Origin of the sequence: Sideroxyarcus emersonii, from assembly GCF_021654335.1 — a bacterium.
Taxonomy (GTDB): Bacteria; Pseudomonadota; Gammaproteobacteria; order Burkholderiales; family Gallionellaceae; genus Sideroxyarcus; species Sideroxyarcus emersonii.
The window spans coordinates 680,544-735,205 of the sequence record NZ_AP023423.1 but is presented as its reverse complement, the minus strand read 5'-3'; the positions used below and the strand labels follow the sequence as shown (position 1 = coordinate 735,205).

General features: G+C 59.2%; 68 protein-coding genes and 4 tRNA genes (2 of these 72 cut by a window edge). 11 read left to right on the top strand and 61 right to left on the bottom strand.

The window, feature by feature from the left end; all coding sequences use genetic code 11:
• The 45 genes from rpsD to radC all read right to left on the bottom strand — a co-directional run.
• Positions 1–153, bottom strand: partial view of a 30S ribosomal protein S4 gene (gene rpsD, locus L6418_RS03595; protein WP_237248104.1) — the beginning only. 477 nt of this gene lie to the left of the window's left edge; 153 of the gene's 630 nt are visible here — the first part of the coding sequence; the start codon lies at positions 151–153; the stop codon falls past the left edge of the window.
• A gap of 12 nt (positions 154–165) precedes the next feature.
• Complete coding sequence (gene rpsK, locus L6418_RS03590) at positions 166–555, bottom strand: 30S ribosomal protein S11 (RefSeq protein WP_237248103.1); 390 nt, start codon at positions 553–555, stop codon at positions 166–168.
• A 20-nt stretch (positions 556–575) separates the two neighbouring features.
• The gene (rpsM, locus tag L6418_RS03585; protein WP_237248102.1) at positions 576–941 is read right to left on the bottom strand and encodes a 30S ribosomal protein S13; all 366 of its coding nucleotides are present in this window, start codon (positions 939–941) and stop codon (positions 576–578) included.
• A 60-nt stretch (positions 942–1,001) separates the two neighbouring features.
• Positions 1,002–1,118: a 50S ribosomal protein L36 gene (gene rpmJ, locus L6418_RS03580; RefSeq protein ID WP_013028926.1), complete on the bottom strand. Its 117-nt coding sequence runs from the start codon at positions 1,116–1,118 to the stop codon at positions 1,002–1,004.
• A 24-nt stretch (positions 1,119–1,142) separates the two neighbouring features.
• On the bottom strand, positions 1,143–1,361 hold the full coding sequence (infA, locus tag L6418_RS03575) for a translation initiation factor IF-1 (RefSeq protein WP_013028925.1): 219 nt from the start codon (positions 1,359–1,361) through the stop codon (positions 1,143–1,145).
• Positions 1,362–2,657: a preprotein translocase subunit SecY gene (secY, locus tag L6418_RS03570; RefSeq protein WP_237248101.1), complete on the bottom strand. Its 1,296-nt coding sequence runs from the start codon at positions 2,655–2,657 to the stop codon at positions 1,362–1,364.
• A 21-nt stretch (positions 2,658–2,678) separates the two neighbouring features.
• Positions 2,679–3,113, bottom strand: a complete 435-nt coding sequence (gene rplO / locus L6418_RS03565; RefSeq protein ID WP_237248100.1) for a 50S ribosomal protein L15 — start codon at positions 3,111–3,113, stop codon at positions 2,679–2,681.
• Positions 3,114–3,314: a 50S ribosomal protein L30 gene (gene rpmD / locus L6418_RS03560; protein ID WP_013028922.1), complete on the bottom strand. Its 201-nt coding sequence runs from the start codon at positions 3,312–3,314 to the stop codon at positions 3,114–3,116.
• 3 nt (positions 3,315–3,317) lie between these two features.
• Positions 3,318–3,842 (bottom strand): 30S ribosomal protein S5, encoded by a 525-nt coding sequence (rpsE, locus tag L6418_RS03555; RefSeq protein WP_013028921.1) that lies wholly within the window; start codon positions 3,840–3,842, stop codon positions 3,318–3,320.
• Positions 3,843–3,855: 13 nt separating this feature from the next.
• Positions 3,856–4,212 carry a 50S ribosomal protein L18 gene (gene rplR / locus L6418_RS03550; protein WP_408641568.1) on the bottom strand — a complete coding sequence of 119 codons (357 nt, stop codon included), beginning with the start codon at positions 4,210–4,212 and terminating at the stop codon, positions 3,856–3,858.
• A gap of 11 nt (positions 4,213–4,223) precedes the next feature.
• On the bottom strand, positions 4,224–4,757 hold the full coding sequence (rplF, locus tag L6418_RS03545) for a 50S ribosomal protein L6 (protein WP_237248099.1): 534 nt from the start codon (positions 4,755–4,757) through the stop codon (positions 4,224–4,226).
• A gap of 9 nt (positions 4,758–4,766) precedes the next feature.
• Positions 4,767–5,162, bottom strand: a complete 396-nt coding sequence (gene rpsH / locus L6418_RS03540) for a 30S ribosomal protein S8 (RefSeq protein ID WP_237248098.1) — start codon at positions 5,160–5,162, stop codon at positions 4,767–4,769.
• Between the two features lie 10 nt (positions 5,163–5,172).
• Entirely contained in the window at positions 5,173–5,478 is a 306-nt protein-coding gene (gene rpsN, locus L6418_RS03535) for a 30S ribosomal protein S14 (RefSeq protein ID WP_237248097.1), read from the bottom strand.
• A 7-nt stretch (positions 5,479–5,485) separates the two neighbouring features.
• Positions 5,486–6,025 (bottom strand): 50S ribosomal protein L5, encoded by a 540-nt coding sequence (rplE, locus tag L6418_RS03530; protein WP_237248096.1) that lies wholly within the window; start codon positions 6,023–6,025, stop codon positions 5,486–5,488.
• Positions 6,026–6,036: 11 nt separating this feature from the next.
• Complete coding sequence (gene rplX / locus L6418_RS03525; RefSeq protein WP_237248095.1) at positions 6,037–6,351, bottom strand: 50S ribosomal protein L24; 315 nt, start codon at positions 6,349–6,351, stop codon at positions 6,037–6,039.
• A 20-nt stretch (positions 6,352–6,371) separates the two neighbouring features.
• Complete coding sequence (gene rplN, locus L6418_RS03520; RefSeq protein WP_237248094.1) at positions 6,372–6,740, bottom strand: 50S ribosomal protein L14; 369 nt, start codon at positions 6,738–6,740, stop codon at positions 6,372–6,374.
• Between the two features lie 137 nt (positions 6,741–6,877).
• Entirely contained in the window at positions 6,878–7,141 is a 264-nt protein-coding gene (gene rpsQ / locus L6418_RS03515) for a 30S ribosomal protein S17 (RefSeq protein WP_237248093.1), read from the bottom strand.
• The gene (gene rpmC / locus L6418_RS03510) at positions 7,138–7,332 is read right to left on the bottom strand and encodes a 50S ribosomal protein L29 (RefSeq protein ID WP_237248092.1); all 195 of its coding nucleotides are present in this window, start codon (positions 7,330–7,332) and stop codon (positions 7,138–7,140) included. Before rpmC ends, rpsQ begins: the two co-directional genes overlap by 4 nt.
• 2 nt (positions 7,333–7,334) lie before the next feature.
• Entirely contained in the window at positions 7,335–7,751 is a 417-nt protein-coding gene (rplP, locus tag L6418_RS03505; protein WP_237248091.1) for a 50S ribosomal protein L16, read from the bottom strand.
• Positions 7,735–8,451, bottom strand: coding sequence for a 30S ribosomal protein S3 (gene rpsC / locus L6418_RS03500; protein ID WP_237248090.1), 717 nt, complete (start codon positions 8,449–8,451; stop codon positions 7,735–7,737). The genes rplP and rpsC overlap by 17 nt, the downstream gene beginning before the upstream one ends.
• Positions 8,452–8,454: 3 nt before the next feature.
• Positions 8,455–8,784, bottom strand: coding sequence for a 50S ribosomal protein L22 (gene rplV / locus L6418_RS03495; protein ID WP_237248089.1), 330 nt, complete (start codon positions 8,782–8,784; stop codon positions 8,455–8,457).
• 9 nt (positions 8,785–8,793) lie between these two features.
• Complete coding sequence (rpsS, locus tag L6418_RS03490; RefSeq protein ID WP_237248088.1) at positions 8,794–9,075, bottom strand: 30S ribosomal protein S19; 282 nt, start codon at positions 9,073–9,075, stop codon at positions 8,794–8,796.
• A gap of 12 nt (positions 9,076–9,087) precedes the next feature.
• The gene (gene rplB / locus L6418_RS03485; RefSeq protein WP_237248087.1) at positions 9,088–9,915 is read right to left on the bottom strand and encodes a 50S ribosomal protein L2; all 828 of its coding nucleotides are present in this window, start codon (positions 9,913–9,915) and stop codon (positions 9,088–9,090) included.
• A 3-nt stretch (positions 9,916–9,918) separates the two neighbouring features.
• Positions 9,919–10,236 (bottom strand): 50S ribosomal protein L23, encoded by a 318-nt coding sequence (rplW, locus tag L6418_RS03480; RefSeq protein ID WP_237248086.1) that lies wholly within the window; start codon positions 10,234–10,236, stop codon positions 9,919–9,921.
• The gene (gene rplD / locus L6418_RS03475) at positions 10,233–10,853 is read right to left on the bottom strand and encodes a 50S ribosomal protein L4 (RefSeq protein WP_237248085.1); all 621 of its coding nucleotides are present in this window, start codon (positions 10,851–10,853) and stop codon (positions 10,233–10,235) included. The genes rplW and rplD overlap by 4 nt, the downstream gene beginning before the upstream one ends.
• Entirely contained in the window at positions 10,853–11,497 is a 645-nt protein-coding gene (gene rplC, locus L6418_RS03470) for a 50S ribosomal protein L3 (protein WP_237248084.1), read from the bottom strand. The genes rplD and rplC overlap by 1 nt, the downstream gene beginning before the upstream one ends.
• Before the next feature lie 72 nt (positions 11,498–11,569).
• The gene (gene rpsJ / locus L6418_RS03465) at positions 11,570–11,881 is read right to left on the bottom strand and encodes a 30S ribosomal protein S10 (RefSeq protein WP_237248083.1); all 312 of its coding nucleotides are present in this window, start codon (positions 11,879–11,881) and stop codon (positions 11,570–11,572) included.
• Positions 11,882–11,969: 88 nt separating this feature from the next.
• Positions 11,970–13,160: an elongation factor Tu gene (gene tuf, locus L6418_RS03460; protein WP_237248073.1), complete on the bottom strand. Its 1,191-nt coding sequence runs from the start codon at positions 13,158–13,160 to the stop codon at positions 11,970–11,972.
• 26 nt (positions 13,161–13,186) lie between these two features.
• A complete protein-coding gene (gene fusA / locus L6418_RS03455) occupies positions 13,187–15,283 on the bottom strand; it encodes an elongation factor G (RefSeq protein ID WP_237248082.1) in 2,097 nt (698 codons plus the stop codon).
• A gap of 27 nt (positions 15,284–15,310) precedes the next feature.
• On the bottom strand, positions 15,311–15,781 hold the full coding sequence (gene rpsG / locus L6418_RS03450) for a 30S ribosomal protein S7 (protein WP_237248081.1): 471 nt from the start codon (positions 15,779–15,781) through the stop codon (positions 15,311–15,313).
• A 32-nt stretch (positions 15,782–15,813) separates the two neighbouring features.
• Positions 15,814–16,191, bottom strand: a complete 378-nt coding sequence (gene rpsL, locus L6418_RS03445; RefSeq protein WP_237248080.1) for a 30S ribosomal protein S12 — start codon at positions 16,189–16,191, stop codon at positions 15,814–15,816.
• Between the two features lie 147 nt (positions 16,192–16,338).
• On the bottom strand, positions 16,339–20,556 hold the full coding sequence (gene rpoC / locus L6418_RS03440; protein WP_237248079.1) for a DNA-directed RNA polymerase subunit beta': 4,218 nt from the start codon (positions 20,554–20,556) through the stop codon (positions 16,339–16,341).
• 29 nt (positions 20,557–20,585) lie between these two features.
• Positions 20,586–24,656 carry a DNA-directed RNA polymerase subunit beta gene (gene rpoB / locus L6418_RS03435; protein WP_237248078.1) on the bottom strand — a complete coding sequence of 1,357 codons (4,071 nt, stop codon included), beginning with the start codon at positions 24,654–24,656 and terminating at the stop codon, positions 20,586–20,588.
• A 158-nt stretch (positions 24,657–24,814) separates the two neighbouring features.
• Positions 24,815–25,195, bottom strand: a complete 381-nt coding sequence (gene rplL / locus L6418_RS03430) for a 50S ribosomal protein L7/L12 (RefSeq protein ID WP_237248077.1) — start codon at positions 25,193–25,195, stop codon at positions 24,815–24,817.
• Positions 25,196–25,226: 31 nt separating this feature from the next.
• Complete coding sequence (rplJ, locus tag L6418_RS03425) at positions 25,227–25,724, bottom strand: 50S ribosomal protein L10 (RefSeq protein ID WP_237248076.1); 498 nt, start codon at positions 25,722–25,724, stop codon at positions 25,227–25,229.
• Between the two features lie 249 nt (positions 25,725–25,973).
• The gene (gene rplA / locus L6418_RS03420) at positions 25,974–26,669 is read right to left on the bottom strand and encodes a 50S ribosomal protein L1 (RefSeq protein ID WP_237248075.1); all 696 of its coding nucleotides are present in this window, start codon (positions 26,667–26,669) and stop codon (positions 25,974–25,976) included.
• A 1-nt stretch (position 26,670) separates the two neighbouring features.
• Positions 26,671–27,105, bottom strand: a complete 435-nt coding sequence (gene rplK / locus L6418_RS03415) for a 50S ribosomal protein L11 (RefSeq protein WP_013028894.1) — start codon at positions 27,103–27,105, stop codon at positions 26,671–26,673.
• A gap of 91 nt (positions 27,106–27,196) precedes the next feature.
• Positions 27,197–27,730, bottom strand: coding sequence for a transcription termination/antitermination protein NusG (nusG, locus tag L6418_RS03410; protein WP_013028893.1), 534 nt, complete (start codon positions 27,728–27,730; stop codon positions 27,197–27,199).
• A complete protein-coding gene (gene secE, locus L6418_RS03405; protein WP_269807839.1) occupies positions 27,730–28,113 on the bottom strand; it encodes a preprotein translocase subunit SecE in 384 nt (127 codons plus the stop codon). Before secE ends, nusG begins: the two co-directional genes overlap by 1 nt.
• Positions 28,108–28,183, bottom strand: a tRNA-Trp gene (locus L6418_RS03400). The genes secE and L6418_RS03400 overlap by 6 nt, the downstream gene beginning before the upstream one ends.
• A gap of 61 nt (positions 28,184–28,244) precedes the next feature.
• Positions 28,245–29,435: an elongation factor Tu gene (gene tuf / locus L6418_RS03395; RefSeq protein WP_237248073.1), complete on the bottom strand. Its 1,191-nt coding sequence runs from the start codon at positions 29,433–29,435 to the stop codon at positions 28,245–28,247.
• Between the two features lie 40 nt (positions 29,436–29,475).
• Positions 29,476–29,550, bottom strand: a tRNA-Thr gene (locus L6418_RS03390).
• Positions 29,551–29,561: 11 nt separating this feature from the next.
• Positions 29,562–29,635: transfer RNA gene (locus L6418_RS03385), tRNA-Gly, on the bottom strand.
• A 53-nt stretch (positions 29,636–29,688) separates the two neighbouring features.
• Positions 29,689–29,773: transfer RNA gene (locus tag L6418_RS03380), tRNA-Tyr, on the bottom strand.
• Between the two features lie 205 nt (positions 29,774–29,978).
• The gene (radC, locus tag L6418_RS03375; protein WP_237248072.1) at positions 29,979–30,653 is read right to left on the bottom strand and encodes a DNA repair protein RadC; all 675 of its coding nucleotides are present in this window, start codon (positions 30,651–30,653) and stop codon (positions 29,979–29,981) included.
• Positions 30,654–30,686: 33 nt separating this feature from the next.
• On the opposite strand from radC, the gene coaBC reads away from it, so the two are divergent.
• A complete protein-coding gene (gene coaBC, locus L6418_RS03370) occupies positions 30,687–31,877 on the top strand; it encodes a bifunctional phosphopantothenoylcysteine decarboxylase/phosphopantothenate--cysteine ligase CoaBC (protein ID WP_237248071.1) in 1,191 nt (396 codons plus the stop codon).
• Positions 31,877–32,326, top strand: a complete 450-nt coding sequence (gene dut, locus L6418_RS03365; protein ID WP_237248070.1) for a dUTP diphosphatase — start codon at positions 31,877–31,879, stop codon at positions 32,324–32,326. Before coaBC ends, dut begins: the two co-directional genes overlap by 1 nt.
• A 60-nt stretch (positions 32,327–32,386) precedes the next feature.
• On the opposite strand, the gene L6418_RS03360 is transcribed toward dut, so the two are convergent.
• The 3 genes from L6418_RS03360 to L6418_RS03350 form a co-directional block, all read right to left on the bottom strand.
• Positions 32,387–33,283, bottom strand: coding sequence for a PEGA domain-containing protein (locus L6418_RS03360; RefSeq protein WP_237248069.1), 897 nt, complete (start codon positions 33,281–33,283; stop codon positions 32,387–32,389).
• Between the two features lie 133 nt (positions 33,284–33,416).
• Positions 33,417–34,013, bottom strand: coding sequence for a CBS domain-containing protein (locus L6418_RS03355; RefSeq protein ID WP_237248068.1), 597 nt, complete (start codon positions 34,011–34,013; stop codon positions 33,417–33,419).
• A gap of 2 nt (positions 34,014–34,015) precedes the next feature.
• On the bottom strand, positions 34,016–34,573 hold the full coding sequence (locus tag L6418_RS03350; RefSeq protein WP_237248067.1) for an RNA pyrophosphohydrolase: 558 nt from the start codon (positions 34,571–34,573) through the stop codon (positions 34,016–34,018).
• A 119-nt stretch (positions 34,574–34,692) separates the two neighbouring features.
• Between L6418_RS03350 and L6418_RS03345 the strand changes: the two genes are divergently transcribed.
• Together L6418_RS03345 and L6418_RS03340 are read left to right on the top strand one after the other, a co-directional pair.
• Positions 34,693–36,393: a proline--tRNA ligase gene (locus L6418_RS03345; protein ID WP_237248066.1), complete on the top strand. Its 1,701-nt coding sequence runs from the start codon at positions 34,693–34,695 to the stop codon at positions 36,391–36,393.
• Complete coding sequence (locus L6418_RS03340) at positions 36,390–37,031, top strand: lytic transglycosylase domain-containing protein (RefSeq protein WP_237248065.1); 642 nt, start codon at positions 36,390–36,392, stop codon at positions 37,029–37,031. The genes L6418_RS03345 and L6418_RS03340 overlap by 4 nt, the downstream gene beginning before the upstream one ends.
• Positions 37,032–37,039: 8 nt before the next feature.
• On the opposite strand, the gene L6418_RS03335 is transcribed toward L6418_RS03340, so the two are convergent.
• The 3 genes from L6418_RS03335 to L6418_RS03325 form a co-directional block, all read right to left on the bottom strand.
• Positions 37,040–37,507, bottom strand: a complete 468-nt coding sequence (locus tag L6418_RS03335) for a TlpA disulfide reductase family protein (protein ID WP_237248064.1) — start codon at positions 37,505–37,507, stop codon at positions 37,040–37,042.
• Positions 37,507–38,088 (bottom strand): YqhA family protein, encoded by a 582-nt coding sequence (locus L6418_RS03330; protein WP_237248063.1) that lies wholly within the window; start codon positions 38,086–38,088, stop codon positions 37,507–37,509. The genes L6418_RS03335 and L6418_RS03330 overlap by 1 nt, the downstream gene beginning before the upstream one ends.
• Before the next feature lie 79 nt (positions 38,089–38,167).
• On the bottom strand, positions 38,168–39,400 hold the full coding sequence (locus L6418_RS03325; RefSeq protein WP_237248062.1) for a YihY family inner membrane protein: 1,233 nt from the start codon (positions 39,398–39,400) through the stop codon (positions 38,168–38,170).
• Between the two features lie 29 nt (positions 39,401–39,429).
• On the opposite strand from L6418_RS03325, the gene L6418_RS03320 reads away from it, so the two are divergent.
• Positions 39,430–40,140, top strand: a complete 711-nt coding sequence (locus tag L6418_RS03320; RefSeq protein ID WP_237248061.1) for a HugZ family protein — start codon at positions 39,430–39,432, stop codon at positions 40,138–40,140.
• On the opposite strand, the gene L6418_RS03315 is transcribed toward L6418_RS03320, so the two are convergent.
• From L6418_RS03315 to L6418_RS03275, 9 genes are all read right to left on the bottom strand, one after another.
• Complete coding sequence (locus L6418_RS03315; protein ID WP_237248060.1) at positions 40,137–40,418, bottom strand: hypothetical protein; 282 nt, start codon at positions 40,416–40,418, stop codon at positions 40,137–40,139. The two genes, L6418_RS03320 and L6418_RS03315, sit on opposite strands and share 4 nt — an antisense overlap.
• Positions 40,419–40,444: 26 nt before the next feature.
• Positions 40,445–41,980, bottom strand: coding sequence for a 2-isopropylmalate synthase (locus L6418_RS03310; protein ID WP_237248059.1), 1,536 nt, complete (start codon positions 41,978–41,980; stop codon positions 40,445–40,447).
• 76 nt (positions 41,981–42,056) lie between these two features.
• Entirely contained in the window at positions 42,057–42,644 is a 588-nt protein-coding gene (gene slmA / locus L6418_RS03305) for a nucleoid occlusion factor SlmA (protein ID WP_237248058.1), read from the bottom strand.
• Between the two features lie 9 nt (positions 42,645–42,653).
• Positions 42,654–43,292: a pyrimidine 5'-nucleotidase gene (locus L6418_RS03300; RefSeq protein ID WP_237248696.1), complete on the bottom strand. Its 639-nt coding sequence runs from the start codon at positions 43,290–43,292 to the stop codon at positions 42,654–42,656.
• The gene (gene argB, locus L6418_RS03295) at positions 43,292–44,176 is read right to left on the bottom strand and encodes an acetylglutamate kinase (protein WP_237248057.1); all 885 of its coding nucleotides are present in this window, start codon (positions 44,174–44,176) and stop codon (positions 43,292–43,294) included. The genes L6418_RS03300 and argB overlap by 1 nt, the downstream gene beginning before the upstream one ends.
• Positions 44,177–44,266: 90 nt before the next feature.
• Positions 44,267–44,689 carry an Hsp20/alpha crystallin family protein gene (locus tag L6418_RS03290; RefSeq protein WP_237248056.1) on the bottom strand — a complete coding sequence of 141 codons (423 nt, stop codon included), beginning with the start codon at positions 44,687–44,689 and terminating at the stop codon, positions 44,267–44,269.
• Between the two features lie 131 nt (positions 44,690–44,820).
• Entirely contained in the window at positions 44,821–45,297 is a 477-nt protein-coding gene (locus L6418_RS03285) for a copper chaperone PCu(A)C (RefSeq protein WP_237248055.1), read from the bottom strand.
• 9 nt (positions 45,298–45,306) lie between these two features.
• Entirely contained in the window at positions 45,307–45,771 is a 465-nt protein-coding gene (locus L6418_RS03280) for a copper chaperone PCu(A)C (RefSeq protein WP_237248054.1), read from the bottom strand.
• 161 nt (positions 45,772–45,932) lie between these two features.
• Complete coding sequence (locus L6418_RS03275) at positions 45,933–48,122, bottom strand: TonB-dependent receptor (RefSeq protein ID WP_237248053.1); 2,190 nt, start codon at positions 48,120–48,122, stop codon at positions 45,933–45,935.
• Positions 48,123–48,246: 124 nt separating this feature from the next.
• Between L6418_RS03275 and L6418_RS03270 the strand changes: the two genes are divergently transcribed.
• The 4 genes from L6418_RS03270 (at position 48,247) to L6418_RS03255 (ending at position 51,958) form a co-directional block, all read left to right on the top strand.
• Positions 48,247–49,581, top strand: coding sequence for an ATP-binding protein (locus L6418_RS03270; RefSeq protein ID WP_237248052.1), 1,335 nt, complete (start codon positions 48,247–48,249; stop codon positions 49,579–49,581).
• Positions 49,578–50,117, top strand: a complete 540-nt coding sequence (locus tag L6418_RS03265) for a response regulator transcription factor (protein WP_237248051.1) — start codon at positions 49,578–49,580, stop codon at positions 50,115–50,117. Before L6418_RS03270 ends, L6418_RS03265 begins: the two co-directional genes overlap by 4 nt.
• Before the next feature lie 82 nt (positions 50,118–50,199).
• Positions 50,200–51,069, top strand: coding sequence for an HDOD domain-containing protein (locus tag L6418_RS03260; protein ID WP_237248050.1), 870 nt, complete (start codon positions 50,200–50,202; stop codon positions 51,067–51,069).
• A gap of 25 nt (positions 51,070–51,094) precedes the next feature.
• On the top strand, positions 51,095–51,958 hold the full coding sequence (locus tag L6418_RS03255) for an HDOD domain-containing protein (RefSeq protein ID WP_237248049.1): 864 nt from the start codon (positions 51,095–51,097) through the stop codon (positions 51,956–51,958).
• Here the strand turns inward: L6418_RS03255 and L6418_RS03250 are convergent.
• Positions 51,951–52,406, bottom strand: coding sequence for a CZB domain-containing protein (locus tag L6418_RS03250; protein WP_237248048.1), 456 nt, complete (start codon positions 52,404–52,406; stop codon positions 51,951–51,953). The two genes, L6418_RS03255 and L6418_RS03250, sit on opposite strands and share 8 nt — an antisense overlap.
• A gap of 198 nt (positions 52,407–52,604) precedes the next feature.
• Between L6418_RS03250 and L6418_RS03245 the strand changes: the two genes are divergently transcribed.
• The gene (locus L6418_RS03245; RefSeq protein ID WP_237248047.1) at positions 52,605–53,723 is read left to right on the top strand and encodes a D-alanyl-D-alanine carboxypeptidase family protein; all 1,119 of its coding nucleotides are present in this window, start codon (positions 52,605–52,607) and stop codon (positions 53,721–53,723) included.
• A gap of 102 nt (positions 53,724–53,825) precedes the next feature.
• Positions 53,826–54,662 carry the 5' portion of a D-amino acid aminotransferase gene (locus L6418_RS03240; RefSeq protein ID WP_237248046.1) on the top strand. It continues 30 nt past the right edge of the window, so 837 of the gene's 867 nt are visible here — the first part of the coding sequence; its start codon is at positions 53,826–53,828; its stop codon lies beyond the right edge, outside the window.

Sequence of the window (54,662 nt, the reverse complement as noted above, 5' to 3'; positions counted from 1 at the left end):
CAGACGGGTGTTCTTCTTCTGTCCATGCTGGCCCGGTGCATAGGCACGGCGCTCCACCGCACACTTGTCAGTGAAACATTTTTCAGCCTTCAAGAACAGCTTTTCGCCTTCGCGGCGGCATTTGCGGCACTTTGCATCAAGATTTCTAGCCAAGATCTATGCTCCTTAGATACGACGCTTTTTCGGAGGACGGCAACCGTTATGCGGTACCGGCGTAATGTCCGAAATGCTGGTGATTTTGAAACCTGCCGCGTTCAACGCGCGCACTGCGGATTCGCGACCAGGACCAGGGCCCTTGATGCGCACTTCCAGATTCTTGACCCCGCACTCCACCGCCGTCTTGCCAGCCTGCTCAGCCGCAATCTGCGCAGCGAAAGGAGTGCTCTTGCGGGAGCCCTTGAAGCCGTTACCGCCGCTGGTGGACCAAGCCAAGGCATTGCCCTGACGGTCGGTAATGGTCACGATGGTGTTGTTGAAGGATGCGTGAACGTGCGCGATACCTTCGGCAACGTTCTTTTTAACTTTTTTGCGCACTCTCGTGCTGGGCTTTGCCATGTCTTAGTTCCTCTACTAAATTACTTCTTCGCGCCGGCGATGGACTTGCGCGGTCCTTTGCGGGTACGTGCATTGGTACGTGTACGCTGACCACGGCACGGCAAACCACGACGATGGCGCAGGCCACGATAGCAACCCAGATCCATCAGACGCTTGATGTTCATGGAGATCTCACGGCGCAGGTCGCCTTCCACTGTGAACTTGGCGACTTCGTCACGCAGCTTTTCCATGTCGGAATCGCTGATATCCTTGATCTTGGTGGAAGTGACCACACCCGCTGCAGCACAGATCTGCTGCGCGCGAGTGCGCCCGATGCCATAGATCGCGGTCAGTGCGATCTCGGCGTGTTGATGGTTTGGAATGTTTACACCGGCAATACGAGCCATGCAGCTACCCTATTTATTCAAAAGTCGTAAATTGTACCATCCAGAGGCGATTTAACTCAATCAACCCTGGCGCTGTTTGTGACGCGGATCGCTGCTGCAGATCACACGAACCACGCGGTTGCGACGCACTATCTTGCAGTTGCGGCACACTTTTTTCACGGACGCTTGCACTTTCATTTGCTTCTCCTTGCTTCTCTCAACTTACTTGGCGCGGAAAACGATACGCGCCTTGCTCAAATCGTAGGGCGACACTTCAACCGTCACCTTGTCACCAGGAAGAATGCGTATGTAATGCATACGCATCTTGCCGGAAATATGGCCGAGCACAACAAAGCCATTTTCCAACTTCACCCGGAATGTCGCGTTGGGCAGGGACTCTTCAACTTCACCCTGCATCTGGATGACGTCTTCTTTCGCCATTTATCGCGTCAACCCAGCCTTAAAATTGGCCTTCTTCAACAGATTCTCGTACTGATGAGTCATCATATACGATTGCACTTGGGCCATGAAATCCATAGTCACCACCACCAAGATCAGCAGCGAGGTCCCCCCGAAATAGAATGGGACATTCCACTTCACCACCAAGAACTCCGGCAACAAACACACCAAGGTGATGTATACCGCACCCACCAGGGTCAAACGCAGCATGATCTTCTCGACGTAGCGCGCAGTCTGCTCGCCTGGACGGATACCTGGCAGGAATGCGCCGCTCTTCTTCAAGTTGTCAGCCGTTTCTTTCGGGCTGAACACCAGCGCCGTATAGAAGAAACAGAAGAATATGATGGCTGCTGCATAGAACAGCACATAAATCGGCTGCCCCGGCGACAGCTTTTCACTCACATCTTTCAGCCAAGTCATGTTCTGACCCGATCCGAACCAACCCGCCAGCGTCGCGGGAAACAGGATGATGCTGGAAGCGAAGATCGGCGGAATGACGCCAGCCATGTTCAGCTTCAACGGCAGATGAGAACTTTGCCCGCCATACACCTTGTTACCAACTTGGCGCTTGGCATAGTTCACCAGGATTTTACGCTGGCCGCGCTCAACGAAAACCACCAGCCCAGTGACCAAAATCGCGCCAATGAACAGTGTCAGCACCAGCGGAATCGAAAATGCTCCCGTGCGCGCCATTTCCAGTGTATTGCCCAGCGCATTCGGCAAGCCTGCAGCGATACCCGCGAAAATAATCAGCGAGATGCCGTTACCCAACCCCCGCTCGGTAATCTGCTCACCCAGCCACATCAGGAACATCGTTCCTGTAACCAGGGTCACCACCGTCGTCATCTGGAACATCGATCCAGGATGCAAGACCAAGCCAGCCTGAGACTGCAAAGCCACTGAAATGCCAAATGCCTGGAACAACGCGAGCAACAGGGTGCCATAGCGAGTGTACTGCGTAATCTTGCGGCGGCCGGCCTCGCCTTCCTTCTTCAACTGCTCAAGCTGGGGAACCGCAATCGCAGCCAGCTGCATGATGATGGAGGCAGAAATATAAGGCATGATGCCCAGCGCAAATATGGTAAAGCGCGACAGGGCACCACCCGAGAACATGTTGAACATGCCTAGAATTCCGCCCTTTTGCGACTTGAACAGATCCGCCAGCACATTCGGATCGATACCGGGAACCGGGATATGCGCACCGATCCGGTAGACGATCAATGCAAGCAGCAGGAACCAGAGACGTTGCCCCAGATCGCCGTACTTACTTTTGCTCACTGCCTTGTTCACAGATTACCCTTATTCCGCGATACTACCGCCAGCCGCTTCAACTGCAGCTCGCGCGCCTTTGGTCAACAGCAGGCCTTGCAACTTCACCGCACGCTTGATCTCGCCCGACAACACAACCTTGGCAGTCAGCGCAGTCGCTGGTACAACACCGGCTTGTTTCAATGCCAACAGATCGATGTTGTCAACCGGCAACTTTTGCAGATCGGACAAACGCACTTGCGCCGTGTCGTCGCGTGTCAAAGATACGAAACCGCGCTTGGGCAAACGGCGTTGCAGCGGCATCTGGCCACCCTCGAAACCGACCTTATGGAAACCGCCGGAACGAGATTTCTGTCCTTTATGGCCGCGACCAGCAGTCTTGCCAAGACCGGAACCAATTCCGCGACCAACGCGACGCTTGGCGTGCTTAGAACCCGCAGCAGGTTTAATTTGATTGAGTTGCATTTACGCCTCGCACTTGACCAAGTAGTACACTTTATTAATCATGCCACGAACTGCCGGAGTGTCTTCCACTTCGACCGTATGGTGCATACGACGCAGCCCCAAACCGCGCACCGTCGCGCGGTGAGACTCCTTGGTGCCGATAATGCTCTTCACCAGCGTCACCTTCAATTTTTTGGCTTGCGCCGTTTTAGCTTGTGCCATGGCTTACCCCGTAATCTCTTCTACGCTCTTGCCGCGCTTTGCTGCAATCTCGGCTGGAGAATTCAGCGCCTTCAATCCGTTCAAGGTGGCACGCACCACGTTATACGGGTTACTGGAACCAATGCATTTTGCCAGCACATTGCGCACACCGGCAGCCTCGAACACTGCACGCATCGCTCCACCCGCAATAATGCCGGTACCTTCGGAGGCGGGCTGCATATAAACCTTGGCGGCACCATGACGGCCGATCACTGCATGGTGCAGCGTACCTTCCTTCAGATTCACCTTGACCAGCTTTCGGCGGGACTCTTCCATCGCCTTCTGCACGGCGACCGGCACTTCCTTGGACTTTCCCTTGCCCATGCCGATACGGCCGTCGCCGTCACCCACCACGGTCAGTGCAGCGAAGCCCATGATACGGCCGCCCTTCACAACCTTGGTCACGCGGTTGACGTGGATCATCTTTTCGATGAGGCCGTCACCCTTGTCTTCTACTTGCTGATTCTTGCCTTGTTTAGCTTGTGCCATGGTTCACCCCAGATTAGAACTGCAAGCCATGTTCGCGCGCGGCATCAGCCAGCGCCTTGATGCGACCATGGTACTTGTTGCCGGAACGGTCGAATGCGACTGCGGTGATCCCGGCGCTTTTGGCCTTTTCGGCGATACGCTTGCCGACCACAGCAGCAGCGGCAGCGTTGCCGCCATTGCCGACGCTCTTGCGCACATCCGCTTCCAGCGTGGAGGCACTTGCCAGCACCTTGCCACCGTCAGCAGAGATGACCTGGGCATAGATATGCAGGTTAGTGCGGTGGATCGCCAGACGCACAGTTTTTTGTTCAGCGATGCGTGCACGGGTTTTGCGTGCTCTGCGCTGACGCGCTTCATTCTTGTTCAACATATCAACCTCGATTATTTCTTCTTGGTTTCTTTCAGGATCACCACTTCGTCGGAATAACGCACTCCCTTGCCCTTGTAAGGCTCAGGTTCACGATATGCCCGGATCTCAGCGGCAACTTGTCCGACTTGCTGCTTGTCCGGACCTGTCAACACGATTTCGGTCTGGCTTGGCGTTGCAACCTTCACACCTTTGGGCATCTTGTGCACCACGGGATGCGAATAGCCCAGCGTCAGGTTCAACGAATCACCCGCAGCTTGCGCCCGATAACCAACGCCAACCAGGGTCAGTTTGCGCTCGAAACCTTTGCTGACACCAACCACCATGTTCGCCAGCAAAGCACGAATTGTCCCGGACTGCGCATCAGCTTGCGCCGATTCATTGGTGGCCTTGCACAGCAAAGCATCACCTTGGCGCTCAACAGCAACGTCACCCTTCAACACTTGCGTCAGGGTACCCAGCGGCCCCTTTACGGAAATTTTATCGGCTGCCACCGTCACTTCAACACCAGCGGGAACAGCGATAGGATTTTTAGCGACTCTAGACATGCTTCCCCCTTACGCGACAATGCACAGGACTTCGCCGCCAATACCATTGGCACGTGCCTTGCGGTCCGTCATCAGACCTTTTGAGGTGGAAACGATAGCGATACCCAATCCGTTCATCACGCGCGGGATATCTTCGCTACCCTTATATACCCGCAACCCAGGACGACTTACTCGCTGGATCTTTTCGATGACCGGGCGGTCAGCGTAATACTTAAGGCCGATCTCCAGGACGGGCTTGCCATCGTTAGTCACAACCTTGAAACCGTCAACATAACCTTCGTCCTGCAAAACCTTGGCGATAGCCGCCTTGATCTTGGAAGAAGGCATAGACACCGTTACTTTTTCCGCCATTTGCGCGTTACGAATACGCGTCAACATATCGGAGATAGGATCACTCATGCTCATAAATTCACCCTTACCAGCTTGCCTTGACTACACCAGGGATTTCGCCGCGCATCGCGTACTCACGCAACTTGGTACGACCCAATCCGAACTTGCGGAACGTGCCGCGCGGACGACCAGTCAGCGCACAACGGTTACGCAGGCGCACCGGACTGGAATTGCGCGGCAACGCTTGCAATTTTTGACGCGCAGCAAAGCGCTCCTCTTCGCTTAGCGACATATTGGTCGCAATCGCATTCAGTTCAGCACGCTTGGCAGCAAATTTCTTCACCGTGTCACGACGCTTCTGCTCGCGGTTAATCAATGCGGTCTTAGCCATATCGCCCTCAGTTCTTCAATGGGAATTTGAACGCCAACAGAAGCGCTTTGGCCTCTTCGTCGGTCTTCGCCGTAGTCGTGATCGTGATGTTCATGCCACGCAAGGCGTCGATCTTGTCGTACTCGATCTCGGGGAAAATGATCTGCTCCTTGACGCCCATGTTGTAGTTGCCACGGCCATCAAAAGATTTCCCGGAAATGCCGCGGAAATCGCGTATACGCGGAATAGCGATCGTCACCAGACGATCCAGAAACTCAAACATGCGATCGCGGCGCAGGGTCACCTTGCAGCCAACCGGGTAATTTTCGCGAATCTTGAAGCCGGCAATGGACTTCTTCGATTTCGTCACAACCGGCTTTTGCCCGGCAATCTTCTGCATATCGCTGACAGCGTGATCCATTACTTTTTTGTCAGCCACCGCCTCACCAACACCCATATTAAGGGTGATTTTCTCGATGCGCGGCACTTCCATGACGGACTTGTAGCCAAACTGCTTCATCAGCTGCGGCGCCACCGTCTTCTTGTAGTAGTCGTTTAAACGAGCCATGCTCTTACCCCTTACGCTATCACTTCGCCGCTGGACTTGAACACTCGCACTTTGCGACCATCCTCCAGCTGCTTAACACCCACACGATCGGCCTTCTTGGTAGTCGCGTTGTAGATCGCGATATTGGAGATGTGAATCGGCTTCTCCACCTCCACGATGCCACCCGTCGTACCCTTCACCGGATTCGGCTTCTGGTGTTTTTTAACCTTATTAATACCGCTCACCAGGACATGGTCGTTATCCAGCACGCTCAACACGCTGCCGCGACTACCTTTGTCTTTGCCGGTGATGACGATCACATCGTCATTCTTTTTAATCTTGCGCATGATTTTTCCTCGACTGCCGATTACAGCACTTCCGGTGCCAGAGAGACGATCTTCATGAACTTCTCATTACGCAGCTCACGAGTCACCGGTCCAAAAATGCGGGTGCCAATCGGCTCCAGCTTGTTATTCAGCAAAACAGCCGCATTGCCATCGAATTTGATCAACGAGCCGTCCGAGCGGCGCACACCCTTGGCAGTACGCACCACCACGGCGCTGTAAACCTCGCCTTTTTTGACGCGCGAACGCGGGGCCGCATCCCGAATGCTAACCTTGATCACGTCGCCGACGCCCGCATAACGGCGCTTGGAACCACCCAGCACCTTGATGCACATAACAGAACGTGCACCGGTATTGTCGGCCACATTTAAAACAGACTGCATTTGTATCATTTTTCAATCTCCAACTTTGTCCGCCTGCGGCGGCTAGTTTTGGAACCCGTTCGGGTTAGGCCGCCGCAAGCGACGGTGAAACGAAGCCGCGCATTCTATTCAAACTTGTCAAAATGCACAAGCTTTAATTTGTCGAATTAAATCTCGTTAGCCTTTTCCAGCAACTTGGAAACGCGCCAAGTTTTGGTTTTGGACATGGGGCGAGTCTCCTCGATGGTAACCACATCACCTTGATTGAGCTCATTATTTTCATCGTGTGCATGGTACTTTTTGGAAACGCGCACAACTTTTCCCAGCACCGGGTGCTTGACCTTGCGCTCAACCAGCACGGTGACCGTCTTGTCCATCTTGTTGCTGACAACAGTCCCGGTCAATTCACGTTTCAGATTCGTTGCACTCATTGCTGCACACCCTTCTCTGTCAATATCGTTTTCACACGTGCGATGTTGCGGCGCACTTTGGTCAATTGGCTGGTATTGCTCAATTGCTGTGTCGCCACCTGCATGCGCAAGCCGAATTGCTCCTTGTTCAGGGACAGCAGCTCTTGCTGCAAATCGGCCACCGACTTAGTCTTCAGTTCACTTGCCTTCATGATCATGCCCCTACCTGTCTAACCACGAACGTGGTGGCGATTGGCAGCTTGGCAGAAGCCAACTGGAAAGCCTCACGCGCCAACACCTCATCTACGCCGTCCATCTCGTACAGCATCTTGCCAGGCTGTATTTCGGCAACGTAGTACTCCGGACTGCCCTTACCATTACCCATACGCACTTCGGCTGGCTTCTTGGAAATCGGCTTATCCGGGAAAATACGGATCCAGATACGTCCACCGCGCTTGATGTGACGAGTCATGGCACGGCGTGCCGCTTCGATCTGGCGCGCCGTGAGGCGCCCGCGACCGACGGCCTTCAGGCCGAATTCGCCGAAACTGACCTTGTTGCCGCGAGTCGCAACGCCGGTATTACGGCCCTTCTGCTCCTTGCGGTATTTTCTTCTAGCTGGCTGTAGCATGTTTTGCCCCCGACTTTCTTACTTTCTTTTCTGGCTCCGCAACGACTGGGGCCGCGATTTCCTGCTGCCCAGCCAGATGATCACCCTTGTAAACCCAAACCTTCACTCCGATCAGGCCATAGGTAGTCAATGCCTCCGATGTGCCGTAGTCAATATCGGCACGCAGGGTATGCAACGGCACCCGACCTTCACGGTACCACTCGGTACGCGCGATCTCGATACCATTCAAACGACCCGAACTCATGATCTTGATGCCTTGCGCGCCGAGGCGCATCGCGTTCTGCATCGCACGCTTCATGGCACGACGGAACATGATACGTTTCTCGAGTTGCTGGGTGATGGAATCGGCGATCAACTGCGCGTCCACTTCCGGCTTGCGCACTTCTTCGATATTCAACCCCACATCAGGCAAGCCCATGCGCTTCTTCAGCTCGTTGCGCAGGACTTCGATATCTTCGCCTTTCTTACCGATCACCACACCTGGACGAGCTGTGTAGATAGTGATCTTGGCATTTTTTGCCGGCCGTTCGATAACGATCCTGGAAACCCCGGCACCAGCCAGTTTTTTCTTCAAATAGTCACGCACCTCGATATCCTTCAGCAGCAATTCAGAGAAGTGCTTGCTATTGGAATACCACTTGGAGCTCCAGTTCTTCTGAACACTCAGACGGAACCCGATTGGATGAATTTTCTGACCCATGCTTTAGCTCCCGACTGTGATCGTAATGTGGCAGGTTTGCTTTTCAATGCCAGTACCGCGCCCTTTTGCACGCGGAATCATGCGCTTCAAAGATGTTCCCTTGTCCACGTAGATGGTAGTAACCTTCAATTCGTCGATGTCGGCACCGTCGTTGTGTTCTGCATTGGCGATCGCGGAATCCAGTGCCTTCTTGATGATGCCTCCACCCTTTTTCGGGCTGAAGGCCAGGATGTTCAAGGCTTGCGCAACCGGCAAGCCGCGAATCTGATCGGCGACCAGACGAGCCTTTTGCGCTGAGAGGCGAACACCACGGATGACTGCTTTTGTACTCATCATGTCTCCTTATTTCTTGGCGACTGCTTTTTTATCGGCAGCGTGACCTTTGAAAGTGCGGGTCAAGGAAAATTCGCCAAGCTTGTGGCCAACCATGTTCTCGGAAACATACACCGGAACATGCTGTTTGCCGTTGTGCACCGCGATCGTCAAGCCGACGAATTCGGGCAGCACCGTGGAACGACGCGACCATGTCTTGATTGGGCGCTTATCGTTGGTTGTACGCACCGCCTCCACCTTCTTCATCAGATGCAGATCGACGAACGGGCCTTTTTTAACTGAACGTGCCATATCTATTACCCCTTAAACCTGAAAGCGACGGCGCACGATCATGCCGCTAGTCCGCTTGTTACGACGCGTACGGAATCCCTTGGCTGGCACACCCCACGGGCTGACCGGATGACGGCCCGCCGCAGTCTTTCCTTCACCACCACCGTGCGGGTGATCGACCGGGTTCATGGCCACACCGCGCACTGTCGGGCGAATACCGCGCCAACGATTCGCGCCAGCTTTGCCAATAGAACGCAGGGAATGCTCACCATTACCCACTTCACCGATGGTTGCACGACAATCGACATGCACCTTGCGGATCTCGCCCGAGCGCAAGCGCAACTGGGCATAGCTACCCTCGCGCGCCAGCAACTGCACGGAGGCCCCCGCCGAACGGGCCAATTGAGCACCCTTGTTAGGCAACATCTCGATCGCATGAATAGTTGAACCAACCGGAATATTGCGCAACGGCAAGGCATTTCCGGCCTTGATCGGCGCTTCCGGCCCGCTCATCAATTGAGCCCCCGCGGAAATCCCCTTGGGAGCGATGATGTAGCGACGCTCGCCGTCCGCATACACCAGCAATGCCAAGTGCGCACTACGGTTCGGATCGTATTCCAGACGTTCGACTTTTGCCGGGATTCCATCCTTGTCGCGCTTGAAATCCACCAGGCGATAGTGTTTCTTATGCCCACCACCCATGTGGCGCGTAGTGATGTGGCCATTATGGTTGCGCCCAGCGGTCCTGGTCTTCTTTTCCAGCAACGACGCTTCAGGCTTGCCCTTGTGCAATTCCGGCGTCACCACGCGCACAACTGCACGAGTTCCCGGAGATGTCGGTTTGAGTTTGATCAATGCCATGTTTTACCCCTGCTCGCTTGCGGCAAAGTTGATTTCCTGACCGGCTGCCAGACTCACGTAGGCCTTCTTCCAGTCTTGACGACGACCGATGTAGCGGCCGAAACGCTTTTGCTTGCCCTTTACGTTGGCAATCTGAACGCTGTCAACCGTAACGTTGAACAGCTTCTCGACCGCCGCCTTGACTTCCGGCTTGGTAGCATCGGAGGCCACACGGAAAATCACCTGCTCATTCTTCTCCGCAACAAAAGTCGCCTTCTCGGAGATTTGCGGCGCCAACAGGATATTCAGCAAACGCTCTTCATTGATTTTTTGTGCGCTCATGCCAGCATCTCCTCGATTTTTGCGATCGCCCCACGTGTCACCAGAACCTTGGGGAAACGAACCAGGCTGACGGGATCGGCCTGATGCGCCTCAACCACCAGCACGTTTGGCAGGTTGCGCGACGACAGATACAGATTTTCATCCATGCTGTCAGTGATAATCAGGACGCGATCCAGGCCCATAGCCTTGATCTTTTGCGCCAGCAATTTCGTCTTGGGAGCTTCCACCGACAAAGCATCAACCACGCTCAAGCGACCATCGCGCACCAGTTGCGAGTAGATGGAGGCCAGACCCGCGCGGTACATCTTGCGATTGATCTTCTGGGTGTAGTTTTGATCCGGGCTGTTCGGGAAAATCTTGCCGCCCCCGCGCCACAACGGGCTGGACGCCATACCAGCACGCGCACGGCCGGTACCCTTTTGGGCGAATGGCTTACGCGTGGATTTGGCAATCTCGCTACGGCCTTTTTGCTTGCTGTTGGCAGAACGGGCGTTGGCCTGATAGGCCGTAACCAGCTGGTGTACCAGCGTTTCGTTATATTCACGCCCGAACAAATCGTCGGACGCGTTCACGCTTGCCGCCGCCTTGCCGTTTTCGCTAATGACTTTCAATTCCATTATGCACCTGCCTTCACTGCCGGACGCACGATAACATCGCCGCCAGGAGCACCTGGAACAGCGCCCATCACCAGCAACAACTGGCGCTCGGCATCGATACGAACAATTTTGAGATTCTGCACGGTACGCTGCACATCACCCAGGTGGCCGGTCATGCGCTTGCCCGGGAACACGCGGCCCGGATCCTGCGCCATACCGATTGAGCCTGGAACGTTGTGAGATTTGGAGTTACCGTGCGTTGCACGACCGGATTTGAAGTGGTAACGCTTGATGGTACCAGCATAACCCTTACCGATCGTCACGCCTGTGACATCGACTTTCTGCCCGACCTGGAAGATATCCACGCCAACCTTGCCACCGACGGTCAGGCCGGCCAGCTGCTCAGGCGTAGCGGTAAATTCTTTAAGCACGCTACCAGCCTCGACGCCGGCTTTGGCGAAATGCCCCGCAGCAGCCTTGGTCACGCGACTGGCACGACGGGTGCCGTACGCAACCTGCACCGCACTGTAGCCATCCGTGGGAGCGGTTTTGATCTGGGTGACACGATTGTTGGACACGTCCAGCACGGTTACCGGCAACGACGTACCGTCGTCGGTAAAGATGCGGGTCATGCCAATCTTGCGACCGACAAGTCCTAAGCTCATTTTATTTCCTTTTATTAAGGGGCTGACTTCAATTGGTCAGCCGATTCATACTGCAAAACTACTTGACCACAATTACTGCAATTTGATTTCCACATCCACACCAGCCGGCAGATCCAGCTTCATCAGCGCATCGACAGTCTTGTCTGTCGGATCAACGATGTCCATCAGTCGAAGATGTGTGCGGATCTCGAATTGATCGCGCGAAGTCTTGTTCACATGCGGCGAACGCAACACATCGAAACGCTCGATCTTGGTGGGCAGCGGAACCGGGCCCTTGACCACAGCACCCGTACGCTTTGCCGTATCCACGATCTGCAACGCGGATTGATCGATCAAACGGTAATCGAACGCCTTCAGGCGGATGCGAATTTTTTGACTTTGCATAATCTTCTCTTGCATCTACGCGGCATAGCCGCTGGTTTAAAGAACGAAAACGCGCGGCGCAAGCCGCGCGAGGGCGCGCATTGTATTCTTACTCGATGATCTTGGCAACCACACCTGCGCCGACGGTACGACCGCCTTCGCGGATCGCGAAGCGCAGGCCTTCTTCCATCGCGATCGGGTTGATCAGGTTCACCGTGATGCTGACGTTGTCGCCAGGCATCACCATTTCGGTACCTGCCGGCAGTTCGACCGCGCCGGTCACGTCGGTGGTACGGAAGTAGAACTGCGGACGGTAGCCCTGGAAGAACGGGGTGTGACGGCCACCTTCGTCTTTGCCCAGCACGTAGATCTCGGCCGTGAACTTGGTGTGCGGGGTGATGGAGCCGGGCTTGGCCAGAACCTGGCCGCGCTCGACTTCTTCACGCTTGGTGCCGCGCAGCAGCACGCCGACGTTGTCGCCAGCCTGGCCTTGGTCCAGCAGTTTGCGGAACATTTCGACGCCGGTGCAGGTGGTCTTCAGGGTGGGCTTGATGCCGACGATTTCAAGTTCGTCGCCAACCTTGACGATGCCGCGCTCGATACGACCGGTCACCACGGTGCCACGGCCGGAGATGGAGAATACGTCTTCCACGGGCATGATGAAGGCGCCGTCGATGGCGCGCTCGGGTGTCGGGATGTAGCTGTCGAGGGCTTCTGCCAGGCGGAAGATGGAGGGTTCGCCCAGTTCGCTCTGATCGCCTTCCACTGCCAGCTTGGCGCTGCCGTGAATGATGGGTGTGTCGTCGCCGGGGAATTCGTACTTGGACAGGAGTTCGCGCACTTCCATTTCAACCAGTTCCAGCAGTTCGGCATCGTCCACCATGTCGCACTTGTTCAGGAAGACGATGATGTAGGGAACACCCACTTGGCGGGCCAGCAGGATGTGTTCGCGAGTCTGGGGCATCGGGCCGTCGGCTGCGGATACCACCAAGATGGCGCCGTCCATCTGGGCAGCACCGGTGATCATGTTCTTGACGTAGTCGGCGTGTCCCGGGCAGTCAACGTGGGCGTAGTGGCGCGTCGCCGTTTCATATTCAACGTGGGCGGTGTTGATGGTGATGCCGCGCGCCTTCTCTTCCGGCGCTGCGTCGATCTGGTCATATGCCTTGGCTTCGCCGCCAAACTTCTTCGACAATACGGTGGTGATCGCCGCTGTCAGCGTGGTCTTGCCGTGGTCTACGTGCCCAATCGTCCCTACGTTCACGTGCGGCTTCGTACGTTCAAATTTACTCTTTGCCATGATTAATCTCTCCGACTAGTTCTAAATTATTTCTTGCTGTTCATCACTGCTTCAGCAACGTTCTTTGGCGCTTCGGTGTAGTGCTTGAATTCCATGGTGTAGGTCGCACGGCCCTGCGTTGCGGAACGCAGCGAGGTCGAGTAACCGAACATCTCGGACAAGGGCACCTCAGCCTTGACTGTCTTGCCGCCGCCGGGCAGGTCGTCCATACCCTGCACCATGCCGCGACGGGAGGACAAGTCACCCATCACCGTGCCGGTATAGTCTTCCGGCGTCTCCACTTCCACCGACATCATCGGCTCCAGCAGCACCGGACTGGCCTTGCGCATGCCGTCCTTGAACGCCATGGATGCAGCCATCTTGAACGCGTTTTCGTTGGAGTCCACATCGTGGTAGGAACCGTCGAACAATGTGATCTTGACATCAACGACCGGGAAGCCGGCCAACACACCGCTCGGCAGCGATTCGCGCAGGCCCTTTTCAACCGCCGGGATGAATTCGCGAGGAACAGTACCACCCTTGATCGCGTCGACGAACTCGAAGCCCTTGCCCGTCTCGTTCGGCTCCATCTTGATCCAAACGTGGCCGTATTGACCGCGACCGCCGGTCTGCTTGGCGTACTTGCCTTCCACTTCCACGGACTTGCGGATCGCTTCGCGGTACGCAACCTGCGGCGCGCCCACATTGGCTTCCACGCCGAATTCGCGCTTCATGCGGTCAACCAGAATCTCCAGGTGCAACTCGCCCATGCCGGACATGATGGTCTGGCCGGACTCTTCATCGGTACGCACACGGAACGAAGGATCTTCCGCGGCCAGACGGCCCAGCGCAATACCCATCTTTTCCTGGTCCGCCTTGGTCTTCGGCTCGACGGCAACGTGAATCACCGGCTCCGGGAACACCATGCGCTCGAGGATGATCGGCTTGTCCGGATCACACAGCGACTCGCCGGTGGTCACTTCCTTCAAGCCGATACAGGCGGCGATATCGCCCGCCAGAATCTCATCGACCTCTTCGCGATTATTCGCGTGCATTTGCACGATACGGCCGATACGCTCCTTCTTGCCACGCACGGAGTTGTATACAGTATCGCCCTTCTTCAGCACGCCGGAATAGACACGCACAAAAGTCAGCTGGCCAACGAACGGATCGGTCATCAACTTGAACGCCAGGGCGGAGAATTTCTCGCTATCGTCGGCCTTGCGACTGATCGGCTCGCCGGTTTCGCTTTCGCCCGTCACATCGGGGATGTCGACCGGAGAAGGCAGGAACTGGATCACGGCATCCAGCATGCGCTGAACGCCCTTGTTCTTGAACGCAGAACCGCACAACATCGGCTGAATCTCGCATGCAATGGTACGCGTGCGGATGCCCTGAACGATTTGCTCTTCAGACAAGTCGCCGTTTTCGAGGTAAAGATTCATCATCTCCTCGGACACCTCTGCAGCGCTCTCGACCAGCTTCTCGCGCCATTCCTTGGCAGTCGCCACCAGCTCCGCCGGAATCTCCGTATATTCGAACTTCATCCCCTGAGAGGCTTCATCCCAGATGATTGCCTTCATCTTGATCAGATCGACAACACCCGTAAAACCCTCTTCGGCGCCAATCGGGATCACCAGAGGAACAGGGTTCGCCCGCAGACGGGTCTGCATCTGCGTGACCACTTTAAAGAAGTTGGCGCCAGTGCGGTCCATCTTGTTCACGAACGCCAGGCGCGGCACCTTGTATTTGTTGGCCTGACGCCACACAGTCTCGGACTGGGGCTGCACACCACCCACAGCGCAGTAAACCATGCAGGCACCGTCCAGCACGCGCATGGAACGCTCCACCTCGATGGTGAAGTCCACGTGCCCCGGCGTATCGATGATGTTGAAGCGATGCTCAGGGAAGTTGTTATCCATCCCCTTCCAGAAACAGGTGGTCGCAGCCGAGGTGATGGTAATGCCGCGCTCCTGCTCCTGCTCCATCCAGTCCATCGTAGCAGCACCATCGTGCACTTCACCGATCTTGTGACTTACACCCGTATAGAACAGGATGCGCTCAGTGGTCGTAGTTTTACCCGCATCAATGTGCGCACTGATGCCGATATTGCGATAGCGTTCGATTGGTGTTTTGCGTGCCACGGTATACCTAACCTTGTCTTTATGCTTTTAGAAACGGAAATGCGAGAAAGCCTTGTTGGCGTCGGCCATACGATGAACTTCTTCGCGCTTCTTCACCGCACCGCCGCGACCTTCAGATGCATCGATCAACTCGCCAGCCAGACGCATACCCATAGATTTTTCACCGCGCTTGCGCGCAAATTCCTTCAGCCAGCGCATTGCCAGGGCCATGCGACGGGAAGGACGAACCTCGACCGGAACCTGGTAATTGGCACCACCCACGCGACGACTCTTCACCTCCACCTGAGGCTTGGCATTGGCAATCGCCTGATTGAACACCTCGATCGGGTCCTTGCCGCTCTTCTTTCCAACCTGCTCCAGCGCACCATACAAAATGCGCTCAGCAACCGACTTCTTGCCGGCAGTCATCAGTACGTTGACGAACTTGGACAAATCCTGATTTCCGAACTTCGGATCGGGCAGGACTTCGCGCTTGGGGACTTCTCTACGTCTTGGCATATCAATACCTCAGTTATATCTGTAATTCGGAATTACGCTTTTTTCGGACGCTTCGCGCCGTACTTGGAGCGGGACTGCTTGCGATCCTTCACGCCAGCCGTATCCAGGCTGCCGCGCACCATGTGATAACGCACACCAGGCAAGTCCTTCACACGGCCACCGCGAATCAAGACCACGCTGTGCTCTTGCAGGTTGTGCCCCTCACCGCCGATGTAGGAGATGACCTCGAAACCATTGGTCAAGCGCACCTTGGCGACCTTACGCAGCGCCGAGTTCGGCTTCTTTGGCGTCGTGGTGTAGACACGCGTACAGACACCGCGCTTTTGAGGACTACCCGCAAGAGCCGGCACCTTGCTCTTGGTCACTTCCGCCGTACGGCCTGTGCGGACTAACTGGTTAATGGTTGGCATTGTTTCTCGCTTCCTGAAAACTGTTTAAAAATTAATTGATTAACTAAAAATAATCGCTCTGCAACTGAACCGACTTCGATTCGCACAGGAATGCACGGGCTAAAAAGACCGCGCATTCTATTGACGAAGCCTATTCCTGTCAAGCAATTAGGCGCCCTCTTGCGTCTCCGCTGCTGCCGCCAATTCGGCCAAACCCGCACCTTCGGCGATGTCCAGCCCCAGGCGTTGCTTGCGGCGTGCCGTGTGGTAAGCCAGGCCCGTACCTGCCGGGATGAGGCGGCCCACGATGACGTTCTCCTTGAGACCGCGCAAATCGTCCTTCTTGCCCATGATCGCCGCCTCGGTCAGCACACGCGTCGTCTCCTGGAAGGAGGCGGCGGAGATGAACGAATCCGTGGACAGCGATGCTTTGGTGATACCCAGCAGCATGTGCTGGTAGGTGGCCGGCTGCTTGCCTTCCGCGGCCACACGCTCGTTTTCCTGCAACAGTTCGGCACGCTCAACCTGTTCCTTCGGAATGAAAGTGGTGTCGCCCTCGTCGATGATCTGTACGCGACGCAGCATCTGGCGCACGATCACTTCGATGTGCTTGTCGTTGATCTTCACGCCTTGCAAGCGATACACGTCCTGCACCTCGTCGGTAATGTACTGCGCCAACGCCTCGATACCCAGCAAACGCAGGATGTCGTGCGGATCGGCCGGACCGTCCACGATCATTTCGCCCTGATTGACCACCTGACCGTCGTGCACCAGCACATGCTTGTCCTTCGTGATCAGGAATTCATGCGCTTCTCCGGTGGTATCGGTAATCACCAGGCGCTGCTTGCCCTTGGTTTCCTTGCCGAACGAAGCCGTGCCGGTGACTTCAGCCAGCATGCCCGCATCCTTCGGCGAACGCGCCTCGAACAGTTCGGCCACACGCGGCAGACCGCCGGTGATGTCGCGCGTCTTCGAGCTCTCCTGCGGGATGCGCGCCAGCACATCACCAACGCCCACATGCTGCCCGTCTTCCACTGTAATGATGGAGCCGACCTGGAAGGTCACCGAGATCGGCGTATCCGTTCCGGCGATCTTGATCTCGTGGCCTGCATCATCCAGCAAACGCACCAGCGGGCGTACGCCCTTGCCGGTGGTGGATCGCTTGGGATCGATTACCACCAGGGTGGACAGACCGGTCACTTCATCGATCTGCTTGGCAACAGTTGCGCCCTCTTCCACGTTCTCGAAACGGATGCGCCCAGCATATTCGGTAATGATCGGACGGGTATGCGGATCCCAGGTCGCCAGGATCTCGCCCGCGCGCACAGTCTTGCCTTCGCGCTCGGTCAGGTTGGCGCCGTACGGCACCTTGTGACGCTCGCGCTCGCGGCCATGGTCGTCCGTCACCAGCACTTCGCCGGAACGCGCCACCACCACCAGTTCGCCACGCGCCGTGGTCACGGTACGCATGTTCGGGCTGTACTTGATCACACCGTTGGACTTGCTCTCGACCTGGCTTGCCACCACGGTACGCGATGCCGCGCCACCGATGTGGAAAGTGCGCATGGTCAGCTGGGTGCCCGGTTCGCCGATGGACTGCGCGGCGATCACGCCGACAGCTTCGCCCACGTTCACCAGACCGCCTCGACCCAGATCGCGGCCGTAACACTTGGAGCACAGACCGTAGCGCGTATCGCAGGTCAGCGGAGTGCGCACGCGCACCTCGTCGATACCAAGCGACTCGATCTGCTCGACCTTGTCTTCGTTCAGCAAAGTGCCGGCTTCGTACAAGGTTTCGCCAGTCTCAGGATTGACCACATCGGCAGCCACCACACGACCGAGGATACGCTCGCGCAGGGCTTCGATCACTTCACCGCCCTCGACCAGCGCCTTCATCGAACGGCCATTGGTCGTGCCGCAATCGTTTTCGGTGATCACCAGATCCTGCGTCACATCCACCAGACGACGCGTCAGGTAACCGGAGTTCGCCGTCTTCAACGCCGTATCCGCCAGGCCCTTACGCGCACCGTGCGTGGAGATGAAGTACTGCAGCATGTTCAGTCCTTCGCGGAAGTTCGCTGTGATCGGCGTCTCGATGATGGAGCCATCCGGCTTCGCCATCAGGCCGCGCATGCCGGACAGCTGGCGAATCTGCGCTGCAGAGCCGCGTGCGCCGGAGTCGGCCATCATGTAGATGGAGTTGAAGGACTCCTGCGTCACCGCCTTGCCCTTCTTGTCCACGACGATCTCGCCCGTTGCCAGATCGCGCACCGGTTCTACGCCGAGCTGGTCCATCATGGCCTTGGCGACCTGGTCGCCGGTACGGCCCCAGATATCCACCACCTTGTTGTAGCGTTCGCCCTGGGTCACCAGACCGGAGGTGTACTGGGTCTGGATCTCGTGCACTTCCTTCTCGGCCGCTGCGATCAATTCGTTCTTCTGTTGCGGCACCAGCATATCGTCCACACAGATCGAGATGCCCGCGCGGGTCGCATAGGCAAAGCCGGTATACATCAACTGGTCGGCCATGATCACCGTGTCGCGCAGGCCGCAACGGCGGAAGCTGGTATTGATCAGGCGCGAAATCTCCTTCTTCTTCAGCGCCTTGTTCACCGTGCTGAATGGCAGGTTGGGCGGCAGGATTTCGGACAGGATGGCGCGGCCGACCGTCGTCTCGTAACGCGTCTGCTTGTCCTGCCTTTCGCCCGCCTCGTTGGTGATCACCTCCTTGATGCGCACCACCACCTTGGCCTGCAGATCGACCTGGTTGGAACGATAGGCACGCAGAACCTCGGCCACATCGGCATAGATGGAGCCTTCACCCAGCGCACCGACCTTCTCGCGCGTCATGTAGTACAGACCCAGCACGATATCCTGCGACGGCACGATGATCGGCTCGCCGTTGGCGGGCGACAGGACGTTGTTGGAAGCCAGCATCAGGGTGCGCGCTTCCATCTGCGCTTCCAGCGACAGCGGCACGTGCACGGCCATCTGGTCACCGTCGAAGTCGGCGTTGAATGCCGAGCAGACCAGCGGATGCAACTGGATGGCCTTGCCTTCGATCAGGATGGGCTCGAATGCCTGGATACCCAGACGGTGCAGCGTCGGCGCACGGTTCAGCATCACCGGGTGTTCGTGAATGACCTCTTCCAGGATGTCCCACACGATAGGCTCTTCCGCCTCGACCATGCGCTTGCCGGCCTTGATCGTGGTTGCGAGGCCCATCTTTTCCAGGCGTTCGAAGATGAACGGCTTGAACAACTCCAGCGCCATCTTCTTGGGGAGGCCGCACTGGTGCAGCTTGAGTTGCGGACCCACCACGATCACGGAACGGCCGGAGTAGTCAACGCGCTTGCCCAGCAGGTTCTGGCGGAAACGGCCGCCCTTGCCCTTGATCATGTCCGCCAGCGACTTCAGCGGACGCTTGTTGGCGCCGGTCATCGCCTTGCCGCGACGGCCGTTGTCCAGCAGCGAGTCCACCGACTCCTGCAGCATGCGCTTCTCGTTGCGCACGATGATCTCGGGGGCCTTCAGCTCCAGCAGGCGCTTCAGGCGGTTGTTACGGTTGATGACGCGACGATACAGGTCATTCAGGTCGGAGGTCGCGAAGCGACCGCCATCCAGCGGCACCAGCGGACGCAGTTCCGGCGGCAACACCGGCAACACTTCCATCACCATCCATTCCGGCTTGATGCCGGACTGCATGAACGCTTCCAGCACCTTCAGGCGCTTGGCGTATTTCTTGATCTTGGTCTCGGAGCTGGTTGCTTCCAGTTCGGCGCGCAGCTTCTCGACTTCAGCCGGCACATCCAGTGCGCGCAGCAACGCACGCACGCCTTCCGCACCCATCACGGCGGAGAATTCGTCGCCGTACTCTTCCAGCTTGGCGAGGTAATCATCCTCGGACAGCAACTGGCCGCGGTTCAGCGGAGTCATGCCGGGCTCGGTCACGACATAGGCTTCAAAATACAGCACGCGCTCGATGTCGCGCAGGGTCATGTCCAGCACCATGCCGAGACGGGACGGCAGCGACTTCAGGAACCAGATGTGCGCGACCGGCGAGGCCAGCTCGATGTGGCCCATGCGCTCGCGGCGCACCTTGGACAGCGTGACTTCGACACCGCACTTTTCGCAAATGACGCCGCGGTGCTTCAGGCGCTTGTACTTTCCGCACAGGCACTCGTAGTCCTTCACCGGGCCGAAGATCTTGGCGCAGAACAGGCCGTCGCGCTCCGGCTTGAAGGTACGGTAGTTGATGGTCTCCGGCTTCTTCACTTCGCCGTAGGACCACGAACGGATCTTCTCGGGAGAGGCCAGACCGATCTTGATCGTGTCGAACTCTTCCTTCTGTGTGACCTGCTTGAATAGATCGAGCAATGCTTTCATGTGTGACTCCTTTTATCCTGTGCCTGCGCTTAGTGGCGTTCCAGATCGATGTCGATACCCAGAGAACGGATTTCCTTGGTGAGCACGTTGAACGACTCCGGCATACCCGCATCGATCTTGTGCTCGCCCTTGACGATGTTCTCGTACACCTTGGTACGTCCGTTGACGTCGTCCGACTTGACGGTGAGCATTTCCTGCAGCGTGTATGCCGCGCCGTAGGCTTCCAGCGCCCACACTTCCATCTCGCCGAAACGCTGGCCACCGAACTGCGCCTTGCCGCCCAGCGGCTGCTGCGTGACCAGGCTGTACGGGCCGGTCGAACGCGCGTGCATCTTGTCGTCGACCAGGTGATGCAGTTTCAGCACGTGCATGTAACCCACGGTGACCTTGCGATCGAACGCGTCGCCGGTGCGGCCGTCGTACAGCTGGATCTGGCCGGAGCGCGGCAGATCGGCCAGCTCCAGCAGATCCTTGATCTCTTCTTCGCTGGCGCCGTCGAACACCGGCGTCGCAAACGGCACGCCGGCGCGCAGGTTGCGGCACAGCTCGATCACTTCTTCATCGCTGAAGGTGGCGATCTCGTCGGCCTGGTCGCCCTTGTAGATCTTGCCGAGGAACTTGCGCACATCGGCGATCTTGGCCTGCGCGTCGAGCATCTGGCTGATCTTCTTGCCCAGTCCCTTCGCCGCCCAGCCCAGGTGCACTTCCAGCACCTGCCCGATGTTCATACGCGACGGCACGCCCAGCGGGTTCAGCACCACATCGACGGTCGTTCCGTCGGCCATGCGCGGCATGTCCTCCACCGGCACGATGCGCGACACCACACCCTTGTTACCGTGACGGCCGGCCATCTTGTCGCCGGGCTGCAGGCGGCGTTTCACAGCCACATACACCTTGACCATCTTCTGCACGCCGGCTTGCAGCTCATCGCCCTGGGTCAGCTTCTTCTTCTTCAGCTCGAATGCCGCATCGAACTCCACACGCTTCTGCGCCAGCGCTTCCTTGACCTGCTCCAACTGGGCGGCCACGTCGTCATCGGCGACACGGATGTCGAACCACTGGTGATGCTCGATGCTGTGCAGGTATTCCTTGTTCAGCTTGGTGCCCTTGGCCAGTTTCTTCGGCCCGCCGTTGGCGACCTTGTTGTGCAGCAACTTCTCCAGACGTGCGAACAAGTCGGCCTCGACGATGCGCATCTGGTCGGCCAGATCCTTCTTGTAGCGAGCTAGTTCGTCGTCGATGATCTGCTGCGCACGCTTGTCGCGCTGCAGGCCTTCGCGGGTAAACACCTGCACATCGATGACAGTACCGGAGATACCTGCCTTCACGCGCAGCGAGGTGTCCTTCACGTCGGATGCCTTCTCGCCGAAGATCGCGCGCAGCAGCTTCTCCTCCGGGGTCAGCTGGGTCTCGCCCTTCGGCGTGACCTTGCCCACCAGCACGTCGCCCACGCCGACTTCAGCACCGATGTGCACGATGCCGCACTCGTCCAGACGCGCCATCTGCGCTTCGGACAGGTTGGGAATGTCGCGGGTGATTTCTTCCGTACCCAGCTTGGTGTCACGCGCCATCACCGTCAGCTCTTCGATGTGGATCGAAGTGAAGCGGTCTTCGGCAACCACGCGCTCGGAGATCAGGATCGAGTCCTCGAAGTTGTAGCCGTTCCACGGCATGAACGCGACCATCATGTTCTGGCCCAGCGCCAGTTCACCCATGTCGGTCGATGCACCGTCGGCCACCACGTCGCCGCGGGCGATCACATCGCCCACGCGCACCAGCGGACGCTGGTTGATGTTGGTGTTCTGGTTGGAACGGGTGTACTTGGTCAGGTTGTAGATGTCCACGCCGACCTCGCCCGCGGTAGTTTCGTCGTCATTGACGCGCACCACGATACGGCCTGAATCCACATAGTCGACACGACCACCGCGCCATGCCTGCACTGCCGTGCCGGAGTCAACCGCCACGGTACGCTCGATGCCGGTACCGACCAATGCCTTCTCGGCACGCAGCACAGGCACTGCCTGGCGTTGCATGTTGGCGCCCATCAAGGCGCGGTTCGCGTCATCGTGTTCCAGGAACGGGATCAACGAAGCGGCCACGGACACCACCTGTGCCGGAGCCACGTCCATGTATTCGATCTTGTCCGGCTCGGCCAGCACGAATTCGTTGTGCTGACGTGCGGAGACGATGTCGTTGGTGAAGTGACCCTTCTTGTCCAGTTCGGCATTCGCTTGGGCGATGGTGAATTTGCTTTCCTCGATGGCGGACAGGTATTCCACATCATCCAGCGCACGGCTCTTCGCCACCTTGCGGTACGGCGTTTCGATGAAGCCGTATTCGTTGGTGCGCGCATACAGCGCCAGCGAATTGATCAGGCCGATGTTCGGACCTTCCGGCGTCTCGATCGGGCACACGCGACCGTAGTGGGTCGGGTGCACGTCGCGCACTTCGAAGCCGGCGCGTTCGCGGGTCAGGCCGCCTGGTCCAAGAGCGGAGATACGACGCTTGTGCGTCACTTCCGCCAGCGGGTTGGTCTGGTCCATGAACTGCGACAGTTGCGAAGAACCGAAAAACTCCTTCACTGCAGCCGAGATCGGCTTGGCGTTGATCAGGTCGTGCGGCATCAGGTTGTCCGCTTCGGCCTGCCCCAGACGCTCCTTGACGGCGCGTTCGACGCGCGCCAGACCGGTGCGGAACTGGTTCTCGGCCAGTTCGCCCACCGCACGCACGCGCCGGTTACCCAGGTGATCGATGTCGTCGATCTCGCCACGACCGTTGCGCAATTCGACCAGGATACGGATCACTTCCACGATATCCTCGTTGGACAGCGTGACGGGACCGGTCAGTTCGTCGCGACCGACACGGCGGTTGAACTTCATGCGGCCTACGGCGGACAGGTCATAACGATCTTCATTGAAGAACAAACCGTTGAACAGCGCTTCCACGGCATCTTCAGTGGGCGGTTCGCCGGGACGCATCATGCGGTAGATCGCCACGCGCGCAGTCCACTGGTCGGTGGTCTCGTCGGTACGCAGGGTCTGCGAAATGAAGCCCCCCTGATCCAGATCGTTGGTATACAGGGTGTTGATCTTGGCTACGCCCGCTGCTTCCAGCTTGCCGAGCAGAGTTTCGGTGATCTCGTCATTGGCATTGGCGATGATCTCGCCGCTATCCTTGTCCACGATGTTCTGCGCCAATACACGTCCGACCAGGAAATCCTCGCCCACGGTCAGCTTGTCGATGCCGGCTTCCTGCATCTCGCGGATGTGGCGCACGGTGATGCGCTTGTCCTTGGCCACGATGACCTTGCCACCCTTGCCTTCGATGTCGAAGCGCGCAATCTCGCCGCGCAGGCGCTCGGGCACCACTTCGAACTGGATGCCTTTCTTGCCGAAATGGAAGGTGTCGAACTGGAAGAACATCGCCAGGATCTGCTCCGGCGTGTAACCCAGCGACTTCAGCAGGATGGTCACCGGCATCTTGCGGCGACGGTCGATACGGAAGTAGACGAAGTCCTTGGCGTCGAACTCGAAGTCCAGCCAGGAGCCGCGGTAAGGAATCACGCGGGCGGAGAACAACAGCTTGCCGGACGAGTGGGTCTTGCCGCGGTCATGCTCGAAAAACACGCCCGGCGAACGATGCAGCTGCGACACGATCACGCGCTCGGTACCGTTGATCACGAACGAGCCGGTGTGTGTCATCAACGGGATCTCGCCCATATAGACTTCCTGCTCCTTGACTTCCTTCACTGTCGGCTTGGAAGCTTCCTTGTCCAGCAAGGTCAGGCGCACGCGCGCTCGCAGCGGAGACGCATAGGTCAGACCGCGCTGCTGGCACTCGCGCACGTCGAATGGCGGCATGCCGAGCGTATAGCTGACGAAATCCAGACGCGCGAACTTGGTGTGGCTCTCGATCGGGAAGATGGAATTGAAAGCAGCTTGCAAGCCCTGGTTCTTGCGCTGTTCAGGCGCGACCCATGCCTGCAGGAAATCGCTGTAGGATTCCAACTGGGTGGACAGCAAAAACGGCACAGGCAATGCGCCGACGCGCTTTGCAAAACTTTTACGAATACGTTTTTTTTCGGTAAAAGAATAGCTCATGATATCTCCACTACAGAAGGAAAAGGTAAGGGACAATCGGCGCCCGGGCACCGCTTAACCGTTAACTTCTACAACTCAAAAACGCGCAATCCGGTTTTGTTTCCAGAAGCGGCAAAAGGCTGACGGGTTTTCCGTCAGCCTCTCTGCAAACGCTGTGCTTACTTGGCTTCAGCAGTTGCGCCAGCTTCAACCAGTTGCTTGATGATTGCATCAGCGTCAGCCTTGCTCACGCCTTCCTTCACCACCTTCGGTGCGCCGTCAACCAGATCCTTGGCTTCCTTCAGGCCCAGACCGGTGATGGTGCGAATGACCTTGATCACGTTGACCTTCTGGTCGCCAGCGGACTTCAGGGTAACAGTGAACTCGGTCTGCTCAGCGGCAGCAGCACCGCCAGCAGCAGCACCGCCACCGGCAGCAGGAGCGGCCATTGCAGCGGCGGACACGCCGAACTTCTCTTCAACTGCCTTCACCAGTTCGTTCAGTTCCAGCACGGACATGCTGTCCAGTGCGGCCAAAAATGCGTCTTTATCGAATGCCATGTTGTTCTTCCTAAATTGAATGATTGATTAGTTAAGCAGCTGCGCCAGCCTTCTTCTCGGACAGGGCCTTGAGTACGATAGCCATGCTCGTGATCGGCGACTTCATGACGCCCAGCAACTGCGCCAGCAATACTTCCTTGCTCGGCACGCTTGCCAGTGCGGCAACCGCAGCAGCATCCAGGACCTTGCCGTTGTAGGCGCCGCCCTTGATGACCAGCTTGTCGTTCGTCTTGGCGAATTCGTGCACCACCTTCGCAGCAGCGACCGCATCAGCGCTCATGCTGTACATCAACGGACCGACCATCTTGTCCGCCAATCCCTCGAAGGGAGTGCCCTGCACCGCACGGCGTGCCAGCGTGTTCTTCAACACATGCAGATAAACACCGTTCTTGCGAGCGTTGGCGCGCAAGGAAGTGATATCGGCAACTGGAATGCCGCGGTACTCAGCCACGACGATGGTCTGGGCCTGCGCCACTTGTGCGCTGACTTCCGCGACCACTGCCTGCTTTTCTTGCAGATTAAGAGCCAAAGTCTTTCTCCATCTTCATATCGGATATCGTCAAGATATCCGGGTTAACGACCGCGTCCTCAAGACAGGAAGCAAACCACAATCTTTCCTGCTCGCGGGCACACCATCTGCGTGGGCCGATGAAGCCGCCATCGATTAAGTCTCCAGCCAACCGCACCTTCGACACCTACGGTCTTTGATGCTGCCAGCCACGCCAGCAGTCCAAAGAACAAATGGCAGCAGGGCAATCCCGCCGCCAAATTTGAAACATTACGCTACCAGGCTCGCCTGCTCGACACGGATACCGACACCCATGGTGCTGGAGATCGCGATCTTCTTCAGGTACACACCCTTGGATGTTGCGGGCTTTGCCTTGTTCAGCGCATCGATCAGGGCCAGCATGTTTTCCTTCAGGGCTTCCGGAGCGAACGAAGCACGGCCGATTGTGCACTGGACAATGCCGTTCTTGTCGGTACGGTATTGCACCTGGCCGGCCTTGGCGTTCTTCACCGCACCTGCCACGTCGGCAGTCACCGTACCCACCTTGGGGTTAGGCATCAGACCGCGCGGGCCGAGGATCTGGCCCAGCTGGCCGACGATACGCATCGCGTCCGGGGAAGCGATCACCACGTCGAAATCCATCTTGCCGCCCTTGATGCTTTCGGCCAGATCGTCGAAACCGACGATGTCGGCGCCGGCCGCCTTGGCTTCCTCAGCCTTGGCACCCTGCGCGAATACCGCCACGCGCATGGTCTTGCCGGTACCCTTGGGTAACACCACGGAGCCGCGCACCAGTTGGTCGGACTTCTTGGCGTCGATGCCGAGGTTCACTGCCACATCGATGGACTCATCAAACTTGGCCTTGGCGGTCTCTTTAACCAGCTTCAGCGCTTCATCCAGCGCGTACAGCTTGTTGCGATCAACCTTGGCGGCCAGCGCCTTATAACGTTTGGAAACTTGTGCCATGTTATTTCACCCCTTCCACGGTAATGCCCATGCTGCGCGCGCTACCGGCGATGGTGCGTACTGCGGCATCCAGGTCAGCTGCCGTCAGGTCAGGCTGCTTGGCCTTGGCGATATCTTCCGCCTGCTTGCGGGTCAGCTTGCCGACCTTGTCGGTATGCGGCGTCTTGCTGCCCTTTTGCACGCCGGCGGCCTTCTTGATCAGAATGGTCGCAGGAGGCGTCTTCATCACGAAGGTGAAGCTCTTGTCCGCAAACGCGGTGATCACCACCGGGATCGGCAAACCCGGCTCGACACCCTGGGTCTGGGCGTTGAACGCCTTGCAGAATTCCATGATGTTCAGGCCGCGCTGACCGAGCGCCGGGCCGATGGGGGGGCTTGGATTGGCCTTACCGGCCGGGACTTGCAGCTTGATATAGCCGACAATCTTCTTTGCCATTTTTTACTACTCCTAAATGTGGGTTAAACGCATACCGCCACTGCTCCGATACGCTCCCCGTTTGTCATGCCGGAAATTCCGGCGCTCAATATCAGGCTTTTTCGACTTGCCCGAAATTCAGTTCCACAGGTGTCGACCGACCGAAAATGGTGACCGCGACCCGCAGCTTGCTCTTGTCGTAATTGACGTCTTCCACCATGCCGTGGAAATCGGTGAAGGGACCTTCCTTGACGCGCACCGCCTCGCCCACTTCGAACAGCACCTTGGGACGCGGCTTCTCCACACCAGCCTGCATCTGCTGCATGATGTTGTCGACTTCCTTCTGGCTGATCGGCGTCGGCTTCATTGCCGAGCCACCGAGGAAACCGGTAACCTTGGGCGTGTTCTTCACCAGGTGCCAGCTCTCGTCGGTCATTTCCATCTCAACCAGCACATAGCCGGGGAAGAACTTTCGCTCACTGATGTTCTTCTGACCAGACTTCAGTTCGACCACCTCTTCCACCGGAACCAGGATTTGACCGAACAGATCTTCCATTCCTTCGCGCGCGATGCGCTCCAGCAAAGCACGCTGTACGCTCTTCTCGAACTGCGAGTACGTATGCACCACATACCAACGCTTGGCCATCACTCACTCCGCCCCATCAGTTTGTTGACGATCAATAACAGGCTCGCATCCACCGCCCACAGGAACAGGGCCATGACCACCGCGAACAGGACCACCACCGCCGTGGTTTGCACTGTCTCCTTGCGCGACGGCCAGACCACGCGCTTGGCCTCGGCCACGGAGTCACCGGCGAAACTGAAGAACAGCTTGCCGGATGCGGTCGTCCAGAATACACCCGCCGCCGCCAACACGCCGAGCAATACCGACAGCACACGCAACACCGCCGCGCTATCCTGCAATGCGTAGTAGCCGACCACTCCCGCCACTACCAGCAGGAATGCAACCAGCAATTTGATCTTGTCAGCCATGTACGAACTGTCCGTTTCTACTTTACTAACTGGCAGGCCAGGAGGGTCTCGAACCCCCAACCCTCGGTTTTGGAGACCGATACTCTACCAATTGAGCTACTGGCCTATAAACCTGCAAATGATGAAAACGGAGCGAATCGCTTCGCCCCGTCCGCATCGACGCTTAATTACTCGATGATCTTGGCAACCACACCTGCGCCGACGGTACGACCGCCTTCGCGGATCGCGAAGCGCAGGCCTTCTTCCATCGCGATCGGGTTGATCAGGTTCACCGTGATGCTGACGTTGTCGCCAGGCATCACCATTTCGGTACCTGCCGGCAGTTCGACCGCGCCGGTCACGTCGGTGGTACGGAAGTAGAACTGCGGACGGTAGCCCTGGAAGAACGGGGTGTGACGGCCACCTTCGTCTTTGCCCAGCACGTAGATCTCGGCCGTGAACTTGGTGTGCGGGGTGATGGAGCCGGGCTTGGCCAGAACCTGGCCGCGCTCGACTTCTTCACGCTTGGTGCCGCGCAGCAGCACGCCGACGTTGTCGCCAGCCTGGCCTTGGTCCAGCAGTTTGCGGAACATTTCGACGCCGGTGCAGGTGGTCTTCAGGGTGGGCTTGATGCCGACGATTTCAAGTTCGTCGCCAACCTTGACGATGCCGCGCTCGATACGACCGGTCACCACGGTGCCACGGCCGGAGATGGAGAATACGTCTTCCACGGGCATGATGAAGGCGCCGTCGATGGCGCGCTCGGGTGTCGGGATGTAGCTGTCGAGGGCTTCTGCCAGGCGGAAGATGGAGGGTTCGCCCAGTTCGCTCTGATCGCCTTCCACTGCCAGCTTGGCGCTGCCGTGAATGATGGGTGTGTCGTCGCCGGGGAATTCGTACTTGGACAGGAGTTCGCGCACTTCCATTTCAACCAGTTCCAGCAGTTCGGCATCGTCCACCATGTCGCACTTGTTCAGGAAGACGATGATGTAGGGAACACCCACTTGGCGGGCCAGCAGGATGTGTTCGCGAGTCTGGGGCATCGGGCCGTCGGCTGCGGATACCACCAAGATGGCGCCGTCCATCTGGGCAGCACCGGTGATCATGTTCTTGACGTAGTCGGCGTGTCCCGGGCAGTCAACGTGGGCGTAGTGGCGCGTCGCCGTTTCATATTCAACGTGGGCGGTGTTGATGGTGATGCCGCGCGCCTTCTCTTCCGGCGCTGCGTCGATCTGGTCATATGCCTTGGCTTCGCCGCCAAACTTCTTCGACAATACGGTGGTGATCGCCGCTGTCAGCGTGGTCTTGCCGTGGTCTACGTGCCCAATCGTCCCTACGTTCACGTGCGGCTTCGTACGTTCAAATTTACTCTTTGCCATGATTTATCCCCTATCAATGCCAAACATCAATTCACAAAAATGGTGCCCATGGCGAGAATCGGACTCGCGACCTCTCCCTTACCAAGGGAGTGCTCTACCACTGAGCCACATGGGCAAGCTAAAAACTGGAGCGGGTGAAGGGAATCGAACCCTCGTCATAAGCTTGGAAGGCTTCTGCTCTACCATTGAGCTACACCCGCACAAAACCCAAACACCAGCCCACTTAACCTACTAAAAGCAAACTGCAAAATACTGGTGGAGGGGGAAGGATTCGAACCTTCGTACTCTGAGAGGGCAGATTTACAGTCTGCTGCCTTTAACCACTCGGCCACCCCTCCATTTCAAAGAGCGCGCGATTATCCAGATAACCGCTCTTATTGTCAAAGGGAATCTACAAGAATCGAGCAAGAAGCAGGCCAATCAAGCCGCTGCCGCCTTGGGGGAGCCCAGTGGCCACTCCATTCCGAGGGCTGCCTGGCGGCATTTGCACTCGATTCAATGGACAGGGCAACTCAACGGTGAGCGACAAATACAAACCGCCCCTTACAACATGCCCTTTTCGGCAAACGACAGGCATGCCGCACCGGCCACGATGAAATGATCGAGCACCCGCACATCGACGAGCTGCAGCGATTGTTTCAAGGCATCCGTCAGCAAGCGATCTGACTCGCTGGGCTCCGCCACACCAGAGGGATGATTGTGGGCAAAGATCAATGCCGCCGCATTGTGATGCAAGGCCCGTTTCACCACCTCGCGGGGATATACACTGGTCTGGGTCAAGGTGCCGCGAAACAGCTCTTCGCTAGCGATGACCCGGTGCTGCGCATCAAGGAAAATGGAGATGAACACCTCCTGCGGCTTTGCCCGCAGCAGCAACTGCAAATAATCCCGTACTGCGCGCGGTGAATTCAGCGCATCGCCCGCCCGCATTTCTTCCTGCAGCGCGCGGCGCGCCATTTCCCCCACCGCCTGCAACTGCACGAATTTGGCCTGCCCCAGGCCATGGATGTCGCAGAATTCCTTTTCGGTGGCCGCAAACAGTTGCGTCAGGCTGCCGAAGCGGACAACCAGGTCGCGCGCCAGATCCACCGCACTCCTTCCTGCCACACCCGTGCGCAGGAAGATCGCCAGCAGCTCGGCATCGGAAAGCGAGGAAGCGCCGCGCTGCAACAACTTCTCGCGCGGCCGCTCCCCCTCAGGCCAGTCGGTAATCGCCATCGCAATCGGTTTCTTGTTAAGATGCAGGGCATTATGGAGCAAGCCCAGACAAAACGCATCGTGCTCGGCATCACCGGCGGCATCGCCGCCTACAAGGCGGCGGAACTCGCACGCCTGCTGCTCAAGCAGGGCATCGAGGTGCAGGTCGTGATGACAGAAGCGGCCACGCACTTCATCACCCCCGCCACGATGCAGACACTCACCGGTCGCCCGGCCTTGGTCGACCAATGGCAGGACGACAAGGGCATGGCGCACATCCATAGCAGCCGCGCTGCTGATGCCATCGTGATCGCGCCTGCCACGGCGGACTTCATCGCCAAGCTGGCACATGGCCTGGCCGACGACCTGCTCTCCACTCTGTGCCTGGCGCGCGATTGCCCGCTGCTGGTGGCGCCAGCGATGAACCGACAAATGTGGTCGAACGCAGCCACCCAGCGCAATGTGCAACGGCTGATTGCCGATGGCGTAACCCTGCTGGGGCCGGCCAGCGGCGCGCAAGCCTGCGGCGAAGAAGGCATGGGGCGCATGCTGGAAGCCGAACAGCTCGCGCAGGACATCGCCGCCGCGTTCCAGCCGAAGCTGCTGGAAGGCAAGCACATCCTCATCACCGCCGGCCCCACCTATGAAGCCATCGACGCCGTGCGCGGCATCACCAACCGAAGCAGCGGCAAGATGGGCTATGCCATCGCGCAGGCCGCGCTGGAAATGGGAGCCGCGGTCACATTGATTTCCGGCCCGACGGCGCTACCGAAACCGCACGACGCACAATCTGTAGACGTCACCAGCGCTGCCGAGATGCTTGAGGCGGTGAAACAGCACGTAGCGGAGGCAGACATGTTTATCAGCGTCGCCGCCGTTGCCGATTACCGCGCCGCCCGGCCGAGCGAACAGAAAATCAAGAAAGATGATGCCAGGCTGGTGCTGGAACTGACCCCCAATCCGGACATCCTGACCCATGTCGCCAGCCTGCCCAAGCCGCCGTTCTGCGTGGGTTTTGCCGCAGAGAGCGAAAACCTGCGCGAACACGCGACCGCCAAGCGCATGAAGAAGAACATCCCGTTGCTCGCCGCCAACCTGGCGCAACAGGCCATCGGCCGCGACGACAACGAACTGGTGCTGTTCGACGATGCCGGCGAACACCTGCTGCCCCGCGCCGACAAACTCACCTTGGCGCGAGCACTGCTGCGCCACGCCGCAGCTCTTTACAAGAAAGGAAGCAGATAATGAAAAAAGTGGATGTAAAGATACTCGATCCGCGCCTGCATGAGCACCCACCCGCCTATGCCACGCCCGGTTCGGCCGGTATCGATCTGCGCGCCTGCATCGACGGCAGCATGACCATCCAACCGGGACAATGCGAACTGATCCCCAGCGGCATTGCCCTGCACCTGAACGATCCGCACTACGCCGCCATGATCCTGCCGCGCTCCGGCCTGGGGCACAAACACGGCATCGTGCTCGGCAACCTGGTTGGCCTGATCGACTCGGACTACCAGGGGCAGATATTCATCTCCATCTGGAACCGCGGCCACCACCCGTTCGCCCTGATGCCGATGGAGCGCATCGCGCAACTCGTGATCGTCCCGGTGGCGCAGGTGCAATTCAACATCGTGGAAGATTTCCCGATGAGCCAGCGCGGAGCCAACGGCTTCGGCAGCACCGGCAAACATTAAGCGCGATCCACAAACAAAAAAACCCGCATCAAGCGGGTTTTTTATTCCTTCCTGCCGGTATCAATGCTCCAGTGTCAGTTCCAGCTCGGTCTTTTCAGCCTTGCGTATCGACACCTTTTCCGAGGCTGACTTGTATCCTTTCAGCTTGGCAACCACCGCATGCACGCCCGGCTCCACCTCCACGTTCAACGGCGACATGCCAAAATACACGCCATCCACATAGACCTTGGCACGTGTCGGGACGGTAGTCAGTACCAGTACCCCGTTCGCGGAAGCGGCCTGCCGGCTGTCGTCCGCCGCAGACAATGCTGGCGCCGGAACCGGCACAACGGCCGGTTGCACAGAAGCAGCAGCTTCCGGCGTGACGAATACCTTCACCCCGGGAATCAGTTTGGCGCCGGGCGTCAGATTGAAAAGATCGGGGCGTGTAGCCACCAGCACCGAATCGATCGCCTCGGTCGTCTTGCTCGTCACGATCCCGACCTGCTGCTTCAGGTAATCGGCGATATCGCCCTTGCTATTGCCCGACACACCGGCAAAACGTTCATCTTTCTGCTCCACCTCGCCAGACCAGACGACCTTGCCGGTGGCGATCTCTTTCAGCGTGGTCTCCAGCTTGATGGAAATATGGTCACGCGTCTTGACGTCATATCTCAATTCCTTGACCACCCCGCTCAACTCGAACATGGCGCCGGCATCGTCTTTCTCCAGCACCTGGATACCTGCATCATCCAGCCGCCTGCGCAATGAACTGGTCACCACGTCGGTGACATCCTGATCCAGGATGATTTCGGGAACGGACAATCCAAGCACCCGCTCTTCCGATATGCCGATCTTGCGGGGATTGCCGACATTGCGGCCGTCGACATAACCTGCGATGCGAATGGAAGCCGGGTACTTGACCTTGGAAGCATTCGGATTTGCCTTCTCCGGGCTGACATGAATCTCGTTATTCATGAAAGTGGCGCATCCAGCCAGCGCCACTGCAGTCATTATCGACAACACATATAAAACAAAACGCTTCATCAATCCCCCGACACTGTTATCCCCGCGCCCGGAATGGGCGCGAGGCCGACTTTATTAATTCACATCAATGCGCGCCGACCGCCGCCTCGATCTCGGCGAATATCCTGACGACCTCGGCCGTGTTGATGCGCACCCCCAGTTGACGCGCAATCTGTGTTGCAGAAAAGAGCCCCCGCACCGTCTGGCTGCCGTCCGCCCCCTCTTCGACCACCATGGCGTGCTGTCTTCCCGCCGCCTTTAATGTGGCCAGGACATCGCCCACCCTGGCCCTCATCACATCTTCCAGCCTCAGCACATCCAGTTCGCTTTGCACCGTCATCACATCGCCGACCAGGATATCCGCATGCGTACCGCCCACCTGTTGCAGGAAGCGCACCGGCTTCTCTCCCAGCACATCGCTTGCGGTCAGGAATCCGGCGACCCTGTCGGTATCGTCCAGCACCAGCAGGGTGCGCACACCATAGCGAATCATCTTCGCATTCGCTTTTTCCATGGAGGTCCCGGCGCGCACGTTGACAACGGAGACTGAGCGCAGATCGGTCATCACATTGATGGCCGGATCATTCAGAGTCACATTCTGCGGCAACACCTGCGTCGGCCTGGCAAAACCCGAACCGGTTTTTAAACGATGGCTGGTCAGTGCTGAGAAATTGTCGCTCATGGCTATCCTCTCTGAATTGACGGCTTGGATCCTTCCGTATTGCTGCCCGGCATCTGCCTGACAGGTTCTCTGCGGCCGCCGCCTTTCAGCGGCGGCAGATAACGCACCAATTCGTTCAAAGCCAAGCGATAGACTTCGCGCTTGAACTCGATCACATCATCCAGCTCAACCCAGTAATCGGTCCAGCGCCATGCATCGAACTCCGGATGCCCCGATGCGCGCAACGACACGTCGCAGTCGCGTCCGACCAGGCGCAGCAGAAACCAGATCTGCTTCTGCCCCTTGTAATTGCCGCGCGATTCGCGCTTCACCCAGGTTTGCGGCACCTCATAACGCATCCAATCGCGGGTTCGCCCCAATATCTGGACATGACAGGTCTGCAACCCGACCTCTTCGTGCAATTCGCGATACATCGCCTGCTCCGGCGTCTCGCCGTGCTGGATGCCGCCTTGCGGAAACTGCCATGCATCCTGTCTGATGCGTTTACCCCAGAATACTTGATTCTTTGCGTTGGTCAGAATGATGCCGACATTCGGGCGATAGCCTTCCCGGTCTATCATAATTCGCCCCACTCTGTTTTCGATGGCTGGATTGTTCCACATTTCAACCTCACTGGAAAGACGGAATCCACGCCATACAGTAGAATCGCGCCCTCCAACCAGTTCCATGAGTAACCAACATGCGCGTTTCACAATTTTTCATCTCCACTTTGAAGGAAGCCCCGTCCGAGGCCGAACTGCCCAGCCACCGCCTGATGCTGCGCGCAGGCTACATACGCAAACTTTCCAGCGGCCTGTACACCTGGATGCCGCTGGGATTGCGCGTGCTGCGCAAGGTCGAAGCGGTGGTGCGCGAAGAGATGAACAGGAGCGGCGGCATCGAGTTGCTGATGCCGGCCGTGCAACCCGCCGAGTTGTGGCAGGAAACCGGCCGCTGGGACGTGTTCGGCCCCCAGATGCTGAAGATCAGGGACAGGCACGACAACCTGTTCTGTTTCGGCCCCACCCACGAGGAAGTCATTACCGACATCGCGCGCCGCGAGGTGAAGAGCTATCGCCAGTTGCCGCTGAACTTCTACCAGATCCAGACCAAGTTTCGCGACGAGGTGCGCCCGCGTTTCGGCGTGATGCGCGCGCGCGAGTTCGTGATGAAGGACGCCTACTCGTTCCACAGCAACTTCGAGAGCCTGGAGCAAACCTATCGCGTGATGTACGAGACCTACACCCGCATCTTTACGCGCCTTGGCTTGCAGTTCCGCGCCGTGGCTGCGGACACCGGCGCCATCGGCGGCAGCGGCTCGCACGAATTCCATGTGCTGGCCGATTCCGGCGAGGATGCGCTGGCCTTTTGCCCCGACTCGGACTATGCAGCCAACGTCGAGCTGGCAGAAGCGGTGGCTCCCGCCGTACCACGCGCTGCAGCCAGCCAGGAGATACAGAAGGTCATCACTCCCGGACAGAAGAGCATCGAGGAAGTCGCTGCCTTCTTCGAGACCGGCAAGGATAAAGTGCTGAAGGCCATCGCCGTGATGACGCACGAGAACGAATTCGTGCTGCTGCTGCTGCGCGGCGACCACCAGCTCAACGAGATCAAGACCTCCAAGATACTGGGCGAGTTCCGTTTCGCCAGCGAAGACGAGGTCCATCGCCACATGGGCTGCCGCACCGGCTACATCGGCCCGGTGGGCGCCAAGGTGCGCGTATTGGCCGACCGTGCCGCTGCCGCACTGAGCGATTTCATCTGCGGCGCCAACGAGGACGGCTTCCATTTCAGCGGCGTGAACTTCGGCCGCGATGTGGCGCTTGAAGAAAGCAATGTACGCGACCTGCGCAACGTCGTCGCCGGCGACGCTTCGCCGGACGGCAAGGGCAAACTGGAACTCTGCCGCGGCATCGAAGTCGGCCACATCTTCCAGCTGCGCACCAAGTATTCCGAAGCGCTGCAGGCCACCTACCTGGACGAAAACGGCAAGGCGCAGGTCATGGAAATGGGCTGTTACGGCATCGGCGTGTCGCGCATCGTGGCTGCCGCCATCGAGCAGAATTTCGACGAGCGCGGCATCGCACTGCCGGCAGGCATGGCGCCGTTCCAGGTCGCCATCGCCCCCATCGGCATCAAGAAGAGCGAGGCGGTGCGCAACGCGGCCGAGCAACTCTACGCCGAGCTGACCGCCGCCGGCATCGAAGTGTTGCTGGACGACCGCGACGAGCGCCCCGGCGTGATGTTCGCCGACCTGGAACTGATCGGCATCCCGCATCGCATCGTGATCGGCGATCGCGGCCTGAAGGAAGGCAAGGTGGAATACCAGGGACGCAAGGACGAAGCGGCACAGGCCCTGCCCTTGCAAGAAGTCGCCAAGCTCGTACAATCCAAGCTATGAAACTGATCGCGGCACTCCGCAAGCCATTGTTCACGCTGTCGCTCGCGACGGCCGGGCTGTGTTTTGCCGCCAGCGTGCAGGCGGGCGCGCAAAAGGAAGAAGTCCTCTCCGCCAGCGTGCGCAGCATGCTGCAGCATGCGGTGGCGGATCAGGCCGCTCCCAAGCTCGCCTTCGCTTCGCAACAGGAAGCACAGCTGTGGCTGGATGACATGTCGCAGCGGCTGGCAAAGCGCATACCGGATGCGGAGTATCGTTTCGATCTGTTGAGTACGGTGCATTACGAAGCCACCCGCGCAGGCCTGGATCCGCATCTGGTGCTGGGGCTGATCGAAGTAGAAAGCGGCTTCAGGAAATATGCCATCTCCCAAGCCGGCGCGCGCGGCTATATGCAGGTGATGCCGTTCTGGGCCAAGGCCATAGGCTCGCCCGACGACGACCTGTTCCATCTGCGCACCAATCTGCGTTATGGCTGTACCATCCTGCGCTATTACCTGGACATGGAAAAGGGCGACCTGTATCGCGCACTGGGGCGCTACAACGGCAGCCTGGGAAAACCGGAATACCCGAACATGGTGAAAGCCGCCTGGCACAAGCACTGGAGCAGCCCGCAACAAAAATCCGGGCGCAGCACCGGCTGACCGCCCCGCTATTTGGCAGTCTTGCCCCTGACGTAGGACTCCACGCTGGCCCGCGTCACCATCCCTTGCTGATAGCTCACCAACTTGCCGGTCGGATCGTACAGATAGGAAGTTGGCAGCGCATCCACCTCGCCCACCTGTGCCGCGAGATCGTAATCGCCCATCACGACGGGATAGCCGATCTTCTTCTTGGCCACGAACTCGACAACCGATTCCCTGGTGGAATCCAGCGCGACGCCGATGACCACCAGATCCTTGTTCTTGTGTGCCTCATGCAGCTTCACCAGGTCGGGAATCTCTTCCAGGCAAGGCGGACACCAGGTGGCCCAGAAATTCACCAGCACCCACTTGCCGCGGTAATCCTGCAAACGTTGCTGCTGCCCCTGCATATCCTTGAACACAAAAGACTCTGCCGAGGCGCCAACCGCCGCAAGCAGCAGCATTGCCATGCCAAGCAGCCGCAGGAAGGTTTGCATCAATGCTCCGCGCCTTCGTCGTGCTCGTCGGCCGATTCATGGCCATCTTCGCCGTGCTTGCCTTCCGCCGCATGCGACCAATACAGCGCCAGTGCGATCAGGGCGATGCTGCCCCCCATGTAGATCAGGTCGATCGGCTGCGAGACGTGCATGTTGATAGCTTCCTCGAACAAGGTCACGATCATGATCATCAGGATGACCTTGGCCAGGCGGGATTTCAGGTCGTCCAGGCTGTTGATCACCAGTATCTTGCTGGATGCCTTGCTGCCGTGCGCCTGGTCGATATCGCTGATGAACAGTTCATACAACCCCAGGGAGAAGATCAGCAGCACCACTGCCAGCAGGTATCCGTCGACCACCTCGACGATGTGCGACACGGTGCTGTCATGCAGGGCCTTGCGCGCCTCGTCCGTCATGCTCGCGTCGGCATAATGGAAGGTGTGCTGCACCAGCATCACGACATCCACGGTTGCCATGTAGAAAATGGCAAAGCTGGCGAACAGACTGCCCAATACCGCCAGGAAAATGACGAAACGGCTGTTCCACAGTGAACCTTCAAGCAAGGATTCAATAAATTTCACGACTCTCTCCCAATCAATCCGGTTTGACAAAACCTCGGCGGCGCGCATTAGAGCGCAAAAGCCCAAGGGCGGCAATACATCATGCGCTCTTATTCCATATATCATGCAGGGTCAGGCCCTTGGGCTCGTTCATGCGTCTCTCCAGCGACACGAACCAGGCCTTGATGTCGCCATCGCCGGCATGTTTCGGCAGCGTGGCCACATCGAGCAGGAATAGTTTCAGCAGTTCGCTCAACTCGACGGCTTCCGGCGCACGCACCATGCTCCAGCCGAATCCCGACAATTTGCCCACGATCCTGGCTTTCACCAGTTTCTCCAGGATGCGTTCGACATCGTCGTAACCGATATGCAGATGGCGCGACAATCCGGGCAGGGTCTGCACCTCGCCTTTGCCCAGCCCTTTGTGCATCAGCTTGAGTATCCCCACCGCATAATAAAGCTTGGCCGCCTGGTCCAGGCGCAGGGAATGCGTACTGCGCCAATGCGAGAGCGAAGCGGTGATGATCGCGCCGAACAAGACGGTGATCCAGGAAAAATAGATCCACATCAGGAAGATCGGCACGCTCGCGAATGCACCATATACCAGCTTGTATGTCGGGAAGTGCGAGATGTAGAAAGCGAAAGCGCGGTTCATCGATTCGAATGCCACGGCCGCGATCAGCCCGCCGATCAGGGCATGGCGCATCGGCACATACCGATTGGGCACCACACGGAACAGCAAGGTAAAGGCTGCGGTGGTCAATACGACCGGGACCATCTTCAGCACGTCCATGCCGACCGAAGGGACGTGTTTGGCGTACTCGGCCGAGAACCCGACCAGCCAGGACGTGAGCGACAGGCTGCCGCCGACCAGCAACGGCGCCAGCGTCAGTACCGCCCAATACACCAGCACCCGCTGCAGCAGGCTGCGCGGCCGAGATACGCGCCAGATCATGTTGAAGGCGTTGTCTATGGTCAGCATCATCAGCATCGCGGTCACGGCAAGGAATGCGATACCCACCGCCGTCAGGCGCGAAGCGCTTTCGGCAAACTGTTCCATGTAACCGGTGATGATCCGGCCGCCGGTCTCCGGCACCATGTTCATCAGGATAAATTGCTTGACGGGCGTGGAAAATTCGTTGAATACCGGGAAGGCGGAAAACAGCGTCAGGGCGATGGTGATGAGCGGCACGACAGACAGCAGGGTGGTGAAGGTCAGGCTGGCCGCCATCTGCGTGCACCGATCCTCCTGCAAGCGCACGGTGACATAGCGCAGGAAGCGAAAGGAATCGATGATGCCGAAATTGGGGAGTTTCAGGTCCGGAAGTTTCATATACCCAGGTTACGAAATACAATGTATCAATGATACCCGACAAAGCCGATCCGCAAGCCACCGCCCGCGCCGCCAGGCAGCTGCTGCGCGCCCATCGCTACGGCGCGCTCGGCACCCTGTCGAAGAAATTCGACGGACATCCTTTCGGCTCCATCACACCGTACCTGGTCGATCACGACGGCAGCCTGCTCATCCTGATCAGCGCTCTGGCGGAACACACCAAAAACATCCGGCACGACCCTCGCGTCAGTCTCATCACCCATAACCAGGAAGATGCGCACATCCAGGCGCAAGGACGCATCACCGTGATCGGCACAGCGTCGCTCGTCGCAGAGCGCGAGCAGGCGGGGAAACGCTTTCTGCGCTATTTCCCGGAAGCGCAGACCTGTTTCGACATGGGGGACTTTGCGTTCTATCGCATCGCACCGCTGATGCTGCGTTATATCGGCGGCTTCGGCGACATCCACTGGGTGAAGGCTGACAGATACCAGCCGCCCGACACTCCGCTCGGCATGGAAGAAGATACCCTGCTGGACAAGGTAAACGCCGCCCGGCCTGCTGCTCAAGGAGTAGTGATCGGCATCGATTGCGACGGTTACGACCTGCGCCTGGACGAGCGCACGCTGCGTCGCAGCTTCCCTGTCCCGGCGTCCGATGCAGCACACGCGCTGGTCATGCTGGCGGGACAGCCGGCCGGGAAACCGGGGCCGCAGCAGCGCCCCGTCAGACCGCCGGATTAACCCCGCACCCCCCTGAGTTGCACGGACTGCTCTGTCGCAGCAGGAGCAGACTCCTGCACGCCCGGCTGTTGCGGCTTCTGGTCGACCTTTTTAGCGTTAGCCTTGCTCACGGCCTTGCCTTTCCGTTTCTGCAACGGCGCATCCTGTTTAGCCGCTGTCGTCACCGGTTGGGCGGCAGATTGCGCCGATCCGGCAGCCGCATCCGGCCCGACCGCATGCACGCCCCCCGGCAGCATCGTGCCCGCCAGCAACAGCAATCCAGCCACTGAAAATCTCATTGCAAAAACTCCTTTACCCCCGGCCGTTACAACTGCGGATGCGCCCGCACCGCTCCGGCATCCAGCTTGTTCAGCGCATTCAGGTAAGCTTTGGCGGAAGCCACCACGATATCGGTATCGGCTCCCTGTCCATTGACCACGCGCCCGCCCTTGGACAGGCGCACCGTCACTTCACCCTGCGCATCGGTGCCGCTGGTGATGTTGTTGACCGAATACAGCAGCAATTCGGTATCGCTCTTCACGATCTGCTCGATCGCCTTGAAGGTCGCATCCACCGGACCGCCTCCCTGTGCATCCGCCTGCAACTCCTTGCCGCCGACGCTCATCACGACGCGCGCCACCGGCAGCGCGCCGGTCTCGGAATGCGCGCCCATCGCCACCAGACGGTAGTGGTCGCTGACCTGGGCGACACCCTCTTCGCTCACCAGAGCCTGGATGTCTTCGTCGAAAATCTCGCTCTTGCGGTCGGCCAGATCCTTGAAGCGCGCGAACGCGGCGTTCAGCGCATCCTCGTTTTCCAGCACGATGCCCAGCTCCTGCAAGCGCGTACGGAACGCGTTGCGCCCCGAAAGCTTGCCCAGGGTCAGCTTGTTCGCGCCCCAGCCCACATCTTCGGCACGCATGATCTCGTAGGTCTCGCGGTGCTTCAGTACGCCGTCCTGATGGATGCCGGACTCGTGCGCGAAAGCATTGGCGCCGACGATGGCCTTGTTCGGCTGCACCGGATAGCCGGTGATGCTGGAGACCAGCTTGGAGGTCGGCACGATCTGCGTGGTGTCGATATTCGTATCGCAGGTAAAGATGTCGCGGCGCGTCTTCACCGCCATCACCACCTCTTCCAGCGAGGCATTGCCCGCGCGTTCGCCCAGGCCGTTGATGGTGCATTCCACCTGGCGCGCGCCGTTCATCACGGCCGCCAGGGAGTTGGCCGATGCCATGCCCAGGTCGTTGTGGCAATGCGTGGACCAGATCACCTTGTCGCTGCCCGGCACGCGCGCGATCAGTTGCTTGAAGCGTTCGCCCCACAACACCGGGATGCTGTAACCCACGGTATCCGGCACGTTCAGCGTCGTCGCGCCTGCCTTGATCACCTCGTCGAAGATGCGCACCAGGAAATCCATCTCGGAACGTACCGCATCCTCGGCGGAGAATTCCACATCGTCGGTGTATTCGCGTGCCAGCTTCACCGCCGCGACCGCACGCTCCACCACCTCGTCGGGCGTCATGCGCAGTTTCTTCTCCATGTGAATGGGGGAAGTGGCAATGAAGGTATGAATGCGCCCGCGCCTGGCCGGCTTGATCGCCTCGCCCGCTGCGCGCACGTCACGCTCGCTGGCGCGTGCCAGCGAGCACACCGTCGAATGCTCGATCACCCTGGCGATGCTGTGGATCGCGTCGGCATCGCCGGGACTGGCTGCCGCGAAGCCGGCCTCGATCACATCCACGCCCAGCTTCTCCAGCTGGCGCGCGATGCGCAGCTTCTCTTCCTTGGTCATGGATGCGCCCGGGCTTTGCTCGCCGTCGCGCAAGGTGGTATCGAATATGATCAATTTTTCAGTCATGTCTGCTCCGATGCAATTGCTTGTTTCGCGGCCATCACCCAGATGCCGCCTCCATTATTCGTGGCAACCCGGACGGTTACTTGAACTGCGACCGGATGATTCCCCACTGCTGCGTCCACTGCGCCATCGGGTCGCGCGTGTATCCGCTCTTGCCGAACTGGTTCCAGCGTCCGACGACGAAGCACAGCAACAGGTTGGCGTGGGCACCGATGTCGTCGTCCGCCGCCAGCCGGCCCTGCGTATCGGCGATACGCAACGACTGCTTGAGCGTGGTCTCGATGCGATCAAGGAACTGGTTGATCCGCAATTGCAGGCGTTCATCCTCGTTCACCAGCGCATCGCCGATCAGCACACGCGTCATGCCCCGGTTCTTCTGGGCGAAGCCGAGCAACAGCGCAAGTATCCCCTCCACCTGCTTCAGGCCATCCTGCTCTTCGGTGGTGATCTTGTTGACTAGGCCGAACACCGTCTGCTCGATGAATTCGATCAGCCCCTCGAACATCTGTGCCTTGCTGGCAAAGTGACGGTACAGCGCCGCCTCGGACAGGTCGAGACGAGCCGCCAGTGCCGCCGTGGTGATCTTCTCGCCCTTGGGCTGTTCCAGCATCTCGGCGACGGTTTGCAGGATCTGCAGCTTTCTCTCGCCCGGTTGTTTGGTTGCCATAATTCCCCCTTAAAGTTTGGAAAGCGCGCGCGGCAATTCCAGCACATCGCGTATCTTCAAGTCCACATAAGCCGGCGCACGCGGCGCAGTGCTTATCCATACGGTACGCATCCCCATGCGCTTGGCGGTCTGCAGGTTCTCCGCGCTGTCTTCCACCATCACGCATTGTGCCGCATGCAGCCGGTGCTTGCGCAACAGGCGCCGGAACCCTTCGGCCTGCGGCTTGGGTTTGTAGCACGAATGTTCGATGGCAAAGACGTCTTCGAACAGGTCGTCCACCCGCAACAGCTTCAGCACCGCCTGCGCATAATGCAGGGGCGCATTGGAAAACACCACCTTCCTGCCCGGCAGCTGCTGCAACACATGGCGCAGGCGCGGTTGGCGCAGCACCATTTTCGACAACGCCGGAAACTGGTGCGTATGCCACAGAAAATGGTCCGGGTCGGTGCCGTGGTGCTTCATCAGCCCGCTCAGCGTCGCACCGTAGCGCTGCCAGTAGTCCGCCCGCAACGCGTTCGCTTCATCCTCGTTCAGCTGCAGGTGTTCCTGCAGATACGCCGTCATGCTGCGGTTGATGTGGGGAAATATGTGCGGCGTCGCATCGTGCAGCGTGTTGTCCAGATCGAAAATCCAGACGCGCTCGCCCATCATTTGCTTTTGATCAGCGTGCCCACGCCTTCGTCGGTCAAAATCTCGAGCAGCAGCGCATGCTCCACGCGACCGTCGATGATGTGTACCGAGCGCACGCCGCCGCGCGCCGCATCCAGCGCCGACCCGATCTTGGGCAGCATGCCGCCGGACAGGGTGCCGTCCGCCACTAGGTCGTCGATCTGCTTGGGCGTCAGCCCGGTCAGCAGCTTGCCCGCCTTGTCCAGCACGCCGGGAGTGTTGGTCAGCAGCACCAGCTTCTCGGCGCGCAGCACTTCCGCCAGCTTGCCCGCCACCACGTCGGCATTGATGTTCAATGTCTCGCCATCCGGCGACACCCCGATAGGCGCGATCACCGGGATGAAATCGCCGGAATCCAGGAAGGTGATGATCGACGGATCGATCTTGTTGATGTCGCCGACCAGGCCGATGTCCAGCATCCTGCCGGGCTCGTCGCTGCTTTCCAGCAGCAGTTTTTCGGCGCGGATGAAGCCGCCATCCTGCCCGGTCAGGCCCACCGCCTTGCCGCCATAACGGTTGATGAGATTGACGATGTCCTTGTTGACCTTGCCCAGCACCATCTCGACCACATCCATGGTCTCTTCGTCGGTGACGCGCATGCCCTGGATGAATTCGCCCTTCTTGCCCACCTTTTGCAGCAGCTCATTGATCTGCGGGCCGCCGCCGTGAACCACGACCGGGTTCATGCCGACCAGCTTGAGCAGCACCACGTCGCGCGCGAAGCCCTCCTGCAGCTTCGGGTCGGTCATGGCGTTGCCGCCGTACTTGATGACGATGGTCTTGTCGAAGAAACGCTGGATGTAAGGTAGCGCTTCGGACAGGGTATGGGCTTTTTGCGCAGCAGTGGCGACGGTCAATGGCATATTCGTTCCTTCAAAATACTGCGCGCATTCTACCGCATACCGAAACGAAACGGGCGGCGTGAAGCCGCCCGTCTGCAGGGAAGTTAACGCTCACTGGATGATCAGTTTCCTGGCGCTGGCGACCACCTTCTTGGGCAGCGTCAACTCCAGGATGCCATCCTTGTATTTCGCTTGCGCGGCATCGCCGTCCACCTCCTGCGCCAGCGAGAAAGCACGGGATATGCTGCCGTAATAACGTTCGCTGCGCAGCAATTTCTCCCCCTCTTTCACCTCTTTCTCGTTCTTCACTTCGGCGCCGATCGATACCTGGTTGCCGTCCACATTCACATGGATATCCTCTTTCTTCACGCCCGGGATCTCGGCATGGATGGTGTAGGCCTTGCTGTCTTCGCTCACATCCATCCTGATCTGCATTTGCTGCTGCCCTTCAAACCGGACAGGCTGCATGAAGAATCCCCGAAATAAATCATCCAGGGCATCGCTGGTGGGGCTGAATCTGGTGATGTTGGCCATTTATTTCTCCTTTCCTCAGGGTTGGGCGGAAAGCTTTCCGCATGCTCCCAAGTTATGGGCTTCCGGCAGTATTTCAAGGGCAAAAAAAGGGCGGCTAGATGCCGCCCCTCCTTGTTCGACGCACCGATCGATCACCGGTGATCTTTGACGGTCGGGTCGTTGTAGTGCTGGTAGCTCAATTCCAGCGGCCTCACTTCGGCGGCCGCATTGATGGTGACGGGCTTTCCGCCGATCTCCAGCACCAGCGTCAGCGGCACATGGTCGCCGACGTTCAGCGCCTGCTTCAGGCCCACCAGCGACATATATATGCCGCGCTCGCCGAAAAGCGTCGTGCTATGCGCATGCAGCTTGATGCTGGGAACCGTTTCGGTATGCAACTTGCCGCGATGCATCACCACATTCTGTATTTCGCCGGATGCGGCGACCGGGCTGCGCACCGACAGCAGTCGCGCGGCCTTGGCCACGGTAAGGTTCATCTGCACGGTAACGGAGGTCTGTCCCGGCACGCTCTCCCGCAGCCAGGCCTTGTCCACGATCACGTCATTCGCGCCCGCCCAGGCATGGCCCGCCAGGAACAGACTTGCCGCACAAAAAAATTGGCGCCACACGACTGTCTCCTAATGGTGATGTTCGTGCCCTTCGGCAGCGGTTGTTTCCAGTGGCTTGATCACCGCCAGCACCCGGATGACGGAAGTGTGTCCGTCGGCGAATTTCACCGTCAGCGCAAAGGGCAGTTTATGACCGGCCTTGAGCGGCTTCCTCAAGCCGATCAGCATCAGATGATTGCCGTCTTCCCCCAGCGACACCGGCGTCTTTGCCGGCAACGGCAGCGCATCCAGTGCGCGCATCTTCATCACGTCGCCTTCCATGACCATGCTGTGTATCTCCCCGCTTTGCGCCGACCCGCTCGCTACGCCGATCAGGGTCGCATCCTTCTTGCTGGTAATGGTCAACTGTACCGATGCGCTGTCCTGCCCGGGGGCGGTCGCGCGCGTCCAGGCCTTGCTCACCTTCACTTCATCGGCATAAGCCTGAGTCGCCGCCAGCATCGCCAACAAACCCGCAACCAGAATTTTTTTCATGTCATCTCCTGAATAAAAATGCGTCAAATATTTAACGATACGACGCGTCATTTTAGCCTGATTTGCCGGCCCGGCCTTTGCAGTTTATCCCGCTCCGGCTCCGGTCCGCACAAACAACGACATAAGGCCGCCGGGATGAACCGGCGGCCCTCATCGGACGGTCAGAATTTCACGGTCAGGCTGGTATTGAAAGAGCGTCCCATGCCCGGCACCAGCGTACCGTATGGAATTCCCGTGCCCATGGTGGCGCCTTGCCCGACATATGCGCCGCCCAGGGGCGAGAAGTAGAACCTGTTCAGGGCGTTTTCCAGCCCCACGTCCAGCCGGGCACGTTTCCATTCGTAGCTGCTGTACAGATTGAGCAAACCGTAGCCGCCGGTGCGCATTTCCTTTCTGATCGCTTCGACCCTGGTTTTTGCCGTCACCAGTCTCGTCTCGATGGTGTTGGTCCAGCCGCCCATGCGCTGCTCGACCGCCAGCTTCAGGTTCAACGGCATGATGTTGTACAGATTGTCGCCGGTCGTCAGGTTCCTGCCGTTCACATAGCCCAGCACCCCGGATGTGCTGAAACTGCCGTAGCCGGTATTCCTCGCCAGCAACGTGCGGCCGGAAACATCGGCACCATAGAAGCGCGCAGTCTGGTTGGCCAGCGTCAGGTTCACGAATCCGTCAGTACGGGCCGCACATGCCGGGCAGGCAACCGCATCGATGTAATTCACCACGCGTGTGTAATACGGCGCGACCTTCACTTCCCACGACTCCTGCCGATCGTCGTGCCAGCGGCCGGCCATGCTCAGCGTATGCGCGGTTTCCGGCTTCAGGTCCGGATTGCCGACATAACCGTTGCCGTCGCCGAACCAGTTGTTCATGTTCAGGACCATGGTGCTCTTGGTCGACCAGGTGTAGCGCTCGTACAGGCTGGGCGAGCGGGTCTTTGCGGCATATCCCGCTTCGAAATCCCGGCTGCTGTCCGGCGTATAGCGTGCCAATGCGGTCATATCGAAGTTGCTGTCGGTACGCTGCCGATCGAACGCATTGAAGGCGGTCGCCGTGGCCAGATAAGTGGCTGTCGTGTTATAGCCCTGCACCACCCCCGTGTTCATCTTTACCGATTCGGCGCGGACACCGAGCTGGCTCGCCCATTGCGGATCCCAGTGCGCTTCCCATTCGGCAAAGATGCCGAATCGGTCCCGCTGCCCGTTGTTGATGTTCCAGAAAGCGTTCGGAGACATCCCCCCCGTCCCCGATGCCGACCACCAGTCGTCCAGGCGATAGCGCTGATATTCGCTGCCCAACCGGAACACATCCCGTTCCGACAGCACGATGTCCGCCTTGAGCTGCGCCCCGGTGTTCCTGCCCTTGGTCTCCATCGGCATGCCGGGGGCGTTGCCATAATAGAACTGCTTGTCTTCAAGGAAATTCATCCGGTGGTGAGTGTTCTCGTTGTAGGCGCGAGCCTCCAGCATCCCCCAGTCATATTGCCCGGTATAGCGCAGATTGGCCTGCTTGCTGCTGTTCCCGGTCATGTCCATGCGCTGGTTCGGGAAGCCCTGATAGGGGATATCCTGCAAACCCAGCTTGAGTTCGACCAGATGGTTGGCCTGGCGCATCGCAACGCCGATGGACTGGTTGATGGCTTCGTACATTGAGGAGCCGACCTCGTTGCCCGCCAGCCAGCCACGCCCTGTCGCAGCCAGCCCGGCCGCCTTGAAATCCTGCGCCGCCGTGTAATTTGCCGCTTTCACGGTTGAGCCGCTGTACATCATGCTCAGGTTCTCGCTGGCAGTCGTTGCCGTAACGTTGGCCCCGCGAGCGTTGCCGTTGCTGCGATACAACACGCCTGCCTGACCTTTCAGCAAAGTGCCTTGCCCATCCCGGGCGAACTCCGGCGCTTGCGAGTCCACCAGGATCGTCCCGCCTATGCTGTCGCCGCCTGCGCTGACCGGCGTGATGCCGGCCAGCACCTTCACGCTGCCGACATTGCCGGGATCGATATAGGATAGCGGCGGATTCATGTGATTCGCGCAAGCGGAAATCAGGTCCATGCCATCCACTTTGATGCGCACGCGATCGTCCGCCATGCCGTGGATCGCCGGCAGGCTGGATACCCCGCCGGCACCGTAGACACTGACGCCCGGCAAGCCCTCCAGCAATCTGGCCGTATCGCTGGTATTGGTGTGCAAGCGCGTCAAATCGTCCTGTCCCGGTCCCGAACTGCCCAGTGACGGCAAAGGCTGTTGCCGTTCCGCCGTCACCACGACCTCCGGCATAGTTTCCGCCTCTTCGGCAAATGCGCAAGGCGTTACCGCCAGCGCAACCGCCACCGCGCTCATTTTCAACCCCGATTTCATTGCAGATTCTCCCTGGTTATTGAATGTTCGATCGGCGCGGATTTTATGGAAATTTGACATGGCGTCTCTGCGGCATATTGCCGCACCTCTGCCGGGTGCAAAGCGACTCCGGTAGAATCCCCGCATGAGTTCCTCCCTGCTCGCCGCCCAGACCGGCCATACCCACCTGCGCAGGATGCTGTTCCTGCGCGCCGCTGCCATCCTGGCGCAATGCGTCACCCTGATCCTGGTGCAGCGCTACCTCAGCCCCGACTTCGCCTGGATGCCGATGTTCGGTGCAGTAGGCTTTCTGGCGCTGGCGAGCCTGCTCACCTGGTGGCGGCTGTCGTTCGATCTTCCGGTAGGCAACCTGGAACTGTTCCTCCAGTTGAGCGTGGACGTGATGGTGCTGACGGTGCTGCTCTATTACGGCGGCGGCTCGACCAATCCTTTCGTCTCGATCTACCTGCTGCCGCTGGTGATCGCAGCTGCGACACTGCCGCGGCGCTACACCTGGGGCATGGCGGCACTGACATTGGCTTGCTACAGCATGCTGATGGTGTGGTACGTACCGTTGCCGGGCGGCCATGCGCAACATGCCCCCGCCGCGATGCAGCAGATGGATCACACCCATCACCACATGGAAAGCGCGCCTGCCGCTGCCTCGACCGCGGCCCCGCTGGGGGATGCGTTCAATACGCACGTGCTCGGCATGTGGCTCGGCTTCGTCATCAGCGCCGTGGTGGTGGCCTATTTCGTGGTGGAGATGGCACGGGCAGTGCGCATCCGCGATGCCCAGCTCAACCGGGTGCGGGAAGAAACGCTGCGCAACGAACGCATCGTGGCGCTGGGAACACTGGCCGCAGGGGCCGCGCACGAACTTGGCACGCCGCTCTCCACCATGTCCGTCGTGATCGGAGAGATGCGCCGCGAATGCGCGTCGCCGGAACAGCAGGACAACCTCGTCATCCTCGACGAACAGGTCCGCAACTGCAAACGCATCCTCGACTCGCTGCTTTCGCACGCGCAGGAAACCAGCAGCGAACTGTCGCTGGAGGAGTTCATCCGCAACGTGCTCGACGAATGGCAATTGCTGCGCCCGACCGTGCATTACCGTTTTCAGGTCAGCGGCCTCCAGCCGTCGCCCCGCCTGAGGACCGATCCCGCATTGCGTTCGGCCCTGCTGAACCTGCTGAACAATGCCGCGGACGCCTCGCCGGACGAAATGGATATCCTGCTGCGCTGGGACACCACGAACGTCATGCTGGAAATCCGCGACCACGGGCCCGGCCTTACCCCGGAAGCGGCAGCCCGTGCTGGCTCGGCCTTCTTCACCACCAAGCAGGAAGGGCGCGGCCTGGGCCTGTTCCTCGCCAACGCCACACTGGAAAGACTGGGCGGCAGCGTGCGCCTGTCCAATCGCGAGGGCGGCGGCGCAACGACGGAAGTGATCCTGCCCTTACGGAGCCTCTCCACATGATCCCCGCGGAAAAACCTTCGCTGTTGCTGGTGGACGATGACGAGACCTTCCGTACGGTGCTGTCGCGCGCACTGGAAAAACGCGGCTTTGCCGTCACCGCCGCCGGCAGCGTCGAACAGGCGTTGCCGCTCGCCAGCGCCAACCCGCCGGAATACGCCGTGCTGGACCTGAAGATGGAGGGCGCATCGGGACTGGTGCTGGTGCAGAAACTGCACGAACTCGACCCGGCCACCCGCATCGTGATGCTGACGGGTTATGCCAGCATCGCCACCGCAGTGGAGGCGATCAAGCTGGGGGCGACGCAATATCTTTCCAAGCCCGCCAATGCCGACGAGATCGTCGCCGCCTTCGGTCACAGCGCCAACGCCGATGCCCAGTTCGAGGCGCAACCCGCCTCGGTCGAGCGCCTGGAATGGGAACACATCCAGCGCGTGTTGCGGGAGAACGGCGACAATATCTCCGCCACGGCCCGCATCCTCAACATGCACCGGCGCACCCTGCAGCGCAAGCTGGCCAAACGACCGGTAGGCCTCTGAACCTGCCACAACTCCGGAGCCCGCCGTTGCGGGTTCGGGTTAGAATGTCTGCCAGTCAGTATCAGGGAACCACAACAAAACAATGAACGACAAGGCGGTCAAGTTAAGAGCAGCCATTCTGGATCTGGACAGTCTTCCCACGATGCCGGTCGTGGCGCAAAAAATATTGAGCCTGCCGCTGGATACGCCGGACGGCGAGATGCATCTGTTGCTGCTGATCGCGCAGGATCCGCAGATATCGGCCCGCATCATCGGCCTGGCCAACTCCCCGCTGTTCGGCACCGCCCACAAGATCGCATCGGTCGCGGATGCGGCGATGATACTGGGCATCACCCGCGTCAAATCGGTCGCGGTCGGCATCGCCGTGATGTCCGCGCTGAATCGGCGCCCGAACGGAAAACTCAACATCGAGCATCTCTGGCTGCACAGCCTGGGGATCGCTCTTGCGATGTGCGCCCTGGCTCATGGCATGCCCAGCGGCACTCGCCCGCTGGACGACGAAATCTTCTTTGCCGGGCTGCTGCACGACATCGGCTTTATGGTGCTCAACCATATCGACCCCGCAAGCAGCGATCTGCTGCAAACCAGGCTGACGACAGAAGTCGGCCGGCCGATCGGCGACATAGAAGCCGAACTGATCGAGATCGGGCACGGCGAACTGGGGGCCGAACTGGCACGCCACTGGGATCTGCCCGATGATATCGTGGCCGTGCTGCGCCACCACCACGACGACCCCGCCGAAATGGCGGCGGGCACCGCACGAACCGTGTCCTCCCTGCTCCATCTGGCGGAGAAGCTGTTGCCGGCATTCGGCATCTCCGAGCACGTGGAGTCGGATATCGGCACACAGGACTGGCTCTTGCTGGGGATCGATCCGGCTCGCGGCGAAGAGCTGGCGGCATCCGCCCGCGCGCAGGCGGAACACGCACGGCAGATCGCATCGACTTTCTGAACAACGACGAACCAGGCACCTCGACATGAACACACCCATCGACCTCCGCCAAGCTGTCCGCAACCTGAATTCGCTGCCGGCAATGCCGCTCATCGCGCAAAAACTGATGTCGCTGAAACTGGACAGCGAGGAAGGCGAAAAGCAGATGCTGCTGCTGATCTCGCAGGACCCGATGATCTCGGCCAAGATCATCGGCCTGGCGAACTCGCCGCTGCTCGGCGCCTCGCGCAAGATCACGGCGATCAATGACGCGGCCATGCTGCTGGGGCTGACCCGGATCAAATCGGTCGCCACCGGCATCGCCGTCATGTCGCTGGTGAGCAAACCCATCGGCCGTTTCGATCCGCAGGAACTCTGGCTGCACAACATGGGCGTCGCCTTTGCCATGCTGCCGGTGGTGCGCGCCATGCCGGCGAAGAACCGGCCGCAGGACGACCTGATTTTCCTCACCGGCATGTTGCACGATATCGGCTATCTGGTACTGGCGCACCTGGACACCCGGCGCAGCGACGACCTGCACACCCGCTTCGTCATCGAGCCGGACCGGCCCGCCATCGAGATAGAACGCGAATTGCTGGAAATGACGCACGACGAGCTGGGCGCGGAGCTGGCGAAACACTGGAACCTGCCGAGCGAGATCGTCACCGTGCTGCGCTACCACCACACACCGGAAGCGGCAGGGGCCGCCGAGGGACAGCCATTGGTGCGCATCGTCAACATCACGGAGAAGCTGCTCCCCCCGCTCGGCATCCGCGAGTTTGTCGGAAACCAGGTCGCGGCAGAGGAATGGACAGCGCTGGGAATCGACCCGGATCGCGCCGAAGAGATCGCCGAGCAGGTCGTGGAACAGGCCAATCAGGCGGCACAGTTCACCAACTCGTTCAGCTGACGCCCGCCCCTTGTTTCCTGATCGACTCGTTCAGTTCGGTGAGCGTGATCAGCACGCGGCGCAAGGCCTGCGACAATTCGTTCTTGCGCATATGCTCGGCAGCGATCCAGCTTCCGGCATGTATCATCGCCAGCACATCCGTAGCGAGGTTGTGAAACTCGGCATGCGCATCGCGCAAACGGGCAAAGGAACGCAGTTGCCCGAATCGTTTCGTGCCGACACCCTGCAACCATCTCTCCAGTTCGCAATTCCGGTCGAATTCGGAAAGGTCGGCGCCCGCATCCAGCGGCTCGCCATTCAGATAATCCTTGACCCGCCCAAAGAACAGCACATGCGACTCCGCCACCTCGACGAAGTCTATCCCGATGAACGCGTGGTCGTGCGCCCGCTCGACCGGTTGCGGTGAATTGCCGCTCTCCTGCCCAACTCTTTCCCTGATCAGTTGCATCGCAACCTCCCGAATCCTTTTCCAAGGCTGGCGTTGTATCGTCGAGTGCGGGCAAGGACAATATGCCGTATGTACTAGACCGTACCTATACTCCCTCCGAAAAATATCTATACCCTCCCTACCCCGGTGCCTGCCAAGCCGCGTGCTTGCTATAATCCGCGCATTACAGCCCGATTGATTCCCATGAAATTTGTCCTGTTGTTTCTATTCGCACTGATCCCGACGCAGGTATTCCCTCAAGAACCAGTCTCATCCCCGCCCATCCTTGCCGCCAGTTCCTATGCGCTGTACGACTACACCAGCGGACAGTTTCTGTTGGAACAGAATGGCAACGCGCGCATACCGCCCGCCCACCTGACCAAACTGATGACCGCCTACGTCGCGTTCGGCGCGATCAAGCAAGGCAAGCTGTCGCTCGCCCAGCGGCTCATCCCCTCGGCTTACGCGACACGCACGCTGGCCGACGAACCGCGCATGTTCCTGAATGCGGGCAAGGCCGTGACCGTGGATGACCTGCTGCACGGATTGATCGTGCAGTCTGCCAACGATGCGGCGCGCGTACTGGCCGAAACCCTTGCCAACCACGAGATGGCGCTGGCCGACATCATGAACGCAGAGGCCCAGCGGCTGGGACTGAAGGACACGCATTTCGTCAACGCCACCGGCGCGCCCGAAGCGCAGCACTACAGCAGCGCGCATGATCTGGCATTGCTGGCCGCCGCCATCGTGCGCGACTTTCCCGAGCTCTATCGCCTCTATGCGCAACGCGAATTCCAGTACGGCGGCATCAACCAGTTCAACCGCAACCGCCTGCTCTGGCTCGACCCGTTCGTGGACGGCCTGGCGGCGAGCAACAACGAAGCGGAAGAATTCGACCAGGTTGCTTCCGCCAGGCGCGATGACCACCGCCTGATCTCGGTCGTCATCGGCGCCGCCACCGACAAATTGCGCAGCAGCGAAAGCCAGCGGCTGCTGAACTACGGCTTCCAGGATTTCGAAACCATCAGGCTCTATTCCCGGGATCAGGCCGTCAGCGCCAAGCACATCTGGAAAGGCACATCCAACCAGCTCGACATCGGCTTCAGCGCCGACCGCTACCTCACCATCCCCAAAGGCCAGCGCAACGCGCTCAAGGCGACGCTGGAAACCCGGCAGCCGCTGCTGGCCCCGATCGACCGCGGCCAGCAGATCGGCACGCTGCACCTCAGCCTCGACGGCAAACCTTATCTGGATCTTCCCGTGGTTGCGCTGGACGATATACCATTGGCGAACGTATTCTCGCGCGGCATCGACAATATCCGCCTGCTGTTCCAGTAATGGGTCCAGGGTTGCGCGTTCGCAGCTGCAGGCTGAAGTGCAAGGAATGAACCAGCGCGGTGCCGCGATCCGCCCGCATAGTGAACCTACAGGGAGAGCCGCATGACCATCTATCTGAATGGCGCTTTCATGCCGATCGAGGAAGCCAGGATATCGGTGCTCGATCGCGGCTTCATCTTCGGCGACGGCGTGTACGAAGTCATCCCGGTGTATTCGCGCCGCCCCTTCCGCCTGGCGGAACACCTGCAACGCCTGCAGCACAGCCTGGACGGCATCAAGCTGAAGAACCCGCACAGCGAGCGTGAGTGGACCGCCATCCTCAGCGAACTCATCGAACGCAACGCCCAGGATGGCCGCAATCAGGACCAATACCTTTACCTGCACATCACGCGCGGCGTCGCCAAGCGCGACCATGCCTTCCCGAATCCGCCCGTGCCACCCACCGTCTTCCTGCTGAGCAACCCGCTCACCACACCGCCGGCCGAACTGCTGCAAAGCGGCATCGCCTGCATCACGGTCGCCGACAACCGCTGGCTGCGTTGCGACATCAAGGCCATCGCGCTGCTGCCCAACGTGCTGCTGCGTCAGGCTGCGGTGGAAGCCGGCTGCGCCGAAGCCATCCTGATCCGCGACGATGCCTTCCTCACCGAAGGCGCGGCGAGCAACATCTTCGTGGTGAAGAACGGCAAACTGCTGGCGCCGCCCAAGGACAACCTCATGCTGCCCGGCATCACCTACGACGTCATTCTCGAACTCGCCGCAGCCAACGGCATCCCGTACAAGGTGCGCCGCGTGACCAAGGCGGAAGTGCTGGGCGCCGACGAACTGCTGCTGACCTCCAGCACCAAGGAAGTGCTCCCCATCACCCAGCTCGACGGCAAACCGGTAGGCAACGGCAAGCCCGGCGCGATGTTCGCCAAACTCCATCCGCTCTATCAG

Bases quoted from the DNA above. Each gene is read 5' to 3' on its own strand.
- L6418_RS03300 (WP_237248696.1), bottom strand. From the start codon at position 43,292: ATGGGCGAGCGCGTCTGGATTTTCGATCTGGACAACACGCTGCACGAT.
- L6418_RS03255 (WP_237248049.1), top strand. From the start codon at position 51,095: ATGAACACACCCATCGACCTCCGCCAAGCTGTCCGCAACCTGAATTCG.
- L6418_RS03325 (WP_237248062.1), bottom strand. From the start codon at position 39,400: ATGAAACTTCCGGACCTGAAACTCCCCAATTTCGGCATCATCGATTCC.
- L6418_RS03260 (WP_237248050.1), top strand. From the start codon at position 50,200: ATGAACGACAAGGCGGTCAAGTTAAGAGCAGCCATTCTGGATCTGGAC.
- rpsG (WP_237248081.1), bottom strand. From the start codon at position 15,781: ATGCCAAGACGTAGAGAAGTCCCCAAGCGCGAAGTCCTGCCCGATCCG.
- rpsK (WP_237248103.1), bottom strand. From the start codon at position 555: ATGGCAAAGCCCAGCACGAGAGTGCGCAAAAAAGTTAAAAAGAACGTT.
- L6418_RS03290 (WP_237248056.1), bottom strand. From the start codon at position 44,689: ATGGCCAACATCACCAGATTCAGCCCCACCAGCGATGCCCTGGATGAT.
- L6418_RS03315 (WP_237248060.1), bottom strand. From the start codon at position 40,418: ATGAGATTTTCAGTGGCTGGATTGCTGTTGCTGGCGGGCACGATGCTG.
- L6418_RS03280 (WP_237248054.1), bottom strand. From the start codon at position 45,771: ATGAAAAAAATTCTGGTTGCGGGTTTGTTGGCGATGCTGGCGGCGACT.
- rplD (WP_237248085.1), bottom strand. From the start codon at position 10,853: ATGGAATTGAAAGTCATTAGCGAAAACGGCAAGGCGGCGGCAAGCGTG.
- L6418_RS03250 (WP_237248048.1), bottom strand. From the start codon at position 52,406: ATGCAACTGATCAGGGAAAGAGTTGGGCAGGAGAGCGGCAATTCACCG.
- rpmJ (WP_013028926.1), bottom strand. From the start codon at position 1,118: ATGAAAGTGCAAGCGTCCGTGAAAAAAGTGTGCCGCAACTGCAAGATA.
- rplO (WP_237248100.1), bottom strand. From the start codon at position 3,113: ATGCAACTCAATCAAATTAAACCTGCTGCGGGTTCTAAGCACGCCAAG.
- L6418_RS03360 (WP_237248069.1), bottom strand. From the start codon at position 33,283: ATGAATAACGAGATTCATGTCAGCCCGGAGAAGGCAAATCCGAATGCT.
- rplN (WP_237248094.1), bottom strand. From the start codon at position 6,740: ATGATACAAATGCAGTCTGTTTTAAATGTGGCCGACAATACCGGTGCA.
- L6418_RS03310 (WP_237248059.1), bottom strand. From the start codon at position 41,980: ATGACTGAAAAATTGATCATATTCGATACCACCTTGCGCGACGGCGAG.
- rpsH (WP_237248098.1), bottom strand. From the start codon at position 5,162: ATGAGCATGAGTGATCCTATCTCCGATATGTTGACGCGTATTCGTAAC.
- rpmD (WP_013028922.1), bottom strand. From the start codon at position 3,314: ATGGCACAAGCTAAAACGGCGCAAGCCAAAAAATTGAAGGTGACGCTG.
- nusG (WP_013028893.1), bottom strand. From the start codon at position 27,730: ATGGCCAAGCGTTGGTATGTGGTGCATACGTACTCGCAGTTCGAGAAG.
- coaBC (WP_237248071.1), top strand. From the start codon at position 30,687: ATGGAGCAAGCCCAGACAAAACGCATCGTGCTCGGCATCACCGGCGGC.
- tuf (WP_237248073.1), bottom strand. From the start codon at position 29,435: ATGGCAAAGAGTAAATTTGAACGTACGAAGCCGCACGTGAACGTAGGG.
- rplV (WP_237248089.1), bottom strand. From the start codon at position 8,784: ATGAGTACAAAAGCAGTCATCCGTGGTGTTCGCCTCTCAGCGCAAAAG.
- rplL (WP_237248077.1), bottom strand. From the start codon at position 25,195: ATGGCATTCGATAAAGACGCATTTTTGGCCGCACTGGACAGCATGTCC.
- rpoC (WP_237248079.1), bottom strand. From the start codon at position 20,556: ATGAAAGCATTGCTCGATCTATTCAAGCAGGTCACACAGAAGGAAGAG.
- rpsM (WP_237248102.1), bottom strand. From the start codon at position 941: ATGGCTCGTATTGCCGGTGTAAACATTCCAAACCATCAACACGCCGAG.
- rpoB (WP_237248078.1), bottom strand. From the start codon at position 24,656: ATGAGCTATTCTTTTACCGAAAAAAAACGTATTCGTAAAAGTTTTGCA.
- argB (WP_237248057.1), bottom strand. From the start codon at position 44,176: ATGCCATTGACCGTCGCCACTGCTGCGCAAAAAGCCCATACCCTGTCC.
- slmA (WP_237248058.1), bottom strand. From the start codon at position 42,644: ATGGCAACCAAACAACCGGGCGAGAGAAAGCTGCAGATCCTGCAAACC.
- rpsS (WP_237248088.1), bottom strand. From the start codon at position 9,075: ATGGCACGTTCAGTTAAAAAAGGCCCGTTCGTCGATCTGCATCTGATG.
- rplX (WP_237248095.1), bottom strand. From the start codon at position 6,351: ATGCGCAAGATTAAAAAGAATGACGATGTGATCGTCATCACCGGCAAA.
- L6418_RS03345 (WP_237248066.1), top strand. From the start codon at position 34,693: ATGCGCGTTTCACAATTTTTCATCTCCACTTTGAAGGAAGCCCCGTCC.
- rplF (WP_237248099.1), bottom strand. From the start codon at position 4,757: ATGTCTAGAGTCGCTAAAAATCCTATCGCTGTTCCCGCTGGTGTTGAA.
- L6418_RS03270 (WP_237248052.1), top strand. From the start codon at position 48,247: ATGAGTTCCTCCCTGCTCGCCGCCCAGACCGGCCATACCCACCTGCGC.
- L6418_RS03320 (WP_237248061.1), top strand. From the start codon at position 39,430: ATGATACCCGACAAAGCCGATCCGCAAGCCACCGCCCGCGCCGCCAGG.
- rpsQ (WP_237248093.1), bottom strand. From the start codon at position 7,141: ATGAGTGCAACGAATCTGAAACGTGAATTGACCGGGACTGTTGTCAGC.
- dut (WP_237248070.1), top strand. From the start codon at position 31,877: ATGAAAAAAGTGGATGTAAAGATACTCGATCCGCGCCTGCATGAGCAC.
- rplK (WP_013028894.1), bottom strand. From the start codon at position 27,105: ATGGCAAAGAAGATTGTCGGCTATATCAAGCTGCAAGTCCCGGCCGGT.
- rpsL (WP_237248080.1), bottom strand. From the start codon at position 16,191: ATGCCAACCATTAACCAGTTAGTCCGCACAGGCCGTACGGCGGAAGTG.
- rplC (WP_237248084.1), bottom strand. From the start codon at position 11,497: ATGAGCTTAGGACTTGTCGGTCGCAAGATTGGCATGACCCGCATCTTT.
- rplP (WP_237248091.1), bottom strand. From the start codon at position 7,751: ATGCTACAGCCAGCTAGAAGAAAATACCGCAAGGAGCAGAAGGGCCGT.
- rplA (WP_237248075.1), bottom strand. From the start codon at position 26,669: ATGGCACAAGTTTCCAAACGTTATAAGGCGCTGGCCGCCAAGGTTGAT.
- L6418_RS03265 (WP_237248051.1), top strand. From the start codon at position 49,578: ATGATCCCCGCGGAAAAACCTTCGCTGTTGCTGGTGGACGATGACGAG.
- L6418_RS03275 (WP_237248053.1), bottom strand. From the start codon at position 48,122: ATGAAATCGGGGTTGAAAATGAGCGCGGTGGCGGTTGCGCTGGCGGTA.
- L6418_RS03355 (WP_237248068.1), bottom strand. From the start codon at position 34,013: ATGAGCGACAATTTCTCAGCACTGACCAGCCATCGTTTAAAAACCGGT.
- rpsN (WP_237248097.1), bottom strand. From the start codon at position 5,478: ATGGCTAAGACCGCATTGATTAACCGCGAGCAGAAGCGTCGTGACACG.
- radC (WP_237248072.1), bottom strand. From the start codon at position 30,653: ATGGCGATTACCGACTGGCCTGAGGGGGAGCGGCCGCGCGAGAAGTTG.
- L6418_RS03350 (WP_237248067.1), bottom strand. From the start codon at position 34,573: ATGATAGACCGGGAAGGCTATCGCCCGAATGTCGGCATCATTCTGACC.
- rpsE (WP_013028921.1), bottom strand. From the start codon at position 3,842: ATGGCACAAGCTAAACAAGGCAAGAATCAGCAAGTAGAAGACAAGGGT.
- infA (WP_013028925.1), bottom strand. From the start codon at position 1,361: ATGGCGAAAGAAGACGTCATCCAGATGCAGGGTGAAGTTGAAGAGTCC.
- rpsC (WP_237248090.1), bottom strand. From the start codon at position 8,451: ATGGGTCAGAAAATTCATCCAATCGGGTTCCGTCTGAGTGTTCAGAAG.
- rplW (WP_237248086.1), bottom strand. From the start codon at position 10,236: ATGAGCGCACAAAAAATCAATGAAGAGCGTTTGCTGAATATCCTGTTG.
- rplE (WP_237248096.1), bottom strand. From the start codon at position 6,025: ATGGCTCGTTTAAACGACTACTACAAGAAGACGGTGGCGCCGCAGCTG.
- rpmC (WP_237248092.1), bottom strand. From the start codon at position 7,332: ATGAAGGCAAGTGAACTGAAGACTAAGTCGGTGGCCGATTTGCAGCAA.
- L6418_RS03335 (WP_237248064.1), bottom strand. From the start codon at position 37,507: ATGCAAACCTTCCTGCGGCTGCTTGGCATGGCAATGCTGCTGCTTGCG.
- tuf (WP_237248073.1), bottom strand. From the start codon at position 13,160: ATGGCAAAGAGTAAATTTGAACGTACGAAGCCGCACGTGAACGTAGGG.
- rplR (WP_408641568.1), bottom strand. From the start codon at position 4,212: ATGTTGAACAAGAATGAAGCGCGTCAGCGCAGAGCACGCAAAACCCGT.
- L6418_RS03340 (WP_237248065.1), top strand. From the start codon at position 36,390: ATGAAACTGATCGCGGCACTCCGCAAGCCATTGTTCACGCTGTCGCTC.
- rplB (WP_237248087.1), bottom strand. From the start codon at position 9,915: ATGGCATTGATCAAACTCAAACCGACATCTCCGGGAACTCGTGCAGTT.
- rpsJ (WP_237248083.1), bottom strand. From the start codon at position 11,881: ATGCAAAGTCAAAAAATTCGCATCCGCCTGAAGGCGTTCGATTACCGT.